The 57230-nt window shown below is 54.1% G+C and carries 55 protein-coding genes, 1 tRNA gene and 1 riboswitch (2 of these 57 running past the window's edge); of the genes, 28 read left to right on the forward strand and 28 right to left on the reverse strand.

The window, feature by feature from the left end; all coding sequences use genetic code 11:
* The 10 genes from ABIE64_RS12610 to ABIE64_RS12655 form a co-directional block, all read right to left on the reverse strand.
* A protein-coding gene (locus ABIE64_RS12610; RefSeq protein WP_063092188.1) for a proteasome-type protease crosses the window boundary here: on the reverse strand, positions 1-279 show its beginning. 468 nt of this gene lie to the left of the window's left edge; only the first 279 of its 747 coding nucleotides appear in the window; its start codon is at positions 277-279; its stop codon lies off the left edge, out of view.
* Positions 280-298: 19 nt separating this feature from the next.
* Positions 299-1117, reverse strand: a complete 819-nt coding sequence (locus tag ABIE64_RS12615) for a transglutaminase family protein (protein WP_063092187.1) — start codon at positions 1115-1117, stop codon at positions 299-301.
* A 1-nt stretch (position 1118) separates the two neighbouring features.
* The gene (locus tag ABIE64_RS12620) at positions 1119-2066 is read right to left on the reverse strand and encodes an alpha-E domain-containing protein (protein ID WP_063092186.1); all 948 of its coding nucleotides are present in this window, start codon (positions 2064-2066) and stop codon (positions 1119-1121) included.
* Positions 2067-2084: 18 nt separating this feature from the next.
* Positions 2085-3488 (reverse strand): circularly permuted type 2 ATP-grasp protein, encoded by a 1404-nt coding sequence (locus ABIE64_RS12625; protein WP_063092185.1) that lies wholly within the window; start codon positions 3486-3488, stop codon positions 2085-2087.
* Between the two features lie 164 nt (positions 3489-3652).
* Positions 3653-4414 carry a precorrin-4 C(11)-methyltransferase gene (gene cobM, locus ABIE64_RS12630; protein ID WP_063092184.1) on the reverse strand — a complete coding sequence of 254 codons (762 nt, stop codon included), beginning with the start codon at positions 4412-4414 and terminating at the stop codon, positions 3653-3655.
* A complete protein-coding gene (gene cobJ / locus ABIE64_RS12635) occupies positions 4414-6369 on the reverse strand; it encodes a precorrin-3B C(17)-methyltransferase (RefSeq protein ID WP_354377602.1) in 1956 nt (651 codons plus the stop codon). Before cobJ ends, cobM begins: the two co-directional genes overlap by 1 nt.
* Complete coding sequence (gene cobI / locus ABIE64_RS12640; RefSeq protein WP_354377603.1) at positions 6360-7100, reverse strand: precorrin-2 C(20)-methyltransferase; 741 nt, start codon at positions 7098-7100, stop codon at positions 6360-6362. Before cobI ends, cobJ begins: the two co-directional genes overlap by 10 nt.
* The gene (locus ABIE64_RS12645; RefSeq protein WP_063092181.1) at positions 7097-8350 is read right to left on the reverse strand and encodes a bifunctional cobalt-precorrin-7 (C(5))-methyltransferase/cobalt-precorrin-6B (C(15))-methyltransferase; all 1254 of its coding nucleotides are present in this window, start codon (positions 8348-8350) and stop codon (positions 7097-7099) included. The genes cobI and ABIE64_RS12645 overlap by 4 nt, the downstream gene beginning before the upstream one ends.
* On the reverse strand, positions 8347-9039 hold the full coding sequence (locus ABIE64_RS12650; protein ID WP_063092180.1) for a precorrin-8X methylmutase: 693 nt from the start codon (positions 9037-9039) through the stop codon (positions 8347-8349). The genes ABIE64_RS12645 and ABIE64_RS12650 overlap by 4 nt, the downstream gene beginning before the upstream one ends.
* 36 nt (positions 9040-9075) lie before the next feature.
* A complete protein-coding gene (locus ABIE64_RS12655) occupies positions 9076-10107 on the reverse strand; it encodes a sirohydrochlorin chelatase (RefSeq protein WP_354377604.1) in 1032 nt (343 codons plus the stop codon).
* A gap of 418 nt (positions 10108-10525) precedes the next feature.
* Between ABIE64_RS12655 and cbiB the strand changes: the two genes are divergently transcribed.
* On the forward strand, positions 10526-11545 hold the full coding sequence (cbiB, locus tag ABIE64_RS12660; protein ID WP_223304940.1) for an adenosylcobinamide-phosphate synthase CbiB: 1020 nt from the start codon (positions 10526-10528) through the stop codon (positions 11543-11545).
* Here the strand turns inward: cbiB and rfaE1 are convergent.
* Genes rfaE1 through ABIE64_RS12675 form a run of 3 tightly spaced genes read right to left on the reverse strand, consistent with a single transcriptional unit; the run spans position 11542 to position 14554 of the window.
* Positions 11542-13014: a D-glycero-beta-D-manno-heptose-7-phosphate kinase gene (gene rfaE1 / locus ABIE64_RS12665; RefSeq protein ID WP_354377605.1), complete on the reverse strand. Its 1473-nt coding sequence runs from the start codon at positions 13012-13014 to the stop codon at positions 11542-11544. The two genes, cbiB and rfaE1, sit on opposite strands and share 4 nt — an antisense overlap.
* A gap of 42 nt (positions 13015-13056) precedes the next feature.
* Positions 13057-13641: a D-sedoheptulose 7-phosphate isomerase gene (locus tag ABIE64_RS12670; RefSeq protein ID WP_063092346.1), complete on the reverse strand. Its 585-nt coding sequence runs from the start codon at positions 13639-13641 to the stop codon at positions 13057-13059.
* 28 nt (positions 13642-13669) lie between these two features.
* The gene (locus ABIE64_RS12675) at positions 13670-14554 is read right to left on the reverse strand and encodes a UDP-glucuronic acid decarboxylase family protein (RefSeq protein WP_414716732.1); all 885 of its coding nucleotides are present in this window, start codon (positions 14552-14554) and stop codon (positions 13670-13672) included.
* Here ABIE64_RS12675 and ABIE64_RS22665 point away from each other — a divergent pair.
* Positions 14483-14647: a hypothetical protein gene (locus tag ABIE64_RS22665; protein WP_414716738.1), complete on the forward strand. Its 165-nt coding sequence runs from the start codon at positions 14483-14485 to the stop codon at positions 14645-14647. The genes ABIE64_RS12675 and ABIE64_RS22665 overlap by 72 nt on opposite strands.
* A 229-nt stretch (positions 14648-14876) precedes the next feature.
* Positions 14877-16106, forward strand: a complete 1230-nt coding sequence (locus ABIE64_RS12680; RefSeq protein ID WP_063092175.1) for an EAL domain-containing protein — start codon at positions 14877-14879, stop codon at positions 16104-16106.
* Between the two features lie 45 nt (positions 16107-16151).
* Here ABIE64_RS12680 and cobT read toward each other — a convergent pair whose 3' ends face one another.
* Positions 16152-17183 (reverse strand): nicotinate-nucleotide--dimethylbenzimidazole phosphoribosyltransferase, encoded by a 1032-nt coding sequence (gene cobT, locus ABIE64_RS12685; RefSeq protein ID WP_354377606.1) that lies wholly within the window; start codon positions 17181-17183, stop codon positions 16152-16154.
* Between the two features lie 237 nt (positions 17184-17420).
* On the opposite strand from cobT, the gene cobS reads away from it, so the two are divergent.
* Positions 17421-18173: an adenosylcobinamide-GDP ribazoletransferase gene (gene cobS / locus ABIE64_RS12690; protein WP_037989300.1), complete on the forward strand. Its 753-nt coding sequence runs from the start codon at positions 17421-17423 to the stop codon at positions 18171-18173.
* An 83-nt stretch (positions 18174-18256) separates the two neighbouring features.
* Complete coding sequence (locus ABIE64_RS12695; RefSeq protein ID WP_341365288.1) at positions 18257-18868, forward strand: histidine phosphatase family protein; 612 nt, start codon at positions 18257-18259, stop codon at positions 18866-18868.
* Positions 18869-18944: 76 nt separating this feature from the next.
* On the opposite strand, the gene ABIE64_RS12700 is transcribed toward ABIE64_RS12695, so the two are convergent.
* Entirely contained in the window at positions 18945-19520 is a 576-nt protein-coding gene (locus tag ABIE64_RS12700; protein WP_354377607.1) for a hypothetical protein, read from the reverse strand.
* A 312-nt stretch (positions 19521-19832) separates the two neighbouring features.
* Positions 19833-20056: riboswitch (cobalamin riboswitch) on the forward strand.
* A gap of 60 nt (positions 20057-20116) precedes the next feature.
* Between ABIE64_RS12700 and cobU the strand changes: the two genes are divergently transcribed.
* The 9 genes from cobU to ABIE64_RS12745 all read left to right on the forward strand — a co-directional run bounded on the left by cobU (position 20117) and on the right by ABIE64_RS12745 (position 31345).
* Positions 20117-20656, forward strand: coding sequence for a bifunctional adenosylcobinamide kinase/adenosylcobinamide-phosphate guanylyltransferase (cobU, locus tag ABIE64_RS12705; protein WP_341365290.1), 540 nt, complete (start codon positions 20117-20119; stop codon positions 20654-20656).
* 32 nt (positions 20657-20688) lie between these two features.
* Positions 20689-21729, forward strand: coding sequence for a cobalamin biosynthesis protein CobW (gene cobW, locus ABIE64_RS12710; RefSeq protein ID WP_341365291.1), 1041 nt, complete (start codon positions 20689-20691; stop codon positions 21727-21729).
* Between the two features lie 90 nt (positions 21730-21819).
* Positions 21820-25587: a cobaltochelatase subunit CobN gene (cobN, locus tag ABIE64_RS12715; RefSeq protein WP_354377608.1), complete on the forward strand. Its 3768-nt coding sequence runs from the start codon at positions 21820-21822 to the stop codon at positions 25585-25587.
* A gap of 199 nt (positions 25588-25786) precedes the next feature.
* Positions 25787-26473, forward strand: a complete 687-nt coding sequence (locus ABIE64_RS12720; protein WP_354377609.1) for a hypothetical protein — start codon at positions 25787-25789, stop codon at positions 26471-26473.
* 164 nt (positions 26474-26637) lie between these two features.
* Positions 26638-27435, forward strand: coding sequence for an endo alpha-1,4 polygalactosaminidase (locus ABIE64_RS12725; protein ID WP_354377610.1), 798 nt, complete (start codon positions 26638-26640; stop codon positions 27433-27435).
* 53 nt (positions 27436-27488) lie between these two features.
* Positions 27489-28115, forward strand: coding sequence for a cob(I)yrinic acid a,c-diamide adenosyltransferase (cobO, locus tag ABIE64_RS12730; protein WP_040061373.1), 627 nt, complete (start codon positions 27489-27491; stop codon positions 28113-28115).
* A 48-nt stretch (positions 28116-28163) separates the two neighbouring features.
* Positions 28164-29678, forward strand: coding sequence for a cobyric acid synthase (locus ABIE64_RS12735; protein WP_354377611.1), 1515 nt, complete (start codon positions 28164-28166; stop codon positions 29676-29678).
* A gap of 192 nt (positions 29679-29870) precedes the next feature.
* Complete coding sequence (locus ABIE64_RS12740; RefSeq protein ID WP_354377612.1) at positions 29871-30542, forward strand: glutathione S-transferase family protein; 672 nt, start codon at positions 29871-29873, stop codon at positions 30540-30542.
* Positions 30539-31345 carry a class I SAM-dependent methyltransferase gene (locus tag ABIE64_RS12745; RefSeq protein ID WP_354377613.1) on the forward strand — a complete coding sequence of 269 codons (807 nt, stop codon included), beginning with the start codon at positions 30539-30541 and terminating at the stop codon, positions 31343-31345. Before ABIE64_RS12740 ends, ABIE64_RS12745 begins: the two co-directional genes overlap by 4 nt.
* Before the next feature lie 34 nt (positions 31346-31379).
* Here ABIE64_RS12745 and ABIE64_RS12750 read toward each other — a convergent pair whose 3' ends face one another.
* Together ABIE64_RS12750 and ABIE64_RS12755 are read right to left on the reverse strand one after the other, a co-directional pair.
* Entirely contained in the window at positions 31380-32411 is a 1032-nt protein-coding gene (locus ABIE64_RS12750; protein ID WP_007088368.1) for a substrate-binding domain-containing protein, read from the reverse strand.
* Between the two features lie 72 nt (positions 32412-32483).
* On the reverse strand, positions 32484-33296 hold the full coding sequence (locus tag ABIE64_RS12755) for a tetratricopeptide repeat protein (RefSeq protein ID WP_223304946.1): 813 nt from the start codon (positions 33294-33296) through the stop codon (positions 32484-32486).
* Between the two features lie 245 nt (positions 33297-33541).
* Between ABIE64_RS12755 and ABIE64_RS12760 the strand changes: the two genes are divergently transcribed.
* Both ABIE64_RS12760 and ABIE64_RS12765 read left to right on the forward strand, forming a co-directional pair.
* Positions 33542-34447: an SDR family oxidoreductase gene (locus tag ABIE64_RS12760; RefSeq protein ID WP_354377614.1), complete on the forward strand. Its 906-nt coding sequence runs from the start codon at positions 33542-33544 to the stop codon at positions 34445-34447.
* A 145-nt stretch (positions 34448-34592) separates the two neighbouring features.
* On the forward strand, positions 34593-35600 hold the full coding sequence (locus ABIE64_RS12765) for a complex I NDUFA9 subunit family protein (RefSeq protein WP_354377615.1): 1008 nt from the start codon (positions 34593-34595) through the stop codon (positions 35598-35600).
* Positions 35601-35686: 86 nt separating this feature from the next.
* Here the strand turns inward: ABIE64_RS12765 and ABIE64_RS12770 are convergent, their stop codons facing one another.
* The 3 genes from ABIE64_RS12770 to ABIE64_RS12780 form a co-directional block, all read right to left on the reverse strand.
* Positions 35687-37834 carry a methyl-accepting chemotaxis protein gene (locus tag ABIE64_RS12770; protein ID WP_158526691.1) on the reverse strand — a complete coding sequence of 716 codons (2148 nt, stop codon included), beginning with the start codon at positions 37832-37834 and terminating at the stop codon, positions 35687-35689.
* A 114-nt stretch (positions 37835-37948) separates the two neighbouring features.
* Positions 37949-38734, reverse strand: coding sequence for a cobalt-precorrin-6A reductase (locus ABIE64_RS12775; RefSeq protein WP_354377616.1), 786 nt, complete (start codon positions 38732-38734; stop codon positions 37949-37951).
* Positions 38735-38760: 26 nt separating this feature from the next.
* Positions 38761-39894, reverse strand: coding sequence for a cobalt-precorrin-5B (C(1))-methyltransferase (locus tag ABIE64_RS12780; RefSeq protein WP_354377617.1), 1134 nt, complete (start codon positions 39892-39894; stop codon positions 38761-38763).
* A 235-nt stretch (positions 39895-40129) separates the two neighbouring features.
* Between ABIE64_RS12780 and cobA the strand changes: the two genes are divergently transcribed.
* The 7 genes from cobA (at position 40130) to ABIE64_RS12815 (ending at position 47201) form a co-directional block, all read left to right on the forward strand.
* On the forward strand, positions 40130-40999 hold the full coding sequence (gene cobA, locus ABIE64_RS12785; RefSeq protein WP_037989148.1) for a uroporphyrinogen-III C-methyltransferase: 870 nt from the start codon (positions 40130-40132) through the stop codon (positions 40997-40999).
* 78 nt (positions 41000-41077) lie between these two features.
* Positions 41078-41866: a sulfite exporter TauE/SafE family protein gene (locus ABIE64_RS12790; protein ID WP_037989315.1), complete on the forward strand. Its 789-nt coding sequence runs from the start codon at positions 41078-41080 to the stop codon at positions 41864-41866.
* Between the two features lie 155 nt (positions 41867-42021).
* Positions 42022-42642: an SCO family protein gene (locus tag ABIE64_RS12795; protein WP_063092156.1), complete on the forward strand. Its 621-nt coding sequence runs from the start codon at positions 42022-42024 to the stop codon at positions 42640-42642.
* 55 nt (positions 42643-42697) lie between these two features.
* The gene (locus ABIE64_RS12800) at positions 42698-44038 is read left to right on the forward strand and encodes a cobyrinic acid a,c-diamide synthase CobB (RefSeq protein ID WP_354377618.1); all 1341 of its coding nucleotides are present in this window, start codon (positions 42698-42700) and stop codon (positions 44036-44038) included.
* A gap of 84 nt (positions 44039-44122) precedes the next feature.
* Positions 44123-44584, forward strand: coding sequence for a YcgN family cysteine cluster protein (locus ABIE64_RS12805; RefSeq protein WP_354377619.1), 462 nt, complete (start codon positions 44123-44125; stop codon positions 44582-44584).
* 181 nt (positions 44585-44765) lie between these two features.
* Positions 44766-46256 carry a methyl-accepting chemotaxis protein gene (locus tag ABIE64_RS12810; protein ID WP_354377620.1) on the forward strand — a complete coding sequence of 497 codons (1491 nt, stop codon included), beginning with the start codon at positions 44766-44768 and terminating at the stop codon, positions 46254-46256.
* A gap of 192 nt (positions 46257-46448) precedes the next feature.
* The gene (locus tag ABIE64_RS12815; protein ID WP_139328086.1) at positions 46449-47201 is read left to right on the forward strand and encodes an MBL fold metallo-hydrolase; all 753 of its coding nucleotides are present in this window, start codon (positions 46449-46451) and stop codon (positions 47199-47201) included.
* Positions 47202-47280: 79 nt separating this feature from the next.
* Here ABIE64_RS12815 and ABIE64_RS12820 read toward each other — a convergent pair whose 3' ends face one another.
* The 6 genes from ABIE64_RS12820 to ABIE64_RS12845 form a co-directional block, all read right to left on the reverse strand.
* Positions 47281-47547 (reverse strand): DUF1150 family protein, encoded by a 267-nt coding sequence (locus tag ABIE64_RS12820; RefSeq protein WP_007088354.1) that lies wholly within the window; start codon positions 47545-47547, stop codon positions 47281-47283.
* 16 nt (positions 47548-47563) lie between these two features.
* Positions 47564-48067, reverse strand: a complete 504-nt coding sequence (locus tag ABIE64_RS12825; protein ID WP_007088353.1) for an Hsp20 family protein — start codon at positions 48065-48067, stop codon at positions 47564-47566.
* Between the two features lie 236 nt (positions 48068-48303).
* The gene (locus ABIE64_RS12830; protein ID WP_354377621.1) at positions 48304-49974 is read right to left on the reverse strand and encodes an adenylate/guanylate cyclase domain-containing protein; all 1671 of its coding nucleotides are present in this window, start codon (positions 49972-49974) and stop codon (positions 48304-48306) included.
* A gap of 192 nt (positions 49975-50166) precedes the next feature.
* The gene (locus tag ABIE64_RS12835; protein WP_063092150.1) at positions 50167-50892 is read right to left on the reverse strand and encodes a glutamine amidotransferase-related protein; all 726 of its coding nucleotides are present in this window, start codon (positions 50890-50892) and stop codon (positions 50167-50169) included.
* Positions 50893-51098: 206 nt separating this feature from the next.
* Positions 51099-51548: a YeeE/YedE family protein gene (locus ABIE64_RS12840; RefSeq protein WP_007088350.1), complete on the reverse strand. Its 450-nt coding sequence runs from the start codon at positions 51546-51548 to the stop codon at positions 51099-51101.
* 4 nt (positions 51549-51552) lie between these two features.
* Positions 51553-51984, reverse strand: coding sequence for a YeeE/YedE family protein (locus tag ABIE64_RS12845; protein WP_037989156.1), 432 nt, complete (start codon positions 51982-51984; stop codon positions 51553-51555).
* 120 nt (positions 51985-52104) lie between these two features.
* Between ABIE64_RS12845 and ABIE64_RS12850 the strand changes: the two genes are divergently transcribed.
* Complete coding sequence (locus ABIE64_RS12850; RefSeq protein WP_156487995.1) at positions 52105-52248, forward strand: hypothetical protein; 144 nt, start codon at positions 52105-52107, stop codon at positions 52246-52248.
* Between the two features lie 46 nt (positions 52249-52294).
* Positions 52295-53269, forward strand: a complete 975-nt coding sequence (locus ABIE64_RS12855; RefSeq protein ID WP_063092149.1) for a class I SAM-dependent methyltransferase — start codon at positions 52295-52297, stop codon at positions 53267-53269.
* A 110-nt stretch (positions 53270-53379) separates the two neighbouring features.
* On the opposite strand, the gene ABIE64_RS12860 is transcribed toward ABIE64_RS12855, so the two are convergent.
* Positions 53380-53455: transfer RNA gene (locus tag ABIE64_RS12860), tRNA-Ala, on the reverse strand.
* Positions 53456-53555: 100 nt separating this feature from the next.
* The gene (locus ABIE64_RS12865) at positions 53556-53861 is read right to left on the reverse strand and encodes an FYDLN acid domain-containing protein (RefSeq protein ID WP_007088347.1); all 306 of its coding nucleotides are present in this window, start codon (positions 53859-53861) and stop codon (positions 53556-53558) included.
* Positions 53862-54207: 346 nt separating this feature from the next.
* On the opposite strand from ABIE64_RS12865, the gene aroA reads away from it, so the two are divergent.
* The 3 genes from aroA to rpsA form a co-directional block, all read left to right on the forward strand.
* Entirely contained in the window at positions 54208-55554 is a 1347-nt protein-coding gene (aroA, locus tag ABIE64_RS12870; RefSeq protein ID WP_063092148.1) for a 3-phosphoshikimate 1-carboxyvinyltransferase, read from the forward strand.
* Between the two features lie 103 nt (positions 55555-55657).
* Complete coding sequence (gene cmk, locus ABIE64_RS12875) at positions 55658-56302, forward strand: (d)CMP kinase (protein WP_063092147.1); 645 nt, start codon at positions 55658-55660, stop codon at positions 56300-56302.
* A gap of 225 nt (positions 56303-56527) precedes the next feature.
* Positions 56528-57230, forward strand: partial view of a 30S ribosomal protein S1 gene (gene rpsA, locus ABIE64_RS12880; RefSeq protein WP_007088344.1) — the beginning only. It continues 1001 nt past the right edge of the window; only the first 703 of its 1704 coding nucleotides appear in the window; it begins with the start codon at positions 56528-56530; the stop codon falls past the right edge of the window.

Below are 57230 nucleotides of genomic sequence, written 5' to 3' on the forward strand. Positions count from 1 at the left end.
CTCGCCCATCAGTTCGGCAACGCGGAACATGCTGGGTGCGCTCAGGATACAGTCGCCCGGTTCGGTTTCCGGGTTGTCGATGGCTTCCTGCAGGGTGCTCATGACTGCCTGCGTGATCGCGAGGTTGCCCGCAGTCAGCGCCACGATGGCGCGTTCACCGGGTACTTCCCAAGTGAACATCTTGCGATAACGCGAAATGTTATCAAGCCCGGCATTGGTTCGGGTGTCGGAGAGGAACACCATCCCCTCATCAAGCATCAAGCCCACGCAGTAGGTCATATTCTATTCTCGGGTCCGGCTATTGCTGTGATTGCGCAACGATGACTGTTACATCCAAATCCTCGTTTGCACCACCAGTATGTACACCCCGTATAGGTGTGGCACCCTGTGCATCAAGTCCAGACCCCAGACGAATATAATAATCGGTCGGGCAGCAGCGGTTTGCCGGATCAAACCCGACCCAGCCCAGTTCGGGCAAATGCAGTTCCGCCCACGCATGGGATGCTTCGTGTGATTTGCCATCCTGATCGGCAAACAGATAACCCGATACATAGCGTGCGGGAATGCCAAGATGGCGGGCGGCCGAAATCATGACATGGGCGTGGTCCTGACAGACGCCCTGACCATCGGCCAAGGCGTCGGCGGCGGTGGTATGGACATGGGTGCTGCCCGGGACATAGGCGACGGCATCGGACACGGCTGCCGAAAGGGCGTGGGCCCGTTCAAGCAGGTTATCCGGGCTGGTTTTCTTTTCGACTTTGGCGGCGAGTTTGCGGATCGCGGCACTGGATTTTGTTACGGGCGTTGAACGCAGGAACACGGTTGGAAAGGCGCGTTCCTTATGCCCGCGAAGCATGCCTGTGGTATCGGTGGTTTCGACTTCTCCGGACACAACGACATCAACAGAATCAACTGGCCCGGTTGCGGTCAGCGTGCTGATGGTGTCGCCATTGCCATCGACAAATTCTGAATTGATCACGCATCCCTCGGCCTTGATCGACCAGCGGATGATTTTTTGTCCGTCAAACAGGGACGGCGTCAGCTTCAGACTTTGCACGACATAGCGTGCCGACGGGGAAAACCGATAATGGGTGCGGTGTTCAACAGTCAGGCGCATCTTACTGGCCCCCGAAATAATAGGTTTCGGCAATTGCCGATGACAGGGTCTGATTTCGTTTGAGGAAATCAGACAGGAATTCGTGAAGGCCCTGGCTGAAAATTTCGTCCATGCGGGTTTGGGTCAGCAGGGAATATGTTTCGACTGCCAGGCTGTGCACCGGGCTTCGTTGGCCGTAATGGCGGGCCAGATGTTCCAGATGGTTGGTGATCTGTTCCGAACAATGGGCCAGCGACCGGGGACTGAACGGATTGAGGATCAGGAAATGCGCTATGTGATAGGGTGAATAATCATCGCGATAAACCCAATGGAAGGCACGCAGGGATGATGCTGCCCGCAGAACCGTCGTCCATTGATAGTTATCGACCCCGTCGCCGACCATGCTGGTTTCGGGTAGCAGGACATAATATTTCACGTCAAGCAATCGTGCGGTGTTATCGGCGCGTTCGATGAAAATGCCAAGACGGATAAAATCGTACCCGTCGTTGCGCAGGATTGTTGAATCGGTCGCGCCGCGAAACAAGGCACCCTGCCGTTTGACCCAGTCGATGAATTCCGGCAGATCGGTTTTTGCAAGGTTATGCATTGCCGTTCGGCGCAATTCCATCAGGGCATTGTTCAATGCTTCCCACATTTCGGCGGTGATGGCGGTACGCATGGCGCGCGCGTTGGCGCGTGCATTTTCAAAACAGTTCAGGATCGAAGACGAATTATCGCGATTGAAAATCAGATAATCGGCAACCTCGGCCTGACGGAGCGGCATGGCGGGATCGTAACCCTGGGCGCAGCCCGATGCAGACAGGACGGAGGCCCATTCTGACCGGTTACCGTCACCGGCGGCCGGCATCAGGGCCATGCGATAGCCCATTTCCATCAGCCGGGCCATGTTTTCGGCCCGTTCCACGTAACGGGACAACCAGAAAAGGTTGTCTGCTGTACGACTAAGCATGTGACTTCCCTTTCTTCTCTACTCGGCCATGATCCAGGTGTCTTTTACCCCGCCGCCCTGCGACGAGTTGACGACTAGTGATCCTTCGCGCATGGCAACGCGGGTCAGGCCACCCGGCGTCAGCCGGATGTCATCGCCGACAAGGCAGAAGGGCCGGAAATCGACATGGCGCGGGGCGATGCCGCTTTCAACGAAGGTTGGGCAGGCGGAAAGGGCAAGGGTCGGCTGGGCGATGAAATCGCCCGGATCGGCCTTGATGCGCTCGGCATAGGTCGTCTGTTCTTCCTTGGTGGAGGCCGGGCCAACCAGCATGCCGTACCCGCCCGAACCATGGACTTCCTTGACGACCAGTTCGCCAAGATTTTCCAGCACATATTTCAGATCGTCCGGGTTGGCGCATTTCCATGTCGGTACGTTATTCAGGATCGGTTCCTGCCCAAGGTAAAACCGGATCATGTCGGGCACATAGGTATAGATTGCCTTATCGTCGGCAACACCGGCACCCGGTGCCGAACAGATCGCAACCCCGCCTGATCGATAGACATTCATCAGGCCGGGAACGCCCAGCACGGAATCGGGCCGGAAACAGAGCGGATCGATAAAGGCATCGTCGATCCGGCGATAAATCACATCAACCCGGGCGGGCCCGCGCGTTGTGCGCATATAGACGCGGCCTTCGGACACGAACAGATCCTGCCCTTCGACAAGTTCAACACCCATCTGGTCAGCAAGGAAGGAATGTTCGTAATAGGCGCTGTTCATTGCACCCGGTGTAAGGACCACGATATTTGGCTCGCGATCGCACCGTTTGGGCGCGATGCTTTTGAGCGTCTTATGGAGCATGTCCGGATAGCTTTCGACCGGTTCGATCCGTAATTTCGAAAACAGTTCCGGGAACATCCGCATCATGATTTCGCGGTTTTCCAACATATAGGAAACGCCCGACGGGGTGCGGCAGTTATCCTCCAGCACATAGAAATCATCCGGGCCGACGCGCACGACATCAACGCCGACAATGTGGCTATAGACCTTGCGCGGGGGATCGATGCCGATCACGGCCGGCTCAAACGCGGCGTTCCTGAACACCAGATCGGCGGGGATGATCCCGGCCTTGATGATTTCGGCGTTGTGATAGACGTCATACAGGAAGGTGTTGAGCGCGCGTGCGCGCTGCTTGACGCCACGTTCGAGCTTGCGCCATTCCGTGGCGGTGAAAATGCGTGGAATAAGATCGAACGGGATTAGCCGTTCCGGATCGCCACCTTCGCCATAGACCGCGAAGGTGATGCCGATTTTGCGAAAAAGAGTTTCTGCCTCTAGTCGCTTCTGCTGGAGGGTTTCGGGCCCGCTGGCCTCCATCCAGTCAACCAGTGCGCGATAAGGTTCGCGTACTTCATCGTTCATCATCATTTCGTTGAACATGCACACTCCCCTTGCTTATCCTTTGATTAAAGGCGGTGCTGCAAGGGGCGGTCAAGCATGTTCACGGTTGAAATGTTTCTTTTTTCAGCAAAAACAGGATTTGCTGAAAATTTGGGCCGGGTCGTTTAACTGATTGTGCAAAAAACGGGCGTTTTACAGTTCGGTTACGGTTTTGCTGGCCGCAAAACATGGGTGTGATCGGCAGCATACAGGCGGGAATCGGTGAAATCCTTCCGCCCAAAGACCCCGCCCACCATGATCAGAGCCGTCCGGGTGATACCACTACCTTTGACCTTGGCGCGGATATCGCCAAGCGTCCCGTGGATGAATTGCTGATCGGGCCAGGTGACGCGATAGGCGACAACAACCGGGCAATCTTCCCCGTAATGCGGGATCAGATCGCGGACGACATTGACCAGATTATTGATCGAAAGATGCACCGCGAGGGTGGCGCGCGAACGACCCAATTCGGCCAGGCTTTCGCCTTCGGGCATGCAGGATGATCGCATGGCGGTGCGCGTCAGGATGACGGTTTGCGAAATATCGGGCAGGGTCAGCTCTGCCCCAAGTTCGGCGGCAGTGGCGGCATAGGCCGAAACGCCCGGCGTGATGTCATAGGGGATGCCAAGGTCATCCAGACGTCGGATCTGTTCGGCAATCGCGCCATAGATCGACGGATCGCCGGAATGCACGCGCGCGACATCCTGCCCCGCGGCATGTGCCATTTCAATCTCGGCCAGAATTTCATCAAGGTTCATCGGCGCGGTATCAATCACGCGCGCGCCGTCGGGGGCGGATTTGACGATTTCCTCGGGCACGAGTGACCCGGCATAGAGGCAGACCGGGCATTTTTCGATCAGTTTAAGCCCGCGAACGGTGATCAGATCGGGGGCGCCGGGACCGGCACCGATAAAATGAACGGTCATCAGTTTGCCTTATCGTTTTTGGGATCGTTTTTGGGATTATCGAGGCTGTGGACCGGGGCGTTTGCAGCGTCCGGGCCCTTTTTGGCATAGCCGCGCGGGGTATAGACCCAGCTGTTTTCGCCGCGTGTGATATGGCGGCTGTTGCTGGAGCCGACCAGAACGGTGGTCAGCATATCGACCATATCGACTTCAAGTTTCGCAAGCGGAACGACTGTTATCTGTTCGTCAGGGCGGCCAAGCTGTCGACCCAGCACGACCGGTGTTTCCGGCCCGCGATGTTCAAGCAGGATATCGCGGGCTTGTGCCAGAAGATCACGGCGGCGTTTGGATACCGGGTTATAGAAGGCGATGACAAAGTCGCCCTCGCCCGCGGCCTTGAGACGACGCAGGATATCCTCGCGCGGGGTCAGAAGGTCCGAAAGCGATATCGCACAGAAATCATGGCCCAGTGGCGCACCGATCCGTGATGCGGCGGCTTGCAGGGCGGAAATGCCCGGAGATACCTGCACGGCAACGCGGTTCCAGTCAGAACGATCTTCGCGATCCAGCAGTTCAAACACAAGCGTCGCCAGCGCATAAATCCCGGCATCGCCAGACCCGATCAGGGCGACGTCCCTGCCAGTGGCGGCCAGTTCAAGTGCGTGTCTGGCACGGGCCTCTTCGGCGCCAAGGTCGGAATGATGGCAGGATTTGCCGTCAATCAGTGGCCCCAGAAGATCAAGATACATCTGATAACCGACAATATCGGTCGCACGCGCAATCAGGCTGCTGGCTTCGGGACTGCGCCAGCCGGGCTGTCCAGGGCCGATGCCGACAATCGACAAACGTCCCTGCGGACGACCCGATTGCAGCGGATCAATGTCATCGATTGAAAGCCCAATGGCACAGGTGGCCCGTTTTAATTTCTGTTTCGAAACGATCAGCGTGCCGTTCGTGCCGATGGTGGCAAGGGCCGCGCCCTCAGCAACGCCATGGCAGCCGGTTTCGGCAAAGACGATATCGGACGGATTGGCAAGGCGGGGGGCTTCGGCTTCGAGTGTTGCGGCGTCATAGAAACGCGCGGGGACGCCCAGATGATCGGCCAGTGCGTGAACGGCGGCTTCATCGGCCTTAAGATCAATGGATGCCACGCAGGCAACGCTTTGCGCGCTCAGGCCATTTTCGGCGAGGGTTTCGGTGGCGAGTTTGATCAGCTCGTCCGGTTCGCAATGACGTTCGCATCCGACGCCAAGCGCCAGAACCGGCGGGTGATAGACAATCTCGTGATTGTTCTTGTCGTCCCTGTTCGTGTCCATCGCCTTGGCGGTGGTGCGAATGATGACCTTGCCAGTGTCGCTGCGTTCGATATTGCTGTTGGTCAGCCAGGCGGCTGATCCTGCCTCGACCTCGAACCGGGCGGTTTCACCAGCCAGAAGGGCTGCGGTGGCTGGTTTGACAGCCTGCGGATTAGCAAGATGCCAGCCGACCGGCGGTTCATCAAGGGCCAGTCCCAGCATCGCATCGCCCGGCGTGGTGATCGCCGCCTGCCCGCCCAGCCGTTCGGCCAGATCGCGCGCCAGCCGATTGCCACCGTGATGCCCGCCCAGAAGCGGGATGAAGGTGCTGCCGGCCTCGTCGACTGCGATGACGGCGGCGTCCTGCCATTTATCTGCCAGAAGCGGTGCCAGAGCGCGGATCAGGATGCCTGATGCGCAAACGCCGATGATTACATGATCAGTCGAAAATGTTTGTTGCAGATGTGTAATGGTATCCTCGAACGCGACATCGACATCGCTTGTCGAGACGCGTGTGCGCAGGCCGTGGACTGATGCACCCTGCAGGTTTGCGGCAATGCGTTTGGCGGTGGCAAGGGCGCGCTGCGTCAGACAGATGACCGCAATTGGCGCAATCGGGTCCGTCGGCAGGATCGGGTTGGTATTGCTGGCGGTGGGGATATTCGGGGGCGTCATCGCCATGCGTCTCCGCGACGGTGGATCAGGATCATCGAGAAATAGGGTGCTATGGTATCTTCCGGAAGGTCACCAAGCGGGACCATTTTCTGGGTTTCAAGCGTCGCGCGTTCGATATAGCGCGCCCGGTCGGTCAGGCCAAGTTCTTTGATCACCTTGCGGACTTTGGCGAAGTGGCGGCCAAGTTTGATGATGGCAGCCGCATCGGTATCGCCAAGTTGCGCGCGCAGGCGTTCTTCGGACAAGGGTCCCGGAATGACCTGCAACACATCGTTTCTGGCGGCAAGCGGTGCGCCAAGCTGGGCGGCGCAGGCCATCATGGAACTGACACCCGGCACGGTTTGAACCGGATGCCCGGCTTCGGCCAGACGGCCAAACAGATACATGAAGCTGCCATAGAAGAACGGATCGCCTTCGCACAGAACGGCAACGCTTTTTCCGGCTTTCAGATGGTCGCCGATTTCAAGGGCCGCGGCGTCATAGATCGGGTCGGCGGGCTGGCCCATGGTAATGCGGATGGCGATCTCTATCCGTCCTGTGGGGACATGCGGCGTGACGATTTGCCGGGCAAGACTGGCGCCGTCTTCGAGGGCGGGATAGGCAATCACATCTGCCTTTTGCAGTATGTTATAGGCTTTGAGCGTGATTAGGTCGGGTTCGCCCGGCCCGATGCCAAGGCCATAGGCCGTACCCGCCACGGGTAATGCGCTGGCGGGTGTTGTGGCCGCGTCGCTCATGCTTTTACTCCGACATAGTGGGTGACGGGGGCAAGGTTGCTCCAGCCCCTGAAACTGCCGCGTGGAACCAGCCGGGAAACCGACAGGCGCGATAGGGTGCCACCGTTTTTATTGTAAAACCGTAATAATTCTTCTTCGCCTTCCAGCGTGACCGTATTGGCCACCAGCCGCCCATGCATCGGCAGGATATCCCAGCACCGATTCATCAGACTGGATGTCGTGATGCCGCCGCCGACGAAAATCGCATCGGGTGTCGGAAGTTGATCGGCGAAGGCAATCACATCCTCGATCCCCTTTTGGCGGATCATCAGATCGGGTGTACCAAGGCGGATGGCATTTTTTGCGATCAGGTCGCAGCGTTTTGCATCGCGCTCTATGGCGATGGCCTGCCCCCCGGCGCGCATCCATTCGATTGAAACCGAACCGCATCCCGCCCCCAGATCCCAAAGCATGGCATCGCGCCATGGGGCAAGGGATGACAAGGTTTGGGCACGGATTTCGGATTTGGTGATCATCCCGTCATGGATGAAGGCATCATCGGGAAGACCGGCCCCATTGCCCAGAACGCGGCTTTTGGGACCGGCCACCAGATCAATCATGATCAGGTTCAGTGGATCAACCGGTTTGACATCGGGCATTGAGGTTGCCGTGGACTGCCATGTTTGGGCGGTCTGGGTGGTAATGCGTTCTTCTGTACCGCCCAGCCGTTCGCAAATCGTCATATGGCTTTGATCGTAGCCGGCTTCGCACAGCATGACGGCAACCAGTGCCGGGGTGCTGCCATCGGCACTGAGCGTGATCAGTTTGCCGCGCGGGCGCAGGTGCGATCGCAGGATTTCCGGGTCGCGCCCGTGCAATGTGATGACATCGCATTCGGCAAGCGCCCAGCCCATGCGGGCGGCGGCCAGACTGATGCTGGACGGGTGCGGGATCACGTTAATTGATCTGGAACCGAAATAATTAACCAGTGTATTGCCGACACCAAAGAACATCGGGTCGCCACTCGCGAGAATGACCGGGTTCTGATCAAGGCAATCCTCGATCAGGGGCATATTGGCCTCGAACGGGGTGATCCAGCTGTTCTGGGTGGCAATATTTGATCCGGGCAGCATGGCGATGTGGCGTTTGCCGCCAAAAATCACGCTGGCGGTTTCCAGAATCTGACGTGCAATCGTGCTTAGTCCGTCATAACCGTCTTCGCCAATGCCGATCACGGTGATTTTGCCGTTCAAGGGCGATTGTTCGTTCATTTGCCATTCCCCTTGTCAGGGTCGGTGGGTTTTGTGGCCGTGCCATCCGGTGTCTGCCCCGGCGATGCGAGGCGCGCCAATGCGTTAAGCGTTGCCGCGGTGACCGCACTGCCGCCAAACCGGCCGCGCAATGTGACGAACGGGATGTCACCGGCATGGGCAATCAGGGCTTCTTTGCTTTCCTCCGCACCGACAAAGCCCACCGGCATGCCGATGATCAATGCCGGTTTCGCCAGACGGTTCGAAATCAGGGCCTCAAGCAGATGAAAAAGCGCCGTTGGCGCGTTGCCGATGGCAATTATTGCACCATCGATATGATCTGCCCAATCTTCGATGGCGGCAGCCGACCGTGTAGTAGCAAGCTTGGCTGCGCGTTCGGCGTTGCCATCTATATTCAGGGTGCAAATGACCGGGTTCTGTTGGGGCAGAAGGCGGTAAATGATCCCGTGACGGACCATTTCCGCATCACACAGGATCGGTTTGCCATTTTGCAGGGACCTGATTGCTGCGGTCACCACGTCGCCGCCAAAAGCAATCAGATCTCCCTTTTCAACCATGCCACAGGCATGAATGATCCGTACGGCAACCGACCGCAATTCTTCGGGAAAGCGGGCGAGATCGGCTTCGGCTTCGATGGTTGCAAAGCTTTGCCGATAGATTTCCTGCGGGTCCCGCAGATAGTCGAACATCGCCACACCTTTCGCAAAGGAACGAAGGGCGACCGGTTAGGAACCGGTCGCTTTATTGGTTTCGTGGCTGTGATCGTGGCTGTGCCCGTGATCATGGCTGTGGTCATGAGAATGATCATGAGAATGACCGTGGGAATGCCCATGATGATGGTGACCGTGATCATGACTGTCGCCGTGACTATGCCCGTCGGTGCCAATCCCCATCACATGATGATGATGCCCGACCTGAGGTGTTGCAACGTCGCCTTCATATCCAATGATCTGTTCGCGATATTTGCAAAGCTGGCAGTTCATATTGTTGTCGCCGGTGTCAATTTCAGCCAGGCGTTCGGCAAAGCTTTCCAGCACCAGCGGATGATCGCGCAGATATTCCGCCTTGATGAATTCAACATCTTGGAATTCGGCCGCGATTTCGTCTGTATGGGCGTAAATCCGGTCGATCAGAATGCCAGCAAACAGGAAATACGGGAATACCACCACACGCTTGTAGCCAAGCTTCATGGCTTCGCGCAGACCGGCATTGACACGCGGATGGGCAACCCCGGAATAACTGATTTCGGTACGTCCGAAACCAAGCCCTTCCTGTAACATGCGTGCGACCTTATAGACGTTTGAATTGGCATCCGGGTCATTGGTGCCACGCCCGACGACCATCAGAAGCGTATCCTTGCGCGAGATGCTGTCATCAGCGGTTGCAAGGGCTTCTTCGATGCGATCAGCACTGGCACGCAGAAGTTTCGGGTCAATCGCCAGATCACGTCCGAATTTAACGTCGATATCCGGGTTTTCATGGGCGAAATTGTTCACTTCGCTTGGCAGGTCATTTTTGACGTGACCGGCGGCAAACAACATGCCCGGCAGGGCATAAATCTTCTTGTGGCCCATAGCTTTGAGTTTTTCAAAGCCATCGCGCAGGATCGGGTGCGCAAATTCGAGAAAGCCGCTTTCGACATCATAATCGGCCAGATGGGTCTGCTTCATTGTTTCAACCATGGCGTTGAACTGTGAAACAGCGCGCTCATCACGCGAACCGTGTCCGCATATCATTACGGCGCCTTTGGGGGACATAAAAGGCTGCTCCTTTGTCTCTCTCGTGTTTTGGTGCGCGACGGTCACAAACCGCCACGGTACCCGATGCCACCCCCGTTTTCACCGATTGGCCTGCGGAATGCAAGCCACAGCTGATTGGATAATCGTCGCAAGGGCGGGTCGGATAGAAAATACAAACTGTTGTGGTTTGTTTTACGGGTGATTGCAGATGTTGTGGTCACAAATCTTGCTACCCGAAATGATGGAAGGGGTAAGTAACAGGTTTGAGGCCTCCTGATCTGGATTTTGAAGTATGGTATGAAGAAAAAACAAAAAGTATGAAATTCTTTTATCAAAGCCCGTACCGATTGGCAAATCGTGCTGTTTGTTCGGTAATTTGCCCGTGTAATCCCGGATGATGATTGACGGGCATGTGCCTGCGACGCACATTGCCGCAATGGAAACCATGATTCTTGAATTTCTGATTCCGCAGCCCGGTTTCATGGGCCCGCTTTTCACCGTGCTGGTTCTGGCACTGGTGCTTGATGCGGTTTGTGGGGATTTCCCTTGGCTGTTCGGGCGGGTGCCGCATCCGGTGGTCTGGATTGGCAATCTGATTGACTGGTTTGAAAAGCGCCTGAACAAACCGCGATATGGTAACAGTGATCGCTTTTTACGCGGAAGCCTCTCCAGTCTGGCGGTGATTGCCTGTGCGGCGTCGTTTGGCGGCGTGATCCAGCTGATATCGTCATTTGGCGATGTTTTCCGGTTTGCCGATATTCTGCTGCTTGCCATCCTGATTGCGCAAAAGGGGCTTTATCAGCATGTCAAAGACGTCTCGGTCGCCTTAAAGCGCGATGGCCTTGCAGGCGGAAGGGCAGCGGTTTCGATGATTGTCGGCCGCGATCCGCAATCACTTGACGATGCCGGGGTCAGCCGGGCGGCGATTGAAAGCTGTGCGGAAAACTTTTCGGACGGCGTGGTCGCGCCGCTGTTCTGGTACGTGCTGGTCGGGCCGATTGGGCTTTGTGCCTATAAGGCGATCAATACGCTTGATTCGATGATCGGTCATCGCAGTGACCGTTATCTTTATTTCGGCAAGTTCGCGGCACGTCTTGATGATGTTGCGAACTTTGTCCCTGCACGGATTGCCGGTGGGGTGATCTGCCTTGCCGCTGTGATGGGCCGCAAAACTTCCGGCGCGCATGCCTGGAAAATCATGCTGCGCGATGCGTCAAAACACAAATCGCCCAATGCCGGGTGGCAGGAAGCAGCCTTTGCCGGGGCGCTTGACCTATCGCTTGCCGGGCCGCGCCAATATGGCGCGGAACTGGTCGAAGACCCCTATATCGGGGATGGCAGGCGGGATGCGGATGCCAGCGACATCGACCGTGCGCTAAAACTTTACACCACGTCCTGTATTCTGAACGCGGCATGGCCGTTGGTGTTAAAGATGATCTGGGTCGGGCTGGTCTAGTCTTTGCCCTGATTGATGCGCGCAATGGTCGATGTCGTCGAGAAGCCATCGGCGAGATTGGCTAGAACAACCTTGCCGCCATATCCTTGCACGATATCTGCGCCGACAACCTTGTCGATGGTGTAATCGGCACCCTTGACCAGAATATCGGGTTTGAGGGCCTCGATCACCGTGATCGGGGTGTCTTCGCCGAAAATCACCACACCGCTGACGGTTTCAAGAGACCCCAGGACAGCCGCACGGGCAGCCTCGGATTGCACGGGGCGTGCTTCGCCCTTAAGGCGTTTGACCGATGCATCGGAATTAAGCCCGACAATCAGCCGGTCGCAGTTGGATCGTGCCTGTTGCAGGAGGCTCAGATGGCCCGGATGCAGAAGATCAAAGCAGCCATTGGTGAAGCCGACCTTATAACCCTTGCGCCGCCAGCGTTCGACACGGTCCACCATGCGGTCAAGCGGCATCAGTTTGGCTTCGCCGATCATCAGGTCGTGATGATGCAGAACAGAAATCAGTTCGTCCGGATAAACAACAGCGGTGCCGATCTTGCCAACCACGATGCCTGCGGCAACATTGGCAATACGCGCAGCGTCTGAAAGTGATGCACCCCCGGCAATCGCCGATGCAAGGCAGGCAACGACCGTGTCACCGGCCCCCGATACGTCAAATACTTCGCGTGCTTCGGTCGGAAGGTGGGTTGCCTCACCTTTGCTGGTGACAAGCGTCATGCCATCCTGGCTTCGGGTCAGAAGGACGTTTTCAATACCGCATTCGGTGATGATTTTGGTGGCTGCGGCAATTGCATCCTCGTCACTTTGAATGTCGATGCCGGTTGCGGCCTGGGCTTCGGCTCGGTTCGGGGTGACGACCGTCGCACCGCGATAGATGCTGTAATCTGTACCCTTGGGATCGACAATAACCGGTTTTCCGGCCTTGCGCGCGGCAGCAATGGTTGCGGCGACAACGTCACCATGCAAAACGCCCTTACCATAATCGGAAAGGATAATGGCACTGACATCGGGCGCTAGTTGTGCAGCCAAGGCAGACAGGTTGCTGATGGTTGGGGCGGCAAGCGTTGCGGTAGTTTCGTTATCAGATCGTAACAATTGTTGTCCGCCCGCGATATAGCGGGTTTTGATCGTTGTCGGGCGGTTGCGTTCAATCTGGATATAGGGCTCGACACTCTTGTCATTGGCGACATATTCCATCACCTCCCGGCCTGGAAGATCATCACCGACAAGGGAAAGAAAACGAACCGATGCGCCAAGGGCCGTCGCATTGCGGGCAACGTTGCCCGCACCACCCAGCATTGCACTTTCGCGTTCGACCCGGATGATCGGGATCGGTGCCTCTGGCGAAATACGGGTGACCGAGCCATAGACAAACCGGTCAAGCATCACATCGCCGATGCAAAGTACCTTGGCATTGGGCAGTTGTTCAACCAGTTGGGCCAGATGGCTGAGATCGGTCATGTGCGTATCGTCTTCTGTTCGTTAAATCGAAAGTGGCTCGGATCAGGCCTTGGTCAGGCCAAGGGTATGTTCGAGTGCGCCAACAAGCATTTGCCCGAGCTGTATATGCATTTCCTGAATACGGGCGGTGGTGTTGCTTGGCACGATCATCAACGGATCACACAGATCAACCATGGCGCCACCGGTTTTACCGGTCCAGCCAGTGGAAATCAGCCCCATCTCGCGCGCCTTTTCAAGGCCGAGATTGACGTTCCTGCTGTTGCCGGACGTTGAAATGCCAATTGCGACATCTCCTGGCCGACCCAGTGCCTCGATCTGGCGGGAAAACAGATAATCAAATCCGAAATCATTGCCGATTGCGGTCAATGCCGAGCTATCGGTTGTCAGGGCAATGGCCGGCAATGCACGCCGGTCATTGATGTAACGAACCGTGAATTCGGTTGCGATATGCTGCGCGTCGGCTGCTGATCCACCATTGCCAAAGAACAGGAGTTTGTTGCCTTCGTTCAGCGCATTGGTGCAGATCGATACCAGTTTTGCAAAGGGCGCACGCGTTGCTTCGCGGGTTTTGTCGACCAGATCAAGATGCTCGTCAAATTCGGCATCGAAGAAGGCATTGATATCCATTTCTTCACTCATACAACTCGGTGATTGTCTAGCTGCGGTTTTTCACAAGATCACGGAAATAGTCGATGGTTGACGCCAAGCCGGTTTCTAGTGCGACAGTCGGATTCCAGTTCAGGATTGTTTGCGCCTTGGTGATGTCGGGTTTGCGCTGCAACGGATCATCCGCCGGCAAATCCTTGAATATGAGTTTGGATTTCGCGCCAGTCATATCAATTACGCGCTCTGCAAGTTCGCGAATTGTGATTTCATGCGGATTGCCTAGATTGATTGGGCCGCTGACCGATTTTTCGGTCGCCATAAAGCGGACAAATCCCTCAATCAGATCCGAATAGAAGCAGAATGAGCGTGTCTGCCGGCCATCGCCATAGATGGTAATATCCTCATCATATAAAGCCTGAATGATGAAGTTTGATACAACGCGGCCGTCTTGAGGATGCATACGGGGACCGTAAGTATTAAAAATTCGCGCGACTTTGATTTCCAGCCCGTGCTGGCGATGATAGTCGAAGAACAGTGTCTCTGCGCAGCGCTTTCCTTCGTCATAGCAAGCACGCGGCCCGATCGGATTTACACTGCCACGGTAATCTTCGGTCTGTGGATGAACTTCCGGATCGCCATAGACCTCACTTGTGGAGGCCTGGAATATCTTCGCTCCGACGCGTTTGGCAAGTCCGAGCATGTTGATCGCACCATGAACGCTGGTCTTGGTGGTTTGAACCGGATCGTGCTGATAATGGATTGGGGACGCAGGACAGGCGAGGTTATAAATCTCGTCAACTTCAAGATATAGCGGGAAGGTTACATCGTGACGCATCAGCTCGAAATGCGGGTTGTCGAGCAAATGGACAACGTTGTCCTTTGTGCCAGTGAAGAAGTTGTCGACGCACAGAACGTCATGGCCTTCCTGGAGCAATCTTTCGCAAAGATGGGAACCGAGAAAACCGGCCCCACCGGTGACCAGAATGCGTTTGCGCCGCCACATAATCTTTTAATCCTGACAGGTTGAACTTAAATCGGCCTGAAACTAGCAGCTTGGATGATCCATTGCCATGACTTATCGTTTTTAAAAGTGGTGTTTTCGGCAAATATCGGAACGTCAGGAAATGACTGATTTTCGGGTTTGGTTTCAATTTGTCACAATGATAAATACATAAGCTGTTAACGGCCCGCGAACTATTGTATTTCAATCGGAACTTTCGCCGCGCGTTGCACATTGGAAAATCTGGTCATTCTGAATGTCTGAAAGCACGTTACCCTCACCCGAAGCCTTTTTGGTCGATTATGTGCGCCGTCTTGAGCGTCGCAAGGATGGCGTGGGGGCGGTTCATGTGCATTTTTCAAAGCTGCTGCCGTTCAACCGGCGCGATCATCATATCCGGACGGCAATTGCATCATTCGAAGAAATCGTTCCTGATGTGACCGGGCGTATTTTCACGCTGTCCAATCAGGATCTGATTTTCATCTTTGATGCGGCCGAGATTGACGAGGTCAATGCAGTCATCTTCCGGCTCAAATTCCTTTTCAATGATGATCCGCTGATCAGTGACGGCAAGGATGAAAGCGGTGCGCCTGCGACCTTTACCGACTATTTCGATGTCGCACAGCAATACAAGGATTTCCTGCATCTGACACAAACGCTTGTGCGCTCAAACGCCAACCGTCCGCGTCAGGTCAGCAAGGCGGCCGAGCGTCACAACGACAGCCCGATGCTTGAAGATGATCGTGCACCGCTGACACCCAAAATACTGGGGCGTATTGACGAAGCATTGCGCAGGGCCGATCTTTCGAACCTGATGCGCAGGCAGGCGATTTGTGCGGTTGTCGGTGATGCGAACCCGACGCCGGTTTTTCACGAATTGTTCATTTCGATCAAGGATTTGCAGCAAACACTGCTGCCCGATGTCAATGTTTTGTCCAATCGCTGGCTGTTTCAGCATCTGACGGAAATTCTTGATCGTCGCATGTTGTCGTTGCTGACACGCAGCAATGATGCATCGGTGACCGGTTCGGTCAGTATCAATCTGAATGTTTCGACCCTGCTGTCGCCGGATTTCCTGACATTTGACAGCAACGTCAAGGCAGGTCAGCGCGGAACCATCGTGCTTGAACTGCAAAAGATCGATATCTTTGCCGATCTTGGCGCATTCTTCTTTGCGCGTGATTTCTGCCGCGATCGTGGTTACCGGATTTGTATTGACGGGATCAGCCATCTTTCGCTGCCCTATATCAACCGCAACAAGCTTGGCGTTGATATGATCAAGATGATCTGGGACCCGGAAATGGAAAATCTGGACGAAGAGCACGGCAACGCCATGCGCGAAGCTGTGGCGCAATCAGGCGATACGCGCGTGATCATGTGCCGCTGCGATGATGAGCGGGCGATCAAATTTGGTCATTCGATCAATATCACCATGTTCCAGGGTCGCCATGTCGAGCATCTGCTGAGCGAGCGCACCAAAAAATAACGCCAGCAAACGGCCGGTACCTTTTTAATTCCGAAATCAAAACGATTACGCGTCGCGGCTTGTGACACCTGCCTTGGCAAAGGTTGCCATGCCGTTGTGGCATTCCGCCGATGCCCGCAATAGCGGAATGGCAAGGGCAGCACCCGATCCTTCGCCAAGGCGCATGCCAAAATCGAGAAGCGCCTGTTTTCCAAGCTTTTCGATCAGTCGTTTATGGCCCGGTTCGGCCGAAACATGCCCGACCAGACAATGGTCAAGGGCATCGCTGCGAAGAGTGCCAAGGATTGCCGCGGCTGCACAGGAAACATATCCATCAAGAAGAACCGGTACCCGTTGGTAACGCGCGGCCAGAATGGCACCGGCCATCGCGGCAATTTCGCGTCCGCCGACACAGCGCAGAACGTCGAATGCATCATGGAACTGATTTTTGTGCAGGATGATGGCATCCCCGACCACGCGTGTTTTGCGTTTAAGCGTTTCATCGTCGATGCCGGTGCCGCGTCCGGTCCAGTCGGCGGCTTCACCGCCAAAAAGGGCATAGGCAATGGCGGCGGCCGAGGTGGTATTGCCAATCCCCATTTCACCGGGGACAAAAAGGTCAATCCCCTTTTCGATGGCGCTCATGCCAAAGGCCATTGCTTCGGCGCAGCCTTCGTCATCCATGGCGGGTTCTTGCGAGAAATCGTTGGTCGGGATTTCAAGGGCGACTTCCATCACGCGCAGTTCCGCGTCAACCGTTTTGCAGATCTGGTTGATTGCCGCACCGCCATTGATGAAGTTTTCAACCATCTGCTGGTTGACCTCGGCCGGGAATGCCGACACGCCCTGTGCACAGACGCCGTGGCTTCCGGCAAAGACCGTGACACGCGGGCGTGTCATGTTCGGTCGTGAATTTCCTTGCCACCCGGCCAGCCAAAGGCTGATATCTTCCATCCTGCCGAGCGCGCCTGCGGGCTTGGTCAATTGTGGCTCGCGCGTACTTACGGCTGCCTGAGCCTCTGCATCGACACCGGGCAATTGGGCCATCAGGGTGCGGATTTCATCAAGACTTTGGGGGGGATGCTTGGGATCGAACATGGAAAATCTCCGGCTGGCGGACAAGGATGCAAAGCGTCTTCTGCTTGGCTTCTGTCGCGCCCATGATTAGTCTGATTGCGTGCAAAATGCCAGTTCGAATATCGGAACACACCCGTGAACAATGATCATAATCAAACCGGAATGAATTTGCAAAACCTTGATGATGATCAAGTTGATGCCAAACAGCCAGAAACCGGATCTGAATCAGAACCTGAGCCTGAAGCCCCCCCCAAGGGGATGCTTGCTGATTTTTGGCGTGCTCTTGCCCTGCTAAGCCGGATACCGGTTTTCATTCCATGTGACTTCAGCGCGCATGCGATGGCACGATCAGTTTGGTGCTGGCCGCTGGTTGGGTTGTTCATGGCCGGGATTGCGATCATTCCGGCCTACGTCATCGAGATTCTGACCGGCAATGTCATGATTACGGCCATTGTCGCGACTTTTACCCTGATCGCGTTGACTGGGGCGATGCATGAGGATGGCATTGCCGATTGTGCCGACGGGTTTGGCGGTGGATTGGACCGTCAACGCAAGCTTGAAATCATGCGCGACAGCCGGATCGGGACTTATGGTGTTGTTGCGCTTGTTTTATGCCTAGCGATGCGCATCGCCCTTCTGGATGCTGCGGGTGAAAGTGGCAGCATGGCCGCCATCCTGATTGTGATGGCGACACTATCGCGCGCGGCGATGCCGATTGTGACCTATGTGTTTGATCCGGCGCGTGAAGATGGTCTTGGCAAAAGTGCCGGGCGACCCGACATCAAAGTGGTGAGCGCGGGTATTGCCATCGCCTTGGTTCTGGTGGTGATTGTTGCGGGTGCGGTGACCGCGTTCATGTGTCTGATTGCCATGATGGTCGGGGCATCGGTTGTCGGATGGATCGCCCGGCATCAGATTGGTGGCCATACTGGCGATGTGCTGGGCATGACCCAAATCATCTCCGAACTGCTTGTCGGTATTGCATTTATCGCGATACTTCAGATTGCCTGATGATAAGATCATGAAAAGAACCGTTCAAAACCGAGCCCAAACCCGGGTCGTATTTTTCGACCGCATTTTTCCTTGGGGGAAGAATGGACAAAGCAGTGACAACCCGTTGGTGGCTTGTTCGCCATGCGCCGGTTCTCAACCCGGAACGGCTTGTCTATGGCCGAAGCGACATGCCGGTTGATCTTACCGATGAAAAGGCATTGCGTGCCCTGTCACGCCATTTGCCAAACGACGCGGTCTGGATTACGAGCCACCTTTCGCGCACGCTTGATACCGCGCTTAAACTTCTTGAGCTGATGGATGAAAACATCCTGCCGACGCGTGAAACCGGCTTTGCCGAACAGCATTTTGGCGCATGGGAAAAGAAGCACTGGAATGATCTTCCCAAAGGGGAAACCACCCGTTTCTGGGCCGATTTCGCGCGCCAGCATCCTCCGAATGGTGAAAGTTTCAGCGACGTTGTCGAACGGGTTGGGCCAATATTTGACCGGCTGACAAGATATTGGGCCGGGCGCGATATTGTGGCCGTTATTCACGGCGGGACGGTGCGCGCGGCCCTTGCCAATGCGCTTGGTCTGTCGCTTGAGGCTGCCTTATCATTTCATATTGATACGCTTGGCGTGACACGGATCGAACATATAAACGGCGTCGATCAGCCGGGCTGGCGGGTGACCGGGGTTAATCTGCGTTACTGATAAAAGGGGACTGGGCAGTACCCATCTGCCGATACCCTGTGGGGCTTGAATGAAATGCCACACAGGGTATCAGTTTTCAGGCGGATTTCCGTTGATCGTTTTCCTGCGCATCGACAAGCGCATATTCCGACAAAAAGCGATCTACCATATCGGCAGAGACATCGTATCTGCCACAGATTGACGCGACATCGTCGAGATAGGCTTCGTAGTAAGGAATAGGCCGGCTGCGCGATTTGCCGCGAAGCTCGTTGATTTCCGTAAAGTCGGATGCAAATTCCGGTGCTTCAATAACCTGAATGATCGTGTCGTCGATGATGGCGGCGGGTTTGCCTTTGTATTTCTTACCACAGGCTGAAAGCATTTTGCTGGCGGTCGGGATGGATATCCCAGGCTGGCCCAGAAGCAGTGACATTTGATCTTCGTCGAAATCGTCATTTTCGAACAATTCCACGAGTTTCGTCAGGTCACGGACCAGAAGCGAAAGCGCATTTACGCGGATGCCACGCGCATGCGACCAAATGATGGTCGCGACAACACCACAGGTCGGGCGGCTGGCATAAATGTTTCGAACATCACGACGCGCCAATGATATTTCACCATTTACAGCATGATGTTGCAGGAATTCGGGAAAGGATTGATCATTATAGCTCAATCTATCCAGCAGCCCGCGCCACATGTCTTCGCGTGATACGGTTTGCCAGGTTGTTGATTTCAGATTCCGAATTCGTTGAATTTGTTCATGAATTGCCATTTGATCAGCAAATTTCCAATTAACCCCAAGAAGTTTTTCCGAAACCGTTTGCGGTTTCGGCATCCGGACTTTGTTTGTTTTGTAATGTCCGGCGGTCACGCGGGCGGCTTTTGTCGGCTCTGATCCAACGTGACAAAATTATGTTCTCCTAAAGAATAACCGCCGACAAGCAGTCAATTCTTACAAATACTGACCTTATGGTTAGGTCGGAGTTTGGGCTTTGGTCGTGGGGGTAAAGCTGCTAGGTTCGGCGCTGCCGTTTGGTGATGGGAAACCGGTGTGATGCCGGTGCTGCCCCCGCAACTGTAACGGGTTGGGTGATCCGGGTGATGTGATGTCACAAGCCACCGGTAATGTTGATTTGCAGACAACATGCCGGGAAGGCGGATTGCTTTCATGCCCGCAGCCAGGAAACCAGCCATCGGTATCCCTGTTCGTAAGGATATGGGGTAACGCAATCCGGCCTCGGTGGGAGGTCAAAGCGAAGGAAGGCGGCTATGACCCATAATATGGCTGATAACAGCCAGTTTGCCGGGATCCATCTGATCCTTGGCGGTGCCAGATCGGGCAAAAGCCGGTTTGCCGAAAACCGGATCAACCATGCAGGCGGCGGTATTTATATCGCGACCGGCCGGGCATGGGACGAGGAAATGGCAAATCGCATCGAACTTCACAAATCATCGCGCGGCGAGATATGGCAAACGATTGAGGAACCGCTTGATCTTTTCGGTGTCCTGTCTGCCTGCAATCGCGACGGCAGCAAACCGGTACTGGTCGATTGTCTGACGCTTTGGCTGACCAATCTGATGCTGGAAGATCGCGATATCGAGGCCGAGTTTGACCGGCTTTGCGACCTTTTGCCGGAGCTGGATATCCCAGTTCTTCTGGTTTCGAACGAGGTCGGTTTCGGGATTGTGCCGGAAAATGCCATGGCGCGCAGCTTTCGCGATCATGCCGGACGATTGCATCAACGGATTGCCGAGCTTGCCGATCAGGTGACGCTTGTGGTTGCGGGCATTCCGATGTCGGTTAAATAGATCAGAATTCATAGATTTAAGGGTAATTGAATATGGCACAGCTTGGAAAAATTCCGGCAACAGTGATCACCGGTTTTCTTGGTGCAGGCAAAACCACGATGATCCGCAATATGCTGGAAAATGCCGGGGGTAAGCGGATTGCGCTGATCATCAACGAATTTGGTGATCTGGGCGTGGACCGCGAAGTGATAAATGGTTGTGGCATTTCGGGATGTGCCGAGGACGACGTTGTCGAACTTGCAAACGGTTGCATCTGTTGCACGGTGGCCGATGATTTCCTGCCGACCATCAAGGGCCTGATTGATCGCGACACGCCGCCTGATCATATCGTTATCGAAACATCAGGGTTGGCACTGCCAAAACCGTTGGTCAAGGCGTTCAACTGGCCGGAAATCCGTTCACGGGTCACGGTAGATGGTGTGGTGGCTGTTCTGGACGGGGCGGCATTGCGCGACGGGTTGTTTGCCCATGATCATTATGCGGTTCAGGCCCAACGCGAGGCGGATGATAATCTTGATCATGAAAGCCCGCTTGAGGAACTGTTTGAAGAGCAGCTTCATTGCGCCGATATGGTGGTTCTGAACAAAACCGATTTGCTGAGCGCTGCCGAAGTTGCCAAGGTCGAGGCAGATATCCGGGCCGAGCTGAAACGCCCATCGGTCAAGATCATCGCGACCGCGCATTCGAAGGTCGAAAATGCTGTTTTGCTGGGACTTGGAGCGGCGGCCGAAGACGATCTTGATAGCCGCCCCTCACATCATGACGATGGTCACGAACATGACCACGACGATTTTGAAAGCTTTGTCGTGTCACTTGACGCGGTTGACGATGCGGCCGTGCTTGAAAAACGCCTGATTGATGTCGTGCGTCAGTTCGATGTCCTGCGGATCAAGGGTTTTCTCGATATTCCCGGCAAGCCGATGCGCCAGGTTGTTCAGGGCGTTGGTGAGAGGTTCCAGCGTTATTTCGACCGGCCGTGGGCCGAAACCGAAACGCGCCGGTCGGAACTGGTGGTGATCGGCCTGCATGGCTTGGATCGCGGTGCCATCGAAGCGGCAATCAAGGCATCGTGACGTTTTGAAATTGTAAGATCATCCGGTCGACAACGTTGTGCGGGCGGATGATCTTGAACCAGCACACGATAAAAGAAACGGACATTTCCGATGCATCTGCTTGCCGCCCAGCCTGGACTTGTTACCGATGGAAGCGAAGCCGTCGATCTGGGGCAAAGCCCGGGCGATGTCGTTATCCTGTCGGCAGCAGAGTCCGAGCTTGCCTGTCTGGCCGGGGCGCAGGCGCGATTGCATTCAGCATTTGGCGACGCGACACCGTCGCTGCGATTGGCAAGTCTATTGCAGCTGGGTCACAACATGTCGGTCGATCTTTATGTCGAGGATGTTCTGACCGATGCTAAATTCATCATCGTGCGCATTCTGGGCGGGCGGGGATATTGGGAATACGGGATCGAACAGCTGGTCGAACTGGCCCGTCGCAACGACGTGCCGTTGGTACTGTTGCCAGGTGACGATCAACCCGATGCGGAACTGTTGTCGTTATCGACGGTAAAGGGTGCAACGTATCAGCAAATCTGGCGTTACCTGATCGAAGGTGGTCCGGGAAATGCTGAACATTTACTGCGTCTTATATATGAAAAATTGAACCCGTCTGTCAGTTGGGACTGGAAGCCGGCGGCACCCTTGGTCAAGGCAGGCCTTTATTGGCCGGGGAAAATCACCGCAAATCTCGAAGAAATTGAACAGAATTGGAAACAAAATCATACTGTTGTCTCGATCATCTTCTACCGTGCATTAATTCAGGCTGGTAATCTGGATGTAATTGATGCGCTGGTTGAGGAGTTGTTGGGTAATAGCCTCAATCCATTGCCTGTTTTTGTTGCCAGCCTCAAAGACCCGGTTGCGGCGGCCTTGGTTGAAGAATGGCTGGGGTCAACACGTGCGGATTTGATCCTGAACACCACCGGCTTCTCTCTTTCCGTTCCGGGTGTGGAACGAAAAGATGGGCCGTTTGATGTTGTCGATGCACCGGTTTTCCAGGTGGTGCTATCTGGCGGTGGTGAAGCATCGTGGCGGGATGGGGTGAACGGCCTTGCCGCGCGGGATATTGCGATGAATGTCGCACTTCCCGAAGTGGATGGCCGTATTTTATCGCGCGCCGTGTCGTTCAAGGGATCGGCGGGCAAGGATGCCCTGACCCAGATTGATCTGGTCAAATATATCCCGGTGCGCGATCGGGTGGCGTTTGTTGCCGAACTGGCGGCCAATTGGGTCAAATTGCGCAAGACGGATGCCCCGGTGCGCAAAGTTGCGATGATCATGGCCAATTATCCCAACAAGGATGCGCGCCTTGGCAATGGTGTGGGGCTTGATACACCGGCCGGGATGATTGAAACCCTTCGGGCGATGAAGGATGCCGGGTACAGGATTAATGAGCTGCCGGAAAATGGCGATGCCCTGATCGCGGCGGTCAAGGCCGGACCGACGAATGATTTCAAGTCGCTGGCGGATCGCACCGTTCGTGTGACGATCCCGGTTGCCGATTATCGCGCGGCATTTGCCGTCCTGCCCGCACGCATCCGTCAGCAGGTAACGGATGCCTGGGGAGAGCCGGAGAGTGATCCGTTTTATCTGCCGGATCGGTCGGCGATTGCCCTTTCGATCCTGCCGATGGGCAATGTTGTGGTTGGGCTGCAACCGGCACGCGGATACAATATCGATCCGCTTGAAAGCTATCATTCGCCCGATCTGGTGCCGCCGCATAACTATTTCGCGTTTTATATCTGGCTGCGCCATCATTTCGGGGCGCAGGCAGTCATTCATTTCGGCAAACACGGCAATATGGAATGGCTGCCGGGCAAGTCATTAGCGCTGTCGGAAGAATGCTTCCCCGAAGCCGTGTTTGGCCCGACACCGCATTTCTATCCCTTTATCGTCAATGATCCGGGGGAAGGCACACAGGCCAAGCGCCGTGCGCAGGCGGTGATCCTTGATCATCTGACCCCGCCTTTGACGCGAGCAGAGAGTTACGGACCCCTTAAGGATCTTGAGGCACTAGTTGATGAATATTACGACGCAGCAGCAGTTGATCCACGCAGATTGATCATCCTGAAGCGTGACATCCTTGAGCTTGCTATTCGCATCGGGCTTGACCGTGATTGCGGAATAGAGCCAGACGAGGACGAGGAAAGCGCGCTTGCCAAGCTTGATAACTATCTGTGCGAGTTGAAGGAACTTCAGATCCGCGATGGTCTGCATATCTTTGGTAAGGCACCGGAAGGCGATCTTTTGACCGATCTTCTGGTCGCACTAGCAAGATTGCCGCGCGGGGCGAGCGAGGGGTCGAAGGCGTCACTTCATCGGGCCTTGGCCGCCGATATCCTTGGTGATCCCGATTTTGATCCGCTTGATTGTGCCTTTGCCGAATTCTGGCCAGGAATTAGGCCCGAAATTCTTGCGCAATATGACGTTGGTGCGTGGCGTACCATGGGCGATACGGTGGAGCGGATCGAGCTTTTGGCGCGTGATCTGGTACGTGGGGAGGTGGTCGCGGATCAGGCATGGCAACGGACAATTGAAGTTCTTTCCGATATCGAAATATCTATTCGTCCGGCGGTGACAACCTGTGGCGAGGCAGAGATTGCCGGATTGCTGCGCGGTCTTGCGGGCAAGTTTGTCGAACCGGGGCCATCGGGGGCGCCAACGCGCGGGCGGCCAGATGTTTTACCGACCGGGCGGAATTTCTATTCGGTCGATACGCGCACGATCCCGACCCCGGCGGCATGGCAATTGGGGTGGAAATCAGCTGAATTGTTACTGGAACGGCATGTGCAGGATCATGGTGAATGGCCCGCAGCCCTTGGTCTTTCGGTTTGGGGCACCAGCAATATGCGTACCGGTGGTGATGACATTGCCCAGGCGCTTGCCTTAATGGGGGTTCGGCCAACATGGGACAGCGCATCGCGCCGGGTTACCGGGTTCGAGATTATGCCCGCATCCCTGCTGGGGCGACCGCGCGTTGATGTGACGTTGCGCATATCGGGGTTCTTCCGCGATGCATTCCCTGGCCTGATTGACCTGTTTGACAGTGCGGTACGTGCGGTCGCCGCGCAAACCGACGAAGCGCCTGATATGAACCCGATTGCGGTTCGGGTGGCGGCAGAAACGGTAAAGCTGTGTGAGGCCGGGGCCAATCCTGATCAGGCCAGAAAACAGGCGGCATTTCGCGTGTTTGGTGCCAAGCCCGGTGCCTATGGCGCGGGGTTGCAGGCAATGATTGATGAAGAGCTTTGGGAAGATGACGACGATCTGGCGGATGCCTATCTGGCGTGGGGCAGTTATGCCTATGGCAACGGGGCGGAAGGCGAAGCCGCGCGTGATCTGTTTGAAACGCGGCTGTCGCGAGTAGACGCGATTGTCCATAATCAGGATAACCGCGAACATGATTTGCTGGATTCCGATGATTATTATCAGTTCGAAGGCGGAATGACATCGGCGGTCCGGCATTTATCCGGCAAACAGCCGACGGTTTATCATAGCGACCATTCCCGGCCGGAAAGCCCGAAAATCCGTACATTGGAAGAAGAAATTGCCCGTGTGGTCCGGGCACGCGTGGTCAATCCGAAATGGATCAAAGGCGTAATGCGCCATGGTTACAAGGGCGCATTTGAGATGGCGGCGACGGTGGATTACCTGTTTGCCTTTGCCGCAACGGCGCGCTGTGTTGCGGATCATCATTTTGATCTGGTTTATGATGCGTATCTTGGCGATCGCGATGTGCGTGAATTCATCAGGGATCATAATCCCGATGCGCTTCGCGATATTCGCAACCGCCTGCGCGAGGCGATTGATCGTGGTTTGTGGCAGCCGCGCCGAAATTCCGTATCAGTCGATCTGATGGGGAATGGCGCGGCATAACCGGGCCTTAGACGTTATCGTAAATCACGAGAATTTTACCGTTGAAATGGATGGTCGGAACAAACCGGGCGGTTGAAACGTTTCGTTTTCGCACCATATCTCTTTTAACCAAGTGTTAATCTATTGGTTGAGGGACGGGGCACACCTATCGAGCCGATAACCGCACAAGACGGATCGGCAACAAAGTTAGGAGGCCACTATGGAAAGAACGAAACACGTTCGTTTGCCTGACTATCTGCGGACCCCTCTGCCGGTTCATGCCGGACATGCAGAAATTGTCGATTTCCTGCTTGCTGATGCCGACCTTCCTGACTGGTTACGTGCCGATTTGCACGGCCAGGGCCGTTATCGCCCGGCCCGCGGTGCGATCCGTTCGGTTCTTGACCTGCGTGAACGGTTTCACGGCGTTCATGCACCGGTCAGTATTGAAGAATTCCGTGATGATCTGGACGAACTTGCGCGCCATCTGCCGGGGCCGGATCAAACAACCATTGAAATTGATGCCAAGGTCCGGATTTACTGGCGTTACCTGCAAGGTGTTGAACGCCAGATATGGCGTGCAACCATTTCAAGGGCTCATGTGGCGTTAAATCATTTCCCGGTGGTTCGCGAATTGAAGTCACTGATTGCGGATGTGGTTTCGACGCGCAACTGGCTTGAGCGTCGGCTTGAAGTGATCGAAAAAAGCTTCCAGAAACCGGTTCATGCCCCGAATGATGCGGTGTGCAAGGCATTGCTTCGCCTGCGTCAGATGTCGCCGGGCGACCGGTTGCAGTTATTTAACAAGGCGCGGATGCGTCGCCCCGAATTGCGTAATACCGACATGCGTGAGCCTGATAAATGGGCCGATTTGGTGACCGGCGACCTTGGTTTATCGTCAGGCTGAAGGGCTAAAAGATATATCGATTGACCAAGCCCGGCGGGTTTCGGGGGATCGCACCCGTTACGGGTGCAAGAGCGCGGCTGGAAACGGCCGCGCTTTCTTTTTGGGTGGTTGTCTATTGCCTGCCAGACGGGCAAACTCAGAAAATTGATTTTCCGGGGGTATGGATGCGCGCGTTTGTTGCCGTTGCTGGTTTTGTTTTGCAATTTTCTGCAGGGGTCGGCATCGCGGCGGCGGATGACTGGCCAACGGTGCCGGACGGGCCGCTGCATTGGCAGTTGCAGGGTGACATTGATGTTAACGGCAATATCCGCGTAATCGATAGCGATCTGTTCGAAACGACGGCCGATCAGGTTCGGGAATGGCGCGCGGCCGGTATTTTCCCGATTTGCTATATCAATGTTGGTGCGGTCGAGGAATGGAACGACGATTACGGACAATTCCCAAAGGGTGTCATCGGGAATCCCTATTGGGGGTGGGAAGGTGAAAACTGGCTTGATATCAGCCGGTTTGACCAATTCGCCCATATTATGGAAGCCCGGCTTGACCTGTGTCGGGAAAAGGGTTTTCTGGCTATTGAGCCGGATAACATTGATGCCTATGAAGCGGATACAACCAACAAGAAAACCGGGTTCGATCTGACACGTTCCGATCAGGTTCGATATATCGGATGGCTGATTGAGCAGGCGCATGCGCGCGGGCTTGCCATCGGGCAGAAAAATGCTGCCGAACTGGTGCCTGATCTGATCGACAGAATGGATTTCTCCCTGCTTGAATCATCCTATCGGTTTGGCTTCATGGATGCTTTTTTGTCCTATGTGCAGATGAACAAGCCGGTCTTTGCCATTGAATATATCGAAGAAGGGGCCGATCCGGACCGGTTTTGCCCTGAAGCCCGCAAATACGGTTTTCAGGGTGTCATCGCGCATGTCGAACTGGATCGAAAACCCGAAAACTGTCCTTGATCCGGCGTACGCTTCGCCGCATTGTTCGGGCAGAAATGCAAAGGGATGAAGCAATGACCGACACCAACACGCCCGATACCGATCTCAATACCCGCCACGACGAAAAAATGAAGAAGATCAAGGCCGCGCGCGACAAGATGATGGCGCAGAAGATCGACAAAAAGGGCCTGATCATCGTTCATACGGGTAAGGGGAAAGGCAAATCATCGTCGGCATTTGGCATGGCGATGCGCTGTGTCGGGCACGACATGAAAGTTGGCGTTGTTCAGTTCATCAAAGGCGGCTGGGAAACCGGCGAGGCAAAGCTTTTGAAGAAATTCCCCGATCTTTGCGAATTTCACGCCATGGGAGCGGGCTTTACCTGGGAAACCCAGAACAGGGCGCAGGATGTGGCTTTGGCGCGTGAGGCCTTTAACAAGGCGCTTGAGATGATGCGTGATCCAAGCTTTGCCATGGTGATCCTCGACGAGATCAACATCGTTCTGCGCTATGATTTCCTGCCGCTTGATGATGTTCTGGCAGCCTTGGCCGACAAACTGCCCGACCAGCATGTAGTCCTGACCGGGCGTAATGCGCCTGATACCCTGATCGAGGCGGCAGACCTTGTGACCGAGATGACAATGATCAAACATCCGTTCCGCGAACAGGGCATCAAGGCACAGATCGGTGTCGAGTTCTGATTTGCGGTCTTGGCATACAGCCAGATAAAAGAAAGTTTTGAAACCGGAATGAGCGTGCGCCCTGTTCCTGCTTTGATGTTGCAAGGTACCGGTTCGGATGTTGGAAAATCCTTGCTGGTGGCGGGCCTGTGCCGTGCCTTTGCGCAACGGGGGCTTCGGGTGCGACCATTCAAACCGCAAAACATGTCCAATAATGCGGCCGTAACCGAAGATGGTGGCGAAATTGGCCGGGCACAGGCGTTGCAGGCGCGGGCGTGCGGTGTGCCTGCGTCGGTCCACATGAATCCGGTTCTGTTAAAACCCCAAAGTGAAATTGGTGCTCAGGTCGTGGTACAGGGCAAGGTCCTGACCAGTGCCAAGGCACGGGATTATTATCGGTTAAAACGCGATTTGCTGCCGCGTGTGGTGGAAAGCTTTGATCTGGTTTCTGCTGATGCCGATCTTGTGCTGGCCGAAGGTGCCGGATCACCGGCCGAGGTTAATTTGCGTGCCGCCGATATTGCCAATATGGGCTTTGCCGAGGCGGCCAAAGTTCCGGTCGTTCTGGTGGGGGACATTGATCGGGGCGGGGTGATCGCATCAATCGTCGGTACGCATGCCCTGCTGTCCGAGGGGGACCGTCACTGGCTGCGCGGTTATATCATTAACAAGTTTCGCGGCGATGTGTCGCTGTTTGAGCCTGCCTTGCAGATCATTCATGATCAAACCGGGCTTGAAAGTTACGGTATCGCAACATATTGGCAGGGGGCCAATCGCCTGCCGGCCGAGGATGGCGTGGCGCTTGAAAAAGCCGGGCGTTATGTGCGGTCGGGCGTGGATGAGAACCGGATCAGGATTGCAGTGCCGCACCTGCCGCGGATTGCGAATTTTGATGATCTTGATCCGCTTGCCGCCGAACGAGATATTGATCTTCTGATCATTAAACCGGGCGAAGTTATTCCTGCCGATATTGATCTGGTACTTTTGCCTGGCAGCAAATCGACCACATCCGACCTTCGTTTCCTGAAACAGCAGGGCTGGGATATTGACATTCTGGCGCATTACCGCCGGGGTGGCCATGTCGTCGGAATTTGCGGTGGTTATCAGATGTTGGGGCGCATGGTCCATGATCCCGATGGTATAGAAGGTGCGGCGGGATCAGAAGCCGGGCTTGGATTGCTTGACGTTGAAACCGTGATGGGCGGTGACAAGACGCTGCGTCAAACCACCGGGCTGGCGGGACTTGGTGGGGTTATGGCCGATATCCCGGTCAGTGGTTATGAAATCCATATGGGCGAGACAACCGGGCCGGATCGTGACCGAAGCTGGCTTTGTCTTGATGGCGGGATTATTGACGGTGCGCAAAGTGCCGATGGACGAGTTACGGGATGCTATTTACATGGCCTGTTTGGCAGTGATCCGTTCCGGTCGGCTTATCTGAGCGCGATCGTCAACCGGGACCGGAACAGTACCATCGATTTTGAAGCTGGCATTGATGCCGCCCTTGATGAACTGGCCGATCATGTTGGGGCGTGCCTTGATCTTGACGGGCTTTTGGCATTGGCACAAAGCCGGTCAGGATGACAGGATGACAAAAAGCGCAAGATTGGTGCTGTTTGGCGCGACAAAGCCTTTACATCGGCGCATTTGCGTGGTTTGAGAGAATTTGAAATTCCGGTCCTGTAATGAATGGCGCACAGACGCCATATGGTATCAAACTGCCATATGCGGCCCGGTTTGCAAAACGTTCATCCTTGGTTGGGTATCTTCAATTCCATGCGTCAATTACATCATTTCTGGCTATCACCGTTTTCGCGCAAAGTGCGTCTGGTTCTGGCCGAGAAGAAGCTTGAATTCGAGCTTAAGGCAGAACCTGTCTGGGAGCGACGCGATGCGTTTCTGTCGCTGAACCCGGCGGGCGAAGTGCCGGTTCTGGAAGAAGAAGATGGTACGGTGTTGTGCGATTCAACCGTCATCTGCGAATATCTGGATGAAGTTTATACCGACACGGCGCTTTTGGGTTCGGATGCCAAGGAACGTGCGGAAATCCGCCGCCTTGTTGCGTGGTTTGATGGTAAGTTCAACCGCGAGGTCACCGATCATCTGCTCGGCGAGAAGTTGTTGAAACGATTCTTTTCGACCGGGACGCCGGATACCAAAATCCTGCGCGCCGGGCGGACCAATGCGGCCTATCATCTGGATTATATCGGCTGGCTGTTTGAACGCCGGAACTGGCTGGCGGGGGAACATCTGACCATGGCCGATATTGCTGCCGCGGCACAGATTTCTGTCATTGATTATATGGGTGACATCAACTGGTCGAAACATCCGCGTGCCAAGGATTGGTATATGCGGATCAAAAGCCGCCCCGCGATGCGCGATATTCTGGCGGACCGGCAGGCAAGCTTCCCACCATCCCCGCATTATGCAGATCTGGATTTTGAATGACGGGTTCGTCGAAGGTCGACAGCTTTTACCCGCAAGGTGGCCTTAACGCCGCCAGCTACGACCTTCGTGCCGACCTTGATCGCAAATTATTCGAAGATCCGATCCCGTTTTATCGCGATATTGCCGTCAAATCCGGTGGCCCTGTTCTTGAACTGGGATGTGGCACCGGGCGCGTTGCCGCTGCCATTCACGAGGCCAGTATCGCGATTGAAGGACTTGATCTTTCCGATGCGATGCTGACCCAGGCACGGACGAAATATCCCGATATGGTCTGGCACAAGGGCGATATGTGCGACTTTGATCTGGGACGGAGATTTGCCCTGATCATCATCCCGTTTCGTGGGTTTCAGGAAATCACCGATGGCGAGGACCAGAAACGCTGCCTGATGACGGCCTTTGATCATTTGCTGCCTGGCGGGATGCTGGTTCTTGATCTGATTGATCCCGACCTTCAGTATTGCCTTCCGGAAGGTGATCCGGAAAGTGTTGAACTGCCGCTGTTTCCGATGCCGGAAGGTGTTGGAGCACAAGATAGCAGGTTGCGGATCACCGCAATGGAGCGAACAAGCGACCCCCTGACCCAGCGGTTTGAAGAACACTGGCGGTTCGAGGAAATCGATCCGTCAGGAAAGGTTCTGCGATGCGAGGATTGCTGGCATCACATGCGATGGGTTCATCGTAGTGAAATGCGCCTGATGTTAGAGATTTCAGGTTTCATTTCGGTGTCGGAATTTTCGGATTTCAAAGGCAGCCCGCCGCGATATGCTGCCAATCAGGTCTGGATGGCAAAACGACCGGACTGATGTCCGGCCGTTTGTTCATCCATTTTGCGCGGGCTTAGTTCCCGACGAATTTTTTTGCCCCGGCAAGGGCGTCGGCACGTTCATCATCGGGCAACGGGACCAAGCCATTTTCGGCAAGCAGGCCTTCCTCGCCAATCACCGTGTCCGAGGTATAGGTCGAAATGAACGAGCCAAGCGTTCTGACCAGTTGCTGGTGATCATCTTTAACATACAGGTAAAGGGCGCGCGATCCAGGATAGCTTCCGTCAAGGATCGTATCGTAATCGGGGGCAACGCCATTGATCGATACACCCTGCATGGTGTCGCGATTGCGGTCCAGGTTGTTGAAACCCATAATGCCGTAGGACTTCGGGTCTTTCTCAAGTTTGCTGATGACCAGACGATCATTTTCACCGGCAGCGATATAGGCACCGTCTTCGCGGATGGTGCGGCACAGAAGGCGGAAGCTTTCGGGGTCGCTGGCTTCGAGGCTGGCGATGTCACTGAAAGTTGCGCATCCCTTGTCCATGAGAAGCTGTCCCATAAGGTCGCGTGTACCCGATGTCGGCGGCGGACCATAGACGCGTATCGGAATATCGGGCAGGTCGGCATCGATATCGGACCATTTGACATTCGGATTGGGAACGCTTGCGCCCTGAACCGGGACAGTACGGGCCAGTGCCAGATAAAGCTGCCGTGCAGTCAATGACATGGTCGGTGCATTACGTCCTCCCATAAGCACGATGCCGTCGTAACCGATTTTTATTTCGCTGATATTGCGTACCGAATTGGCAGCACAGATGGCGGTTTCCGACCCGGTGATCTGGCGTGATGCATCGACAATATCGGGATATTCCGCACCGATCCCGCCGCAGAACAGTTTAAAACCGCCACCAGAACCGGTGCTTTCAACCACCGGGGCGGGTTCACCGGTGGTCTTGCCAAAATATTCGGCGACCTTGGTGGTCAGCGGAAAGATGGTCGAAGAACCGACAATTCTTATCTGGTCACGCGCCTGCGCAGTGTTTGCGGCAAGCATCATGGATATGGACGCGGCGATGGCGGTCGTGGCAATCAAACGACGCATGGGGTCCCCCGGCTGAAAATCTGGCGATATGGTCCCGAAACCGACGGGCACATATCAAGTACGGATCAGAACCTATTCCGATCCGGTTTGAACATCCATCTTTTCTATATTCGCTCTTGCCGCATCAGCGACAGGGGTTCCGTTTGAATTTTCTATGACAGTTAGATAATCCTGACGCGCAAGGTCATTGTCTTTGTTGATCCGGTGCAGGTTCGCACGTTCAAAAAGCGCCTGAATATTTTGGGGCGAGAGTTCCAGCGCGCGTTGAATATCGGTCATGGCAAGGTCGTATGTTTCAAGCATGCGCCACGCCGTGCCGCGATAAATCAGTGCTTCGACATTGTTTGGATCAAGATCAAGCGCATTGTTAAGGTCATCGATTGAATCCCAATACTGACCGGCCATGCCAAGTACCATTGCCCGATCAACCCAAAGGGTCGGATCGTTTTTAACAATGCCAAGTGCGCGGGACTGGTCGCGCCAGGCAAATTCCAGATTTCCCGCCATCATCCAGCTTTGTCCGGCCTGGGCCAAAAGCCCGGCGACAACCTGTTGCGGGGATGTGCTTTCATCGGCAAGGGCATCAAGACGGGTTGCGGCTTCTTCGTATTTTTCAAGTGCAATCAGGGCGACCGCAACGCAATGTTTCGCCGGTTCACCGCCGCCCATATCGCGCCATGCGATGGCGCTTTCAAAACCGTCTTCGGGTTTCAGGCGGGCGAGTTTCAGGCAGTCCTGATATTGTTTGGCGTCCTCCGCGCTCATATCCGTGCCTTGCGCCAAGGCTTGCCTTTGCAGGCCGAGCGAAACCAGAACCATGCCAAACAAAGTCATCGTAACAAGGGATGATGCGCGCAGGGTTTTGCGTGCAAGCAGTTCAGACATGATGGGCCTTTCAGTTTGGCGTTGGTTGCAAGGCGGATCGATAATGATCAGCATAGGCGGCTGTTGTCGATTCTGATCTGACCAGAAGCCGTTTATAAGGGCCGCATTGCAAATCATGAAAGCGGCAAGAAAATGATTGTGATTTCAAAGTTTCCGAAAACCGACCGGAAAGCTTTTGTCATGCGCGTTCAGGGCCGATAGTGTTCCACACACAAAGATAGTCGCCCCGGCATATGGATTTGATAATGACCGAAAAGCTGTTTTGCTTCGGATTGGGATTTTCAGCGCGCCTTGTCGCAAATCAGTTACGCGAAGAAGGCTGGGAAATTGCCGGTACCACGCGTAGCGCAGAAAAGGCCGATAAACTGCGCGGAGAGGGGATCGAGCCGCACATTTTTTCCGATGACAAGCCGGTTGCCGATATTCGCGATGCCTTGAAAGATGTGACACATGTCCTGATTTCTGCACCGCCGGGTGGAAATGGTGATCCTGTTCTGGCCCATCATGCCGGTGATCTTGCCGCGCTGCCGGGTGGTACATGGATCGGATATCTGTCGACAACAGGTGTTTATGGCGATTACGACGGTGCGACCGTCACCGAAGATGACGACCTGATGCCAAGCGGCAAACGTGGTCGCAGACGGGTGGCCGCAGAAAAGGCATGGTTCGATCTGGGGCAGCGTCATGATCTTTGTGTGCAAAGTTTCCGATTGGCCGGGATTTACGGACCGGGACGTAATGCTCTGGAAACGGTTCGATCCGGATGGGCGCGGCGGGTTGTAAAGCCCGGACAGGTTTTTTCACGTATCCATGTCGAAGATATTGCACAGACGGTTCTGGCATCCATCAAACGTCCGAATGCCGGTGCGTCTTATAATGTGTGTGACGATGATGCCGCTCCTCCGCAGGATGTGATTGCGTATGCCTGTGGTTTGCTGGGTATGGACCCTCCGCCGGAGGAAGATTTCAAGACGGCATATCTGAGCCCAATGGCTGCAAGCTTTTATGAAGATAACAAGCGGGTTGCCAATGACCGGATCAAAGCCGAACTTGGTGTGAAGCTGCGTTTTCCCGACTACAAGGCGGGTTTGCTGGCGCTCCATGATGAAATATTGGCCAAAATCAATGGGGGCGGGACACATGCGCTTTAAAAGCGCATTGTTGACGCACCCTATGGGTCGTATATAACCGCTTAGGAATTTTGATCGGGGCCGAATTTGGCCCTGATGGTACCCAGCGCCGGATCGTGATGGCGGGATCATCGCGACATTACCGACCGGCAAGGAGAGAGCAAGCATGGATCGTCGTATCGTAACCGTTTTTGGCGGCACCGGATTTGTCGGGCGTCATATCGTCAAGCGTCTGCTTGAGCGCGACTTTATCGTCCGCGTTCCGACCCGCAGCTTTGAGCGCGTCAAGAAACTGAAGCCGATGGGCTATCTTGGGCAGGTGGTTCCGGTGCATTGCGATGTCCGCAATGAAGAGTCGCTCAAAAGCGCGATCGAAGGTTCGGAAGCGGTGATTAACCTGCTGGGCATTCTGTATCAGCGCGGCAGTAGCAGTTTCATGAATATCCATGTCAAAGCGGCCAAGCGTATTGCCGAGGAAGCCAAGGCATGCGGTGTGAAAACCTTCCTGCATATGTCGGCGCTTGGTGTGGATAAGAACCCGCATGCGCTTTATGCGACTTCGAAACTGGCTGGTGAAAAAGCTGTTCGCGCAGCCTTCCCGGATGCGGTGATTTTCCGTCCGTCGGTTATCTTCGGCCCGGAAGACAATTTCCTGAACCAGTTTGCCACCATGGCGCGCTATTCCCCGGTTCTGCCGGTCATTGGTGCGCCGGGCTTGCCGAAGGTTGAACTCGACAAAGGCAAGGTCGACATGCTTGGCGATGGCGGACCGAAATTCCAGCCGGTCTATGTTGCCGACGTTGCCGAGGCATTCGTGACGGCACTGGTCGAAGGTAAATCTGCGGGTAAAACCTATGAACTGGGGGGGCCGGAAGTCTATAGCTTCATGGGACTCCTGCGCGATATGCTGCAGATCACCCGCCAGCGCGCCATTCTGATGCCGGTGCCGTTCTGGCTGGCGTCGATCAAGGCGTTTTTCCTGCAATTCCTGCCAAAACCGCTTTTGACCCCGGATCAGGTTCGTCTGCTTAAAACCGATAATGTCGTGTCTGACGGTGCCGAAGGTTTTGCCGAGCTTGGCATTACGCCCAACAGCGTTGAAGCAATTGCGCCGACCTATCTGAAGCGTTTCTGTCCGCCGCGCAAAAGTGGTGAGTTCCGGCGTTTCGTCTAATCACTAAATCTTTCAGAACTGATATTAAAACCCCCGCCGATCATTTCGGCGGGGGTTTTTGCTGATTTCAGGCATTCTCAAGCAGCCTAACCGGCGCGAACACGGGCTACAAAGCTGTTGGCTTCGTCTTGCAGACGATGGGCCTTTTGCAGAAGCTCTTCGGCAGTGTTGCGGGTTGAACCTGACAGTTTCTGAACCGCCTCGGCGGCACGTGATACATTGAGCATGTTTTCAGACACGTGACGCACACCGTTGGCGGCTTCTTCCGATCCGCTGGCAATCTCGGCCGTGGCAGAACCCTGTTGACGCATGGCGGCTGCGATCGAGCTTGAGATCGTATCGATTTCGCCGATAGTCCGGGCGATGGTCGAAATCATCTCGACGGCTTCGCTGCTGACCGAACGCATTTCTTCGATCTGCTTGCCGATATCCTCGGTCGCGCGCTGGGTTTGGGATGCCAGATTTTTGACCTCGTTTGCGACCACGGCAAAACCCTTGCCGGCGTCACCGGCTCGCGCGGCTTCTATGGTAGCGTTAAGGGCCAGCAGGTTGGTTTGGTCAGCAATGGTCGTGATCAGTTCAATGACTTCGCCAATGCGATTTGCCGTGTCAGACATCTGGCGAACGGTTTCATCAGATTTGCGGGCTTCGGAAACGGCAGCGCGGGAAACTTCCTCTGCCTTGGAAACCTGTCGTTCGATTTCGGCAATCGATGCAGACAGTTCCTCGGTTGCGGACGAGACCGAGCTGACATTCTGAGATGCATTCTGGGATGCTTCGCTGACTTCGATTGCGCGGTGAACGTTGTCACCGGCGTTATGTGCCATGTTGTCGGCGGCATCGCGCATGTCACCAACCTGGGACAGCAGTTCCGTGACCAGCCCATTGACGGAGCTTTCAAAGCCGTTCGCCATTTCCAGCAATGCTTCGCGACGTTGTTGTTCCGCACGAATTTCTGCGGCTTTGTTTTCTTCCCGAAGACGTTCTGCTTCCTTCGCGTTTTCCCGGAACAATTCGACTGCCGATGCCATATCTGCAATTTCGTCGCTGCCATGATCGGTTACCGGTGTTTCAAGGTCGCCTTTGGTCAAGCGATCCATGGCAACGTTCAATCCGATCAGACGGGCCAAAAGGTTGCGTTGGACATAAAGCCATATGATCAGTGCAGAAATAATCAGTGCTGCGGTCGCAACCCCGATCATGATGTTTTTCGCAATGCCGATGGTGGTTGTAACCCCCTGATTGGCATCGTTGATTTTCGCGCGCATATCTTCCAGAAGTTGTTGCGCGGTTTGGGCCATTTGTTGGGATGTCTCTGTTGTTTGTGTCAACAGATCGGTCAGCAAAGCTTCGCTAACGAATTCGTTCTGACGCAAATTGAACAGATTGTTACTGCCGTTCGATGTCAGACCATTTGCAATTGTTTCAACCGACGATCTTGCCGTTTCGCGATCTTCATCCGACGGAATTTCATCTGAGCCACTTTGCATTTGGGGGATAAGCGGCGTTGATAAATTCTTGATCTTGTCTAGTTCTTCGGGGCTGCTTGCCGTGAAAGTCATGCGGGCCAGTGCGGGAATCTTAAGTGCCACCGCGCGCAGTTCCAGCATGTTCTTTGTTGTTGGCGCGTCCTCTCCGCGAAGCGTATTCAGCGTTTGAAAGACTTCTTTGGTTTTCTCCGGATTGCGGACCAGGCCATATAGCTGGCTTAAGTTGTTTTCCAGATTGCTGTTCGCCATGTCACTGGCGCTGATTGTGATCGATTCAATTTCATTCACGGCGCGAATGATGTCACTCATGATAAGTTGACGCGTTTTCTGCGTGTCAAATCGTGACTTCATGATATCGGACAAGCTATTAATATTATTGATCATCTTCCCTGTTTGTTGGGAGAATGAGCTTAGTATTTCGCCATCAATATCGTATCTGGCCAACTCGGCGATTTGATCGTTCATGCGATTTTCGATCATGCCGAGTGCTTTGGTCGTGTTTTCCAACTGTGCTTCTGATTGCGCAGTTGTGACACGACGCGCCATGCCGGTGACGGCATCGCTAAACGCGCTTAGTTCCTGGCCGGAAATCAGGGCCGGGATAGCTTCTTCTGCTACGACTTTTTGCTGTTGTTCTGTAATTTGGAAAGAAAAAACCGCTAGGGCGGCGGCACATACAGCGAGCAAGGCGATTGGCACAATTGCCAGCATCAGCCTTCCGCGCAAACCAATTTTGCCGGTCATGACAATTCCCATTAAAGGATTTCAGGGTGTCGGCGGCTTATTTTGCCCTTCTCGACTGTTGTTACTTGGACCGCCCTGAAAGGTCCAAATCACGAGAAGAAATATCTTTTTGAGTCAGTGTTTTGCAAGCGTATTTCTGATTTTTTCTATTATTTCTTGTATTTTCTCTGCTTGTTCAACCGGAGCTGCACCGGGCCGTTCAACCATGATGATCGGTATGTTCAGTTCGCGGGCAGCCAGAATCTTGGCTTCGGTAGCATCACCGCCGCTATTTTTGCTGACAATGACATCGATTTTGTGGCGTTGCAGAAGTTCGATTTCCCCTTCGACCGTGAAGGGACCACGGGCAATCAGCCATTCACCCAGAGTCAGATTGAATGGATCTTTGGGAGACTCGACAGTCCGCACAAGCAGCCATGTTTTTTCCAAGCCTTCGAAATGGGCAAGATTCTTGCGTCCGCTGGCGATCAAGGCGCGTTTTCCGTGTTCGGGCAGGATTTGAGCTGCCTCTGCGAGGCTTCTGACGATGATCCAGCGGTCTTTATCCGTTTTTTGCCATGCTGACCGCTGAAACTGAATGCAGGGTGTCGCCACCGCGTGACAGGCTTGGGCAATGTGGCTGGATATCTGTGTGGCATAGGGGTGAGTTGCATCGATCACGAGATCGATTTTTTCCGAACCCAGACAGGATATGATGCCTTCGGCTCCGCCAAAACCACCAATGCGGACGGGGATGCCATCCGGTAATCTTGGGGCACTGGTACGACCGGCAAGAGAAAGCTGCAGACGCACATCTGATCCGAATTCCTGTAACAGGTCAGCAGCGATACGGTTGGCATCCCCCGTGCCGCCAAAAATAAGAATGTTCAGCGGGGTTTCTGTGTTTCGAGGGGGAGTCATATGTTGCGGGCCTGTTCTTGTTCATTTTAAAGGTTCGGGTTTGTGCCTTCGGCAGGAAGAAAGGCGTCAAAATCACCATGTCCGGCACGGGCGATGATTCTGCCAACACGATCAACAACGACAATTTCGATGGCGGAAGCACCGTCGATGGTTGCGCGGGCGGTTTCACCAGCCTGAAGGGCAATGGTGCGTGCTATATCAACGTTTCTGGATGAGCAAAGTTCCAGAACCTGTTTGGTCGTATTGGCGTTGGCAATTTCAGATACCAGTTCGGCATCACCGCCAAGTGCGGCAACTGTATCAGAGAGCTTGTTGAAATCGACTTCGGACCGGCTGCTATGCAGATCCATATGGCCCTGCGCCAGTTTGACCAGTTTGGCAAATCCGCCTGAAATCGTGATATAATCGACTGGATGGCGACGCAGATATTTTAGCATGCCGCCAACAAAGTCGCCCATATCCAGGATAGCCTCGTCCGGCAGATTATAAAATTGCCGAATGGCAGCTTCGGACGTTTTGCCGGTGGCCCCGGCAACATGTTTGCGGCCGGTGGCGCGCGCGACATCAATGCCACGATGGATGGAATGAATCCACGCCGAACAGCTGAACGGAATCACCACGCCGGTGGTTCCCAGTACGGAAAGACCGCCAACAATTCCCAGTCGCGGGTTCCAGGTTTTCAGAGCGATTTCCCGCCCGCCGGGAATGGAAATTTCAATTTCGACATCGGTAGTCGCGTTAAACCTGTTTGCCAGTTCGACGATCTGCTGTGTCATCATTTCGCGCGGTTTGGGGTTGATCGCGGCTTCGCCCACCGGGATGGGCAGGCCGGGTTTCGTAATCATCCCGACACCGTCGCCGGCATGGAAGGTGATGCCGGACCCCTGTTGTCCATGGCGGATTGTTGCAATGATTTCCGCGCCATGGGTGACATCGGGATCATCGCCAGCATCCTTGATCACGCTTGCCCGTGCCCAGCCATCGCCGGTTTCAGCCTTGATCAGGTTAAAGGATGGTGTTTCACCCCGGGGAAGGATGATGGTGACCGGATCAGGAAATTCGCCAGACAACAGCGCTTGCCACGCCGCGCGGGTTGCCGCGGTGGCACAGGCCCCCGTTGTCCATCCCTTGCGTAGTGGTCCGTCCGGTTTTCGGGTCATGGGGCGGGCGATCCCGGTTTATGGCTTTGAAGATTTGGGTTAACCATTATTATGGCACCACGCATTTTTTGACAAAGCTCATATATTAAACATTATAAATGATGTGGTATTAGGTAAATAACGAAAAAAATACGGATTAATATGTTGGACGTAGCACCAAGATGCTGTTTAACATATCCAAACGATCCGGTCCTGCACAGATGGACCAGTTGGCTGAGAGATAAAGAATTCCGCAATGACGACACTTGGTCTTGATTTTCCGGTATTTGAGCCGGGTTGGGTTTGGCTGGTCGGCGCAGGTCCGGGTGATCCCGGTTTGCTGACGCTTCATGCTGTCAATGCGATGCAGCAGGCCGATATTGTTGTCTATGATGCGTTGGTTGATGACCGGATTCTCAATCTTTTGCGTTCGGATGCCAAGCGTGTTTATGCCGGGAAGCGCGGTGGTCGGCCGTCTTCAAAGCAAACGGACATATCCCTGCAGCTTGTTGATTACGCCAAGCAGGGCTTAAGGGTTCTGCGGCTTAAGGGCGGTGATCCGTTTGTTTTTGGCCGCGGTGGTGAAGAAGGTCTGACGCTGGTTGAACATAATGTGCCGTTCCGGGTCGTTCCGGGTATTACGGCGGGGATTGCCGGTGCGGCCTATGCCGGGATTCCAACAACGCATCGTGATTGCAATTCATCGGTAACCTTTGTTACAGGCCACGGTTCAAGTGGCGAAATGCCCGATAACATTAATTGGGCGGCTCTTGCCAAAGGGGCGCCGGTATTGGTGCTGTATATGGCGATGAAGCATTTGCGCCGTATTTCATCGGAACTGATGGCCAATGGACGATCCGGTGACGAACCACTTGCTGTTATCAATCAGGCAACAACCCCCAATCAGGGCATTCTGATTTCAACGCTTGCCAATGCGGCCGATGATGTCGAAAAAGCCGGTGTGGAACCGCCGGCAGTTTGTATTCTGGGCAAGGTGGTCGACTTGCGCGACCGGTTGAACTGGCTTTCGCCGCAGGATGACGTCAAAGCCGTGCGCCATGTTCCGTTCGAACAGGTTCTTGACCTTATTACCATGCCGGTGGATGCGAACGTTTCCAAATCCTGAGTTCCGGATTGATCTATATCGTTGTTCACAATGGATCGGCGCGTCACAATCGACGTAACTGATCATTCCGGGTGGATCATGGACGAACAACAGATACTGATCCGCATCATCGAAAGCGGCTGGGCACAATGCGTGACTGTTTTGCAAGAAGACAGCGGCGTTTTGGCGACAGCATTGATTGCCGGACTTGTCGGCAGTGCCACCCACTGTGTCGGGATGTGTGGGCCATTTGTGATCAGTCAGGTCACATCGCGCATGGAAAAGCTGCCGCTTGAAAAGATGAGCGAGCTTCGCCGACTTACCGGGGCCGCCTTATTGCCTTATCAGTTTGGCCGATTGACGACCTATACCCTGCTTGGTGTGATGGCGGGATTTTTCGCCGATAGCATCACGGTGCTGACCAAAATCTGGTGGTTGGGGCCTATGTTGCTTTTGTGTGCGGCACTTTTCTTTCTGGTCTTCGGGGTAATCGGTCTGGTGCCACATCTTGCCGGGCTGTTTCCAAACGTGGCTGGAGGAAACGCTGCGGGGGCATGGTGGAACCGTGTGGTTGGTGACCGAACCAAACCGCTATTTGGTGCGCCATTTGGCTGGCGGGGTTATCTGCTGGGGATCATGCTTGGATTTATTCCCTGCGGCCTGATTTATGGTGCGCTGGTTCTGGCGGCGGCAGGTGGCAATGCATTGACCGGCGGGTTCGTCATGGCGGTATTTGGTCTTGGCACCGTGCCGATGCTGTTTGCAACGGGCGTGATCGGCCAGTATGCCACCCGACGTTTTCGTGCTTTTATGGCACCGGTCGGTCGGGGGCTTATGGTCGTTAACGCCATCATCCTTGCCATGCTGGCATTTCATCAGATCGGATAATTTTGCGAATTCGCAATGACGCTATTGTGAGCCATGGCACAGTCACGGGTCTTGCATGATCGTTTTGCGGATTTATAGTGCCCGCAAGACAGTGGGTTATTCATCCGGTTGATTGCGGCAAAGGTAATCCCGGGACAAAAGGAACAGGTAGCGGCGTGAGCAGGAAAACACTCGTAATCATTCTGGCGATTGCACTGGTTCTCGGAATCGGATTGACCTATCGACTGATGATGATGGGATCGGAAACCGCATCTTCAAGTTCGGGTGCTGCGGCAATTGGCGGCCCGTTTGAACTGGTTGATCAAAATGGTCAGACCCGCACCGAACAGGATTTCCGCGGAAAATACATGCTGATTTATTTCGGTTATACCTATTGTCCGGACGTTTGCCCGACCGAATTGCAGGTGATGGGCAATGCGCTTGATGCCCTTGATCCCGAAATTGCCAATGAAGTAACACCGGTCTTTATTTCGGTTGATCCGGAACGCGATACAGTTGACGCGATTGCGGCTTATGTTCCGCATTTTCATGAACGTATGGTCGGCCTGACCGGAACGCTTGAACAGACTACAGCCGCGGCAAAGACTTTCCGTGTGTATTACGCCAAGGCATATGCCGACGGGGAAGCAAAGGATTCGGATGCCTATCTGATGGACCATTCGTCCTTTGTGTATCTGATGGGACGTGATGGGTCATTTATCCGTCACTTTAATTACGGAACAGCCCCGGAAGATATGGCAAAGGGCATTGCCGAAGTCGTTAAGAAGAACGGATGATTACCGCGTTTCTGTAGGGATCAGTTTGTGCGGCATTCAGGGAAACCGGAAGAATATGGAATTATCTGCAATGCAGCTTCCGGGCCTGATTATTGCCGCACCTTCGTCAAATAGCGGCAAGACGGTTCTGACGCTTGGCCTTTTGCGTGCACTTGCCAATCGGGGTGTTCGTGTTACGGCGGCGAAAACCGGACCGGACTATATAGACCCGGCATTTCAGGCCGCTGCATGCCGAGAAAAATGTATCAATCTTGATCCCTGGGCGATGTCCGGTAATCAGATCGTTGCGCTTGCCCAGCGGCAGGCCGGGGAGAAGTCACTTCTTCTGTGCGAAGGTGTGATGGGGTTGTTTGACGGGGCGGCGGACGGCAGTGGGTCGACGGCCGATCTTGCGGCGATGATGAATTGGCCGGTGGTGCTGGTTATTGACGTCAAGGGGCAGTCGGCATCGGCTGCCGCGGTGATCGCCGGGTTCGCCGGCTTTCGCAAAGATGTGAAAATTGCGGCTGTGATCCTGAACCGGGTTGGCAGTTATCGGCATCGTATGATGATTGAAACGGCATGCCGCGAACATCTTCCGGAAATTCCTGTGATCGGGGCGGTCCGGCGCAGTGATGCATTATCGCTGCCCGAACGGCATCTTGGCCTTGTGCAGGCAGGCGAACATGACGCGCTTGATGTGTTTCTTGATCAGGCGGCCGGGATTATTGCCGAGGATGTCAATCTTGATCAGTTGATCGGTCTGGTACGCGGGCGGAAACTTGCGGTGGGGGCTGGTGATGGTTCGGATGCGGTTGGCATCGGTATCCCGCCATTGGGGCAGCATATCGCCATCGCACGGGATACGGCTTTTGCCTTTGCCTATCCCCATCTTCTTGAAGACTGGCGCCGTCAGGGGGCGGAATTATCGTTCTTTTCCCCGCTTGCCGATGAAACCCCAAGCAATGGGGCGAACGCGGTCTATCTGCCGGGCGGTTATCCGGAACTGCATGGGGAACAACTGGCGAATGCCGGAAATTTCAAAGCGGCACTCGCGGCGCTGGCAGCCAGAAATATCCCGATCTATGGCGAATGCGGTGGCTATATGATGCTGGGCGAGGCATTGATTGATGCAACTGGCCAACATCACCAGATGCTTGGGCTTTTGCCCCTTGTGACGAGCTTTGCTGATCGCAAGCTGCATTTGGGATATCGAACACTGGTTTTGTCCGGGGCAACAGCTTTGGGGCCGGTTGGGACCGTTCTTCGCGGGCACGAGTTTCACTATGCCTCGACCATCAAAGCCGATGGTACGCCCCTTGGAAACATGGCCACGGCAATTGGTGATGACCTTGGCAGTGCCGGTTTGATGAAGGGCAGTGTTTTCGGCTCGTTCTTTCATCTGATCTGCCAGTAGCTTCGATTGGTGATCTTTGCGGTTTGGAAGTCCGCCATATGCTATAATCCAAAAATAATAAAATGATGCCGGACGAGAGAGACGATGACAGAGCCGACGGTTGAGACAGGGAATGAACCGTTTTGGGAAACCAAGACGCTTGATGAAATGACTACCGAGGAATGGGAGTCCATTTGCGACGGATGCGGCAAATGCTGTCTGCATAAGCTGCAGGATGAGGACACCGACTTTGTTTATTATACCTCGGTAGCCTGTCGATTACTCGATTGCGAAACCTGCAGCTGCAAGGATTATCCAAATCGAACCCAGCATGTGCCTGACTGTGTGCAACTTTCACAGGAAAACGTCACGACATTGTCCTGGATGCCATCGACATGTGCCTATCGTTTGATGGCCGAAGGAAAAGGATTACCTGACTGGCACCCACTAATTACAGGACGCGCAGACTCAACGATTGCGGCGGGAATGTCGATCAAGGGAATGGTGATCTCAGAGGATGACGCCCACCCTGATCTGACCCGATATATTGTAAAATGGCCAGCTTGAACGTATAATCCAAAGTATGTTCACCTATGCTAAAATAGGCGGTTGATTACTTCATCGGTATAGATATCCTGTGATCCGAACAATTGCGCAGTATATGCGGAATTGTTCGTTTTTTTTATACAGGCCTCTAAATGACCGGGTCTTCAGTTAGAAACCCGGGCAACACAAGGAAGACATTCGGATGGGTTTTGCGTCACTTTTCAGTAATGACAAGTCGCAGGAAGGTCAGCAGATTGTAAATGCGCTTAGCCTGTCGATGGCTGTTATCGAGTTTTCGATTGATGGCAAGATTCTGACGGCCAATGATAATTTCCTGAAAACAATGGGTTTCTCGCTGGAGGAAATAGTTGGTCGGCATCATTCGATGTTTGTCCCGCGTGAAATCAGTAATGGCGAAGAATACCGGAAATTCTGGGAACAGCTTCGTAGCGGTAAATTCTCGTCGGGTGCTGTGCCGCGTGTGCGCAAAAATGGCGAGATGATATGGCTTGAAGCAACTTACAACCCGATTCTTGGCAAAGACGGAAAGCCGACGAAGGTCGTCAAATTTGCATCCGACATTACAGCGCGTCGCGTTGAGCGTGCGGTTTTGCAAAGTGTCTTTGACGCGATGGAAAAATCGCAGGCCGTGATCGAGTTTGACCTGAACGGCATTATCCTTAAGGCAAACAAGAATTTTCTCGATGCCATGGGATACAGACTCGATGAAATTATCGGCAAGCATCACAGCATGTTTGTTGAGCCAGAATATCGTGACTCTGCCGAATATCGCTCGTTCTGGGAAACCCTGAAAACCGGGAATTTCCATACGGGCCAATTCAAACGCGTCGGCAAGGGCGGCAAGGAAATCTGGATTGAGGCGTCCTATAACCCGGTGCTTGATCCGGTTGGAAAGCCTTTCAAGGTGATCAAGTTCGCGACAGATATTACCGAGCAAACCCTTCTGTTGCTTGAGCTCAAGACCATGATTGATCAGAACTTTACCGAGATCGATAGTAACATCGCCGCTTTGGGCAATTCGGCCAATCAAAGTGTCAGCACATCCGAGGAAACCTCGCATACGGTGCAGACCGTTGCGGCAAGTGCCGAGCAGATGGCGGCATCAATTGCAGAAATTTCGCGTAGTATGGCGCAGTCTCGTGACGAAACAGAGCGCGCATTTGATCAGACGATCAGCGCCAACAGCTCGACCCAGCGTATGGCGGAGGTTGTCGAGTCAATGGGGAGCATCGTTGAAGTCATTCAGAATATTGCCGGGCAGATCAACCTTCTGGCATTGAATGCGACGATAGAGAGCGCGCGTGCGGGCGATGCTGGCAAGGGGTTTGCCGTTGTTGCCAACGAGGTCAAGAACCTGGCCAATCAGGCCGCTCGTGCGACCGAGCAGATTTCCGATGAAATTTCAGGCATTCAGTCGATCTCGTCGGAGGTTGTCGGTGCCCTTGAAACCATTCGTCATTCGGTGGAAACGGTCAGGGACAGTGTCACCAACATATCCTCGGCGGTTGAGGAACAAAGTGCGGTGACCGAAGGCGTTTCGGAAAACATGCGCATGATGGCAGGTGCGGTTGACGGTCTTGCCCGGAACCTTGATAATATCAAGTCCACCACGGGTATGGTCGCCGACTCGGTCAGTCGAACTCGCAAGGCTGCGGAAGTCCTAGCGCGTTAACCGTCTGATTTCCTATACAGATGTATCGAACTGCAGGATGGCCGATGCATTCAGCCACCCAGTTTTCTTTGTGCGGTGACGGTTTTGAGACTTTATCGCGAAAACAAATCTGAACAGCTTGCCTAATGTTCACTGTCTCAGCAAAAATAGACACTCATTGCAAATGATCCGCAAACAGCGCGGTGACAGGGAATGTCGAGTGAATATATGCGCATAGATGTTCTGGGTGTTGGCGAGGCATTCGATCCCGCCTTTGAAAACTCATCCGTCGTGGTGAGTGCAAATGGCTATCGGTTGATGATTGACTGTGGGGCAACGGTGCCCGGATTGCTGATGCGCAAGTTTCCCGATCCGGATGCCATTGATGCGATTTATTTCACCCACATGCATCCCGATCACGTTTTCGGACTGGTGCCGGTTATGCTGAACTGGCGCGATGACGGTCGATCAAAGCCGATCCATATCATCGCGACACCTGCGGTACGCAATCATCTGGAAAAGATCATGGAGCTTGGCTTTGCCGGGCTTGGAAGTGCGTGGCCGTTTGAAATTATCTGGCATGCGGTGCCGGAAACCACGCAGATAGGTCCGTTCGAAACCAAATTTGCCCGTTCCGATCACAGCGTTCAGAACCATGCAATTTTGCTGCGTTTCGAGAATAAGGGTTTTGCCTATTCCGGTGACGGTAACGTGACAGCCGATACTACAGCGCTTTTTACCGCTGCTGATCTGGTGTTTCAGGAAACATATTTGCCCAAGCATGATCCAAAACATGCCGCGCACTGCGATTTGGAAACTGTTCTGCAATTGGCATCTGATATGCCCGGATCACGTTTCTGGCTCTATCACATCAAACGTGATGTAAGACGCGAGATTGCCGAACTTCTGCGCGAAAATCCGCAGGTACGGGTTGCCGTACCTGGCGAAGTGATCGAAATCCGTTAGGGTGACGCCTCATCAAACCCAGCAAAAAGGCAGCCCATCGGCTGCCTTCTGATTTCCGCGATATCCCGATCGGGTCGTCTTAGTGAACCGAACGCGGGTCCATGTCGTGCTGGCGGATTGCCGCATGGGCTACGGCCTGACTTTCGAACGATGCGATATGGGTACCATCGGCGGTAAATACCCCAAAGACCGTTTCGTTGCTTTCGTCTTCGGGATTGGCCATCGCGCGCACATAAGCAAAATCGTGAATGCCAAGCATGGCAAAATCACCAGACGAAAGCAGGTTCAAATCCTGTTCCGCGCCGCGGGTTTCTTTGGTCTCATGGTCTGAGATGCGATTGCTCATAAAACCACTCTCCTTGTTACGCCTTGCGGCTTTTATCTTCGACCGCGTCTGCGCCATTTTCAGCATCGACGGTCATATCTATGGTGCGTGACGAGACGGCTTTCTTCTTGGCAGAGTTGATCGCAATTTCACGTACAACCGGTTCAGGAACCGGACGGTTCAAATCCACATGCAAAAGTCCGTTATCAAGATGGGCGCCAACAACTTCAATACCCTCGGCCAGTACAAAGGAACGCTGGAACTGGCGGGATGCTATACCGCGATGGATATAGATGCGGTTGCTGTCGTCTTCCTGATGCTTGCCACGAATAATCAACTGGTTGTCTTCGGTCGTTACCGACAGATCGTCTTCGGCAAATCCTGCGACCGCGACCGTGATACGCAGATGGTTTTCGCCGATTTGCTCGATATTGTAAGGCGGATAGCCTTCTGCCTTGGTTTTGGAAACCTGATCAAGAACACGTTCGATCTGGTCAAACCCCAACAGCAGCGGACTGTTAAACATTGAAATTCGTGACATAGGCAGCACCTCCTCAGTAGAGCGAGTGTGATATCGACCAGACCCCACGCTTTTGGCGTTTCGGGCGTCTGAACATCTGACCCGACCCGTTCGGCATCAGACATATCTATCTAATCGAATAAATGTGGTTTTCTATCGCATAGTCAAGACCCGGATTGATACTGTAACCGCGGAAACCTTGGGAATATGCGATATCAGACCTGTGTAATACGCAGATCATGACCGATCAGAGATGATCATACAACGCGTTCCGGCAGTTCGGGCATATTTTCCAGTGCATAGTAGGCAACAGTCTGATCCTTTCCGCGCAAGGCCACTTCATGCATCACCGCATTTTCAGGTAATGGAATCGGCCCATGGTCGAAAATTGCCTTTGATATCACCAACGGCACACCATGCTTTTTGGTCTGGCTTTCCAGTCTTGCCGCCGTATTGATCGTGTCGCCGATGGCGCTGATGTTTTCGCGGCCGGGAGGCCCCATTTCGCCAACAATCGCTTCGCCCATGTGAATGCCAATACCGATGCGCAATGTATGCGGAAGCTCTGATTTCAAATGTTCATTCAGATTTTCGATTCGGCGCAACATCCCCGCCGCCCCGTGAAGGGCATCACGGATCATGGTTTCCGTATCGTCCGTATCAAGACCGTAAAGCGCCATCAGGCCATCACCGGTGAACTGGGCATAGAGCCCGCCACTTTCGCGCAAGGCTTCTGTCATTTCGGCAAAAAACTGGTTCAGGATGAACAGTACATCGTAGGGCATTTTCTTTTCGCCCAAACGTGTCGAATCCCGAAGGTCGGTGAATATTGAAACAACCTGACGTTCGCTACCGGACAGACCGCCGGGGCGGCGTCCATCCTGTGCGGTGGCGTTCGGCGGCAATAACGGCGCAACCGCAAGATCGTTTACCGGTTTGATCTGGCAGGCCAATCGCATACCACGCGGCGCGTGGATGCTCTCAAGCGCGGCTGCTTCGATCTTGCCGGGGGCTGCAAGCTGATCAATGCCCGATCCGCAATGGATGCGGCATGTCGTGCAACGACCATGTCCGCCACAAACCGATGCCATCTGCACACCGGCATCGCGAAGGGCTTCAAGTGCCGTTGCCCCGGGGGCGACGCGGATCAGCTTGCCGTTGGGCATCGATAGCATCGGTCCGCGTTTGATGCGATCAACGGTCTGGCGAATTTGCCGCACGACAAAGGGTGCCAAAGCCAGAGAAATGGCAATTATCGTGCCTGGGAGAAGCGCATTTTCATAAAATTTTACTGCCGCGTCATTGACGTTTGCGGCATCCAGAACACCAAAAACATATTTGCGTCCGCCTTCTTCGGTCCGGCGAATGATTTCAGCGGATGCCGCGCCAAATCCGGCCAGTGCCAGTGTCGGGACAAGTACTGCTGATGCGCTAAGCACACCGCGCCAACGCGGGTAAAATGGCTTTAATCGCAGCCAGAAATGAATACCGATACAACCATGGGTCCAGACGACAATCACAGCGATTGCATGCAATACGCCCTGGCTCGGAATAAACACGGCAAGATCAAGCAAAACACGTTCAAACGCGGAATCGACACCAAATCCGAGGTCGATGATCCGTGTTGCGATGATATGGCGGAACAATAGAAATGGAATGCACAGACCAAGGACCATCTGTGTCCATTCGGATTTGCGCAGGCGCAGAGAGCGCCTGCTGGTCAGTCGCGCTGTCGCCAGAAGGAAATGCGTGATCGCAGCGCATAAAAGAAGAATTTCCAGCGGTGGGAATTGCCAGATACCGGTTGTAACCGGGACGATGGCTTCCATTGCTTCGGGCGAAATGATGCCAGCGGCCTGATTGATCAGATGCATGAAGACATATGCAAACAGCGTCAGACCGGAATAAAGCCGTAAATTCTGGATCATGGCATTCCATTTTACTGGCAGAAATTTTGCTAAAGTCCAGTATCAGGCGCAATCATAAACAAATCGTATTGCGGAATGTTCTGAAAACTTCCAGCCGGTTGCGCATGCATCACTATATCTTAAAACGCAAAACGGACCGCCATCGAAATGCCGCGGTCCGTTATAAGGGGATAATGCCTTCCCGATCCTGGGTCAGGCGGCTTTAACCGCCCGATTACCCCGCAGGAAATTGAGCATCCATTTGGCAAACAGTTGGCTATCAAGCTTTTCGTCAAGTGACTTGGTTGCCTTTGAATGTACGTCTTCGGGCAACAATGTGTATCGTGCCTTCAGCAATGCTTCTTCATAGGGGCGCTGGAATTCCGGATGCGGCTGGATCGAAGCAGCGGTTTCGCCGTATTGAATAGCGGCATAGGGGCAGAATTCGGAGCTTGCCCAAACATTTGCGCCTTCGGGCAATTCTATCACCTGATCCTGATGGAATGCGTTCAGCTTGAACTTGGCTGGCGCATTTCCAAGCCAGATCGGGGCCGTTTTGCTGGTGGTGTATTCATGAACACCAATACCCCAGCCTTTGTCAGATTTGACGACCGTGCCACCAAGGGCGGCTGCCAGAATCTGGTGACCAAAGCAGACCCCGAAAACAGGAATTTGTGCGGCGACGATATCGCGAAGCAATTCCTGCAAACGGATCATCCAGGGTTCGTTTTCATAAACACCATGCTTTGATCCGGTCACAATCCAGGCATCGACGGCATTCAGGTCTTCGGGGAATTGATCCAAAAGTACAGTCCAGGTCTGGAAGGCAAGCTCGGGATCCAATGCGCCAAGCATGGTTTCGAACATGGATGGATAGCTTTTGAATTCATCGCGAAGTTCTTCCGGAACAAGACCGGTTTCAAGAATGCCGATTTTCATGCGAGGCCTTTGAAATCATACTGTGATGTTGTTTTGCACATATGCCAGTGTCGCTGCAAAGACAAGCATGTTGCAGCAAGATTTCAGGCTTTCCAGACTAGTCGCCACAAATTTTGAATGCTAACAGATTGATTTCCCTGCGAATGGCAATTTGTGGCGTATGGCTGGTTTGCGTGGCGCACTTGCCATAAAGGTTAAGGTTTTCGCTATTTTTGCGCGATTGCGGCCTGATCCAATGTGTTCATCATCAGTTTATGCACGATCATTCCGGCGATCATCGCGATCACAAAAATGATTGTTTCGATATGCCCAAAGGCAAGCGCACTAATCGCGGGACCCGGGCAATAGCCAACCATGCCCCACCCAATGCCGAACAATAGCCCGCCAATAACCAGATTGCGGTCAATGTCGCGTCGTTTCGGCAGTTCTATTGTCCCGCCGCAAATGGCAGTTCTGCGGGATTGGGCAAAGCGAAATATCGGGAATGCGATAACAAGGGCACCCGCCATGACGAACGCAAGGCTGGGGTCCCAGTTTCCGGTCTGGATCGCTGCGATATCAAGGAAACCAAGAACCTTTTGGGGGTCTGTCATCCCCGAAATGATTAGGCCCAAGCCGAACAGGGCGCCACAGAAAGCAGAAGCAAGAATACGCATTGATTTAGCCCCCGATAACATGACGAATGACAAAGGTACTGGCCATGCCCGCGCCCATGAAACACAGGGTGGCGACCATTGATCGTGCTGACAGACGCGACAGGCCGCAAATTCCGTGTCCGCTGGTGCAGCCACTGCCAAGTCTCGTGCCAAACCCGACGATCAAGCCGGCTGCAATAATGACCGGCCATGAAGCGCTTACAATGCTTTGGGCATTGATCGGGGTGAGGGCCAACAGGATCATTGGAGCAATGATCATGCCAGAGATAAAGGCAAGTTTTTCAACGCGACCCGATGTCGGGCCTTTGCTGGTAAGCAGGCCTCCAAGGATGCCGCTGATGCCTGCAATGCGGCCATTGAGCAAAAGGTAAAGGCCTGAAGCCAGTCCGATCAGCGCACCACCCAGAAGTGCGGAATAAGGCGTAAAGTTTTCCATCTTGTTTCCCGGCAGCAAGAGGTTGAGGTAAATATTTATATTAATACATTATGTTTTAATCAAGTTATTCTGGTGATCGCCCGGATCATCCAAGACTATTCATCAACTGCGAAGTTTGTCGTGAATTCTGATGCAGAGGGACCAGATAAAATGATTTTGCAGCGTGCAAAAGCGATAAAATTAGATAAACATCTGATTTTAAATGATATTATCCATATTGCCAAAAGCGCGGATTCAGCTGATATAGCGATGATCGAGTTTTGATGCTGCCGGTCATTTGGCCGGAGCCTTTTCGGATTTCTTCATATACATGAGCAAAGATCGTTTGTTGGCCAGTCGGCGGCTTGATGTCGCGCTGGCGCTTGTCGGGCAGAATGATACCGAGGCCGCAATCGATGTGACCCGGGCGGCAATTTCGGCTGATCCCGATTGGGAAGAAGCACATTTTGTGCTGGGCGATATTTTCGAACGCATGGGACAGCACGAAAATGCGATCGAAGCTTTTCGTCAGTGCCTTGCTCTTGATCCGGTTGACCGTATGGGAGCCGAAGTTCGACTGACTTTGCTGGGTGCGGTTGCCATGCGCGATCGCTTGCCGCCTGATTATGTTCGGGCCCTGTTTGACGACTATGCACCACGTTTTGAAATCTCGTTGCGGGATCGCTTGGCCTATCGTGGGCCGGAGCTTCTTTTTGAAGCCATCCGGCCATACTTGCCGGAATTGTTGCGCCCGTTGCGGGTTCTTGATCTTGGTTGCGGTACAGGATTGGTCGCGGACGTTTTTGCGGGCCATGTTGACGTGATTGACGGTGTCGATCTATCGCCGCGCATGATTAACCGGGCAAAGGCAAAGGGTCTTTATCGAAATCTGATTGCCGGGGACATCACGGATTTGCCTGATGCGCTTGATCGCGACTATGGCTTGGTGGTTGCTGCTGATGTTCTGAATTATCTTGGCGATCTTGTCCCTGCGCTGCGGGCTGCCCACGAGCGGATTGTACCAGGTGGATTGATGGTTTTCTCACTTGAACATGGTGACACATTCCCGTTCGATCTTGGGCCGGGGCAAAGGTTCCGCCATCATGAACAGGCAATTCATGACTGGTTGAAAGATTGCCAGTTCAAAGTCATTGCCGATGTGATTGGAATTTTGCGACAGGAAAAGGGGAACCCTGTTTCAGGCCGTATTATGGTGGTTCGTGCAGGAGATGGTATCGCCGAATTGCTTGATGGTTTTGGACATCTTCCCGATCCGGAGCGTTCAATCGATCGCACCGTGCACTAAGCAGTATTTTGCATCCAGACGCTTTTGAAGGTCGTCCTTTGGACGGCCTTTTCATTTGGGAAAAGAATACTGAAACGACAAAACCCGTCGCTTTAGGCGACGGGTTTTGATGGTGGAGCCGATCAGGATCGAACTGACGACCTCTACAATGCCATTGTAGCGCTCTCCCAACTGAGCTACGGCCCCATTTTAGTCCGCGTCGCAACGATTTTGAGTGTTTCCGTTGCGGCGCGGGCGATATTTAGAAGGTTCACCAAATCTTGGCAAGACCTATTTTTAAAAAATCCTAGCGGTCGTCTTCGTCGCTTTCGACATGTTCGAGAACTTCGCCAAGATCATCGTCATCTTCACCAAGATCAGACGCATCCTCAAGGATATCGTCATCAATATCGGTGTCGACGTCGTCATCGAGATCGACGTCATCATCAAGATCTTCGTCTTCTTCCGGCTTCGGCTTTGCAACCGCGGCTTTCTTGATTTTGGTCACCCCGTCCGGGGTTGCGCATTTGGGGCACACGACCGGCGTACGATTCAAATCATAGTATTTGGTACCGCAGGCTTGGCAGTGACGTTTCTTACCGCGTGCTGACATTACGGCAAACCCTCTTAAATACCGTTTCATCAAAGAATGGGTTGAAGGCCGAATTCACCTTCTTCTAGTTGGCCCAATTGCCATCTTGGGGCGGGCTTGTCAAAAGGAAATTGTCCGATTTTATTCCAAGCCTCAAAAAGGCGGGATTCTGCGCTACGCACCGCCATAAGCTTCAAGCAAAATTTGGCTTCGATACTGGTGCGTCAAAAGCGCATATGATACGTGTTTGCCCCCCGGCAATCGAACGTACCATTTGCGCCTGGACTTGCGGCGGCATCAAGGTACGGTTCAATGGTCGGAAAACGATTATTTGATGGTCACAACAAGACATAGACAGGCAGGCCCGATGAGCTCTTCGCAGACCAAACGTCCGCTTCAATCGCTGAAGTCCCGTGCGCTTAAAGGCGATATCCGGGTTCCCGGCGACAAATCAATTTCCCATCGTTCCCTGATGTTTGGCGGTCTTGCCATTGGTGAAACGAAAATTACCGGCCTGCTCGAAGGTGAAGATGTACTGGCAACCGCAGAAGCCATGCGCAAGCTTGGCGCGACCGTTAATCGCGATAATGACGGGACCTGGCATGTGACTGGTGTCGGGGTTGGCGCCTTGCGGGAACCCGATAGCGTCATTGACATGGGCAATGCGGGAACCGGTATTCGCCTGATGGCCGGGATTGTTGCGACCCATCCGATCACCACTTTCTTTACCGGTGATGCGTCGCTTTGCAAACGTCCGATGGGGCGTGTTGCCGACCCGCTTGCTGAATTCGGTGCGCAATTCATCACGCGTGAACGTGGTCGCCCGCCGATGGCCGTCATTGGAACCGATGAAGCAAAACCGGTGACATATACGCTGCCGATGGCATCCGCGCAGGTAAAATCGGCCGTGTTGCTTGCCGGTTTGAATACCGCCGGAACGACCACAGTGATCGAACCGAAACCATCGCGTGATCATACCGAACGCATGTTGCGTCATTTCGGTGTCGATGTTGATGTCAGCATCAATGACGATGGCGGCCGCACGGTCAGCCTGACCGGCCCGGTTGAAATGAAGGCGGCTGATATTGTGGTTCCCACAGATCCGAGCTCGGCGGCATTTCCGCTGGTGGCGGCTTTGATCAATCCGGAATCACAGGTTACCATCCGTGATGTCTGTTTAAACCCATTGCGGACCGGCCTGATCACGACGCTTATTGAAATGGGCGGTGACATTACGATTGCTAACGAACGTGAAGAAGCCGGTGAAACCATCGGTGATCTTGTTGTTAGTGGTAAAAATCGCCTGACCGGCATTGTTGTGCCAGCAGAACGCGCGCCATCAATGATTGACGAATATCCGGTGCTGGCTGTTGCTGCTGCTTATGCGCAGGGTGAAACCCGAATGTGCGGACTTGAAGAATTGCGGGTTAAAGAATCGGATCGTCTTGCCGCTGTGGCCGCGGGTCTGGCAGCAAACGGGATCATTCATCGTATCGAAGGTGACGACCTTATTGTTACGGGTGGCGATGTGCCGGGTGGCGGCATGGTTGAGACCCACCTTGATCATCGCATTGCCATGTCGTTCCTTGTTCTTGGACTGGGCGCGAATGATCCGGTTGCGGTTGATGATGCCAACCCGATTGCGACCAGTTTTCCGAGTTTCGAAGCGCTGATGCGCGAACTTGGGGCCAACCTTGCCCCGGCTGGTTCGTAATCTGTTTCGCGGGCGGGCTTCTCTATTCACATACCGGGGCTCGTAATGCCGTTATTGGCACACAAGTATTAAGTGACATCAAAACAAACAGGGGCACCCGCGCATGATCATCGCAATTGACGGACCGGCAGCATCGGGAAAAGGTACTTTGGCGCGTCGAGTCGCTGCAGCAATGGACTATGCCTACCTTGATACCGGACTTTTATACCGGGCAACGGGCGCAAAGGTTTTGGCGCTTGGGCTTGATCCTTCGAACGAGGATGCAGCGGTCGGGGTGGCAGAAAAACTTGGTGCCGACGATCTTGAGAGTGAAGAGCTTCGTAGCGAAGAAGTTGGAAGTGCCGCATCAAAAGTTGCAGCGATTCCAAAGGTTCGCGCGGTGTTGCTAGCTTTTCAGCGCAACCTTGCCAGCAGCCCGCCTGATGGCAAACGTGGTGCTGTTCTTGATGGTCGTGACATTGGCACGGTTGTCTGTCCGGATGCCCCGATCAAGTTCTATTTGACGGCCAGTGTCGAAGAACGTGCAAACCGTCGGTTCAAACAGTTGCAGGAAAAAAATCCCGCTGCTATATACGAGCGCGTTCTCAAGGAGCTTGAAGAACGGGATGCTCGAGACAGTGCGCGGGACGTTGCGCCGCTCAAGATGGCATCGGACGCAATCCACATCGATACGGATCGTCTGAATGCTGATGCGGTGTTTAATGCAGTCATGGCGCATATTCGGACCCATATGGGCGAGAATGACTGACACACGGGCGTTTTAACCGTCAAGCGACAGAACGATCTCAGGGGTTGTTACCCTAAGGTGAACGACATGTGCGTTCACCTTTTCGTCTATGGAAAACCGTTTGGTTTTTCGCGAACGGGATCGGGACATCGATTGGCAAAAACCCGCCGCGATTTTGTGGCAAGACCATCGGATACAACCGATTGGCCGGAATAGTGACGATACACTCGAAAGGAAGTCTCTTTAATGACAACCGCTGAACAAGCACAATTCTCCACCGGCGAAGATTTCGCCGCCCTGCTGGCCGAAAGCCTCGGTTCTGAAGACGAGGGCTTTATTGGCCGCGTGATGACCGGTACGGTCGTCAAAACCACCGACGACGATGCAATCGTCGACGTGGGTCTGAAGTCCGAAGGCCGCGTGCCGCTTAAAGAATTTGGCGCAGGCGACGTTAATATCGGCGATACCGTTGATGTTTATGTCGATCGCTATGAAAACAAAGATGGCCTGATCGTTCTGTCGCGCGAAAAAGCGCGTCGCGAAGAAGCCTGGGTCGAGCTGGAAAAACAGTTCAACGAAGGCAAACGCGTCGACGGTACCATCTTTGGTCGTGTTAAAGGCGGCTTCACTGTCGACCTGTCGGGCGCCGTGGCATTCCTGCCGGGCAGCCAGGTTGACATCCGTCCGGTTCGCGACGTTACCCCGCTGATGAACAACCCGCAGCCGTTCCAGATCCTGAAAATGGATCGTTCGCGCGGTAACATCGTGGTTTCGCGTCGTGCCGTTCTCGAAGAGACCCGTGCTGAACAGCGCGCCGAACTGATCCAGAACCTCCAGGAAGGTCAGGTTCTTGACGGTGTTGTCAAAAACATCACCGATTACGGCGCATTCGTCGATCTCGGCGGTGTTGACGGCCTGCTGCACGTCACCGACATCGCATGGAAGCGTA

The sequence above is a fragment of the Thalassospira sp. MBR-102 genome (assembly GCF_040549275.1).
GTDB lineage: Bacteria > Pseudomonadota > Alphaproteobacteria > Rhodospirillales > Thalassospiraceae > Thalassospira > Thalassospira xiamenensis.

Bases quoted from the DNA above. Each gene is read 5' to 3' on its own strand.
- ABIE64_RS12615 (WP_063092187.1), bottom strand. From the start codon at position 1,117: ATGCGCCTGACTGTTGAACACCGCACCCATTATCGGTTTTCCCCGTCG.
- ABIE64_RS12620 (WP_063092186.1), bottom strand. From the start codon at position 2,066: ATGCTTAGTCGTACAGCAGACAACCTTTTCTGGTTGTCCCGTTACGTG.
- ABIE64_RS12625 (WP_063092185.1), bottom strand. From the start codon at position 3,488: ATGTTCAACGAAATGATGATGAACGATGAAGTACGCGAACCTTATCGC.
- cobM (WP_063092184.1), bottom strand. From the start codon at position 4,414: ATGACCGTTCATTTTATCGGTGCCGGTCCCGGCGCCCCCGATCTGATC.
- cobJ (WP_354377602.1), bottom strand. From the start codon at position 6,369: ATGGCGATGACGCCCCCGAATATCCCCACCGCCAGCAATACCAACCCG.
- cobI (WP_354377603.1), bottom strand. From the start codon at position 7,100: ATGAGCGACGCGGCCACAACACCCGCCAGCGCATTACCCGTGGCGGGT.
- ABIE64_RS12645 (WP_063092181.1), bottom strand. From the start codon at position 8,350: ATGAACGAACAATCGCCCTTGAACGGCAAAATCACCGTGATCGGCATT.
- ABIE64_RS12650 (WP_063092180.1), bottom strand. From the start codon at position 9,039: ATGTTCGACTATCTGCGGGACCCGCAGGAAATCTATCGGCAAAGCTTT.
- ABIE64_RS12655 (WP_354377604.1), bottom strand. From the start codon at position 10,107: ATGTCCCCCAAAGGCGCCGTAATGATATGCGGACACGGTTCGCGTGAT.
- cbiB (WP_223304940.1), top strand. From the start codon at position 10,526: ATGGAAACCATGATTCTTGAATTTCTGATTCCGCAGCCCGGTTTCATG.
- rfaE1 (WP_354377605.1), bottom strand. From the start codon at position 13,014: ATGACCGATCTCAGCCATCTGGCCCAACTGGTTGAACAACTGCCCAAT.
- ABIE64_RS12670 (WP_063092346.1), bottom strand. From the start codon at position 13,641: ATGGATATCAATGCCTTCTTCGATGCCGAATTTGACGAGCATCTTGAT.
- ABIE64_RS22665 (WP_414716738.1), top strand. From the start codon at position 14,483: ATGGACAACGTTGTCCTTTGTGCCAGTGAAGAAGTTGTCGACGCACAG.
- ABIE64_RS12680 (WP_063092175.1), top strand. From the start codon at position 14,877: ATGTCTGAAAGCACGTTACCCTCACCCGAAGCCTTTTTGGTCGATTAT.
- cobT (WP_354377606.1), bottom strand. From the start codon at position 17,183: ATGTTCGATCCCAAGCATCCCCCCCAAAGTCTTGATGAAATCCGCACC.
- cobS (WP_037989300.1), top strand. From the start codon at position 17,421: ATGCTTGCTGATTTTTGGCGTGCTCTTGCCCTGCTAAGCCGGATACCG.
- ABIE64_RS12695 (WP_341365288.1), top strand. From the start codon at position 18,257: ATGGACAAAGCAGTGACAACCCGTTGGTGGCTTGTTCGCCATGCGCCG.
- cobU (WP_341365290.1), top strand. From the start codon at position 20,117: ATGACCCATAATATGGCTGATAACAGCCAGTTTGCCGGGATCCATCTG.
- cobW (WP_341365291.1), top strand. From the start codon at position 20,689: ATGGCACAGCTTGGAAAAATTCCGGCAACAGTGATCACCGGTTTTCTT.
- cobN (WP_354377608.1), top strand. From the start codon at position 21,820: ATGCATCTGCTTGCCGCCCAGCCTGGACTTGTTACCGATGGAAGCGAA.
- ABIE64_RS12720 (WP_354377609.1), top strand. From the start codon at position 25,787: ATGGAAAGAACGAAACACGTTCGTTTGCCTGACTATCTGCGGACCCCT.
- ABIE64_RS12725 (WP_354377610.1), top strand. From the start codon at position 26,638: ATGCGCGCGTTTGTTGCCGTTGCTGGTTTTGTTTTGCAATTTTCTGCA.
- cobO (WP_040061373.1), top strand. From the start codon at position 27,489: ATGACCGACACCAACACGCCCGATACCGATCTCAATACCCGCCACGAC.
- ABIE64_RS12735 (WP_354377611.1), top strand. From the start codon at position 28,164: ATGAGCGTGCGCCCTGTTCCTGCTTTGATGTTGCAAGGTACCGGTTCG.
- ABIE64_RS12740 (WP_354377612.1), top strand. From the start codon at position 29,871: ATGCGTCAATTACATCATTTCTGGCTATCACCGTTTTCGCGCAAAGTG.
- ABIE64_RS12745 (WP_354377613.1), top strand. From the start codon at position 30,539: ATGACGGGTTCGTCGAAGGTCGACAGCTTTTACCCGCAAGGTGGCCTT.
- ABIE64_RS12750 (WP_007088368.1), bottom strand. From the start codon at position 32,411: ATGCGTCGTTTGATTGCCACGACCGCCATCGCCGCGTCCATATCCATG.
- ABIE64_RS12755 (WP_223304946.1), bottom strand. From the start codon at position 33,296: ATGTCTGAACTGCTTGCACGCAAAACCCTGCGCGCATCATCCCTTGTT.
- ABIE64_RS12760 (WP_354377614.1), top strand. From the start codon at position 33,542: ATGACCGAAAAGCTGTTTTGCTTCGGATTGGGATTTTCAGCGCGCCTT.
- ABIE64_RS12765 (WP_354377615.1), top strand. From the start codon at position 34,593: ATGGATCGTCGTATCGTAACCGTTTTTGGCGGCACCGGATTTGTCGGG.
- ABIE64_RS12770 (WP_158526691.1), bottom strand. From the start codon at position 37,834: ATGACCGGCAAAATTGGTTTGCGCGGAAGGCTGATGCTGGCAATTGTG.
- ABIE64_RS12775 (WP_354377616.1), bottom strand. From the start codon at position 38,734: ATGACTCCCCCTCGAAACACAGAAACCCCGCTGAACATTCTTATTTTT.
- ABIE64_RS12780 (WP_354377617.1), bottom strand. From the start codon at position 39,894: ATGACCCGAAAACCGGACGGACCACTACGCAAGGGATGGACAACGGGG.
- cobA (WP_037989148.1), top strand. From the start codon at position 40,130: ATGACGACACTTGGTCTTGATTTTCCGGTATTTGAGCCGGGTTGGGTT.
- ABIE64_RS12790 (WP_037989315.1), top strand. From the start codon at position 41,078: ATGGACGAACAACAGATACTGATCCGCATCATCGAAAGCGGCTGGGCA.
- ABIE64_RS12800 (WP_354377618.1), top strand. From the start codon at position 42,698: ATGGAATTATCTGCAATGCAGCTTCCGGGCCTGATTATTGCCGCACCT.
- ABIE64_RS12805 (WP_354377619.1), top strand. From the start codon at position 44,123: ATGACAGAGCCGACGGTTGAGACAGGGAATGAACCGTTTTGGGAAACC.
- ABIE64_RS12810 (WP_354377620.1), top strand. From the start codon at position 44,766: ATGGGTTTTGCGTCACTTTTCAGTAATGACAAGTCGCAGGAAGGTCAG.
- ABIE64_RS12815 (WP_139328086.1), top strand. From the start codon at position 46,449: ATGTCGAGTGAATATATGCGCATAGATGTTCTGGGTGTTGGCGAGGCA.
- ABIE64_RS12820 (WP_007088354.1), bottom strand. From the start codon at position 47,547: ATGAGCAATCGCATCTCAGACCATGAGACCAAAGAAACCCGCGGCGCG.
- ABIE64_RS12825 (WP_007088353.1), bottom strand. From the start codon at position 48,067: ATGTCACGAATTTCAATGTTTAACAGTCCGCTGCTGTTGGGGTTTGAC.
- ABIE64_RS12830 (WP_354377621.1), bottom strand. From the start codon at position 49,974: ATGATCCAGAATTTACGGCTTTATTCCGGTCTGACGCTGTTTGCATAT.
- ABIE64_RS12835 (WP_063092150.1), bottom strand. From the start codon at position 50,892: ATGAAAATCGGCATTCTTGAAACCGGTCTTGTTCCGGAAGAACTTCGC.
- ABIE64_RS12840 (WP_007088350.1), bottom strand. From the start codon at position 51,548: ATGCGTATTCTTGCTTCTGCTTTCTGTGGCGCCCTGTTCGGCTTGGGC.
- ABIE64_RS12845 (WP_037989156.1), bottom strand. From the start codon at position 51,984: ATGGAAAACTTTACGCCTTATTCCGCACTTCTGGGTGGTGCGCTGATC.
- ABIE64_RS12855 (WP_063092149.1), top strand. From the start codon at position 52,295: ATGAGCAAAGATCGTTTGTTGGCCAGTCGGCGGCTTGATGTCGCGCTG.
- ABIE64_RS12865 (WP_007088347.1), bottom strand. From the start codon at position 53,861: ATGTCAGCACGCGGTAAGAAACGTCACTGCCAAGCCTGCGGTACCAAA.
- aroA (WP_063092148.1), top strand. From the start codon at position 54,208: ATGAGCTCTTCGCAGACCAAACGTCCGCTTCAATCGCTGAAGTCCCGT.
- cmk (WP_063092147.1), top strand. From the start codon at position 55,658: ATGATCATCGCAATTGACGGACCGGCAGCATCGGGAAAAGGTACTTTG.